43 protein-coding genes and 1 pseudogene (1 of these 44 cut by a window edge) are annotated in these 56937 nt (G+C 40.6%); 19 read left to right on the forward strand and 25 right to left on the reverse strand.

The window, feature by feature from the left end; all coding sequences use genetic code 11:
- The 7 genes from B3317_RS11765 to B3317_RS11795 all read right to left on the reverse strand — a co-directional run.
- Positions 1-576, reverse strand: the 5' portion of a protein-coding gene (locus tag B3317_RS11765) for a helix-turn-helix and ligand-binding sensor domain-containing protein (RefSeq protein WP_291111694.1). Its footprint begins 2250 nt before the window's first position; 576 of the gene's 2826 nt are visible here — the first part of the coding sequence; the start codon lies at positions 574-576; the stop codon falls past the left edge of the window.
- A 164-nt stretch (positions 577-740) separates the two neighbouring features.
- Positions 741-1922, reverse strand: coding sequence for a TolC family protein (locus tag B3317_RS11770; protein WP_291111696.1), 1182 nt, complete (start codon positions 1920-1922; stop codon positions 741-743).
- A 17-nt stretch (positions 1923-1939) separates the two neighbouring features.
- Positions 1940-5038, reverse strand: a complete 3099-nt coding sequence (locus tag B3317_RS11775; RefSeq protein WP_291111698.1) for an efflux RND transporter permease subunit — start codon at positions 5036-5038, stop codon at positions 1940-1942.
- A gap of 141 nt (positions 5039-5179) precedes the next feature.
- On the reverse strand, positions 5180-6433 hold the full coding sequence (locus tag B3317_RS11780) for an efflux RND transporter periplasmic adaptor subunit (RefSeq protein ID WP_291111700.1): 1254 nt from the start codon (positions 6431-6433) through the stop codon (positions 5180-5182).
- An 88-nt stretch (positions 6434-6521) separates the two neighbouring features.
- On the reverse strand, positions 6522-6977 hold the full coding sequence (locus B3317_RS11785) for a DUF6769 family protein (protein ID WP_291111702.1): 456 nt from the start codon (positions 6975-6977) through the stop codon (positions 6522-6524).
- Between the two features lie 52 nt (positions 6978-7029).
- A complete protein-coding gene (locus tag B3317_RS11790) occupies positions 7030-7995 on the reverse strand; it encodes a DUF5106 domain-containing protein (protein WP_291111704.1) in 966 nt (321 codons plus the stop codon).
- A 108-nt stretch (positions 7996-8103) separates the two neighbouring features.
- Complete coding sequence (locus B3317_RS11795; RefSeq protein ID WP_291111706.1) at positions 8104-10263, reverse strand: elongation factor G; 2160 nt, start codon at positions 10261-10263, stop codon at positions 8104-8106.
- Positions 10264-11257: 994 nt separating this feature from the next.
- On the opposite strand from B3317_RS11795, the gene B3317_RS11800 reads away from it, so the two are divergent.
- The 8 genes and pseudogenes from B3317_RS11800 to B3317_RS11835 all read left to right on the forward strand — a co-directional run bounded on the left by B3317_RS11800 (position 11258) and on the right by B3317_RS11835 (position 18440).
- Positions 11258-11878, forward strand: a complete 621-nt coding sequence (locus B3317_RS11800) for a TetR/AcrR family transcriptional regulator (RefSeq protein WP_291111708.1) — start codon at positions 11258-11260, stop codon at positions 11876-11878.
- Positions 11879-11889: 11 nt separating this feature from the next.
- Positions 11890-13149, forward strand: a complete 1260-nt coding sequence (locus B3317_RS11805; RefSeq protein WP_291111710.1) for a TolC family protein — start codon at positions 11890-11892, stop codon at positions 13147-13149.
- A 4-nt stretch (positions 13150-13153) separates the two neighbouring features.
- A complete protein-coding gene (locus B3317_RS11810) occupies positions 13154-14053 on the forward strand; it encodes an HlyD family secretion protein (RefSeq protein ID WP_291111712.1) in 900 nt (299 codons plus the stop codon).
- A gap of 212 nt (positions 14054-14265) precedes the next feature.
- Complete coding sequence (locus B3317_RS11815) at positions 14266-14469, forward strand: winged helix-turn-helix domain-containing protein (RefSeq protein WP_291111714.1); 204 nt, start codon at positions 14266-14268, stop codon at positions 14467-14469.
- Positions 14466-15377 carry an ABC transporter ATP-binding protein gene (locus B3317_RS11820; protein ID WP_291111716.1) on the forward strand — a complete coding sequence of 304 codons (912 nt, stop codon included), beginning with the start codon at positions 14466-14468 and terminating at the stop codon, positions 15375-15377. Before B3317_RS11815 ends, B3317_RS11820 begins: the two co-directional genes overlap by 4 nt.
- 14 nt (positions 15378-15391) lie before the next feature.
- A pseudogene (locus B3317_RS11825) lies at positions 15392-16120 on the forward strand (ABC transporter ATP-binding protein); the annotation flags it as partial.
- 15 nt (positions 16121-16135) lie between these two features.
- Complete coding sequence (locus tag B3317_RS11830) at positions 16136-17242, forward strand: ABC transporter permease (protein ID WP_291111720.1); 1107 nt, start codon at positions 16136-16138, stop codon at positions 17240-17242.
- An 85-nt stretch (positions 17243-17327) separates the two neighbouring features.
- Positions 17328-18440, forward strand: a complete 1113-nt coding sequence (locus B3317_RS11835; RefSeq protein WP_291111721.1) for an ABC transporter permease — start codon at positions 17328-17330, stop codon at positions 18438-18440.
- Between the two features lie 73 nt (positions 18441-18513).
- Here the strand turns inward: B3317_RS11835 and B3317_RS11840 are convergent, their stop codons facing one another.
- Both B3317_RS11840 and B3317_RS11845 read right to left on the reverse strand, forming a co-directional pair.
- Positions 18514-20382, reverse strand: coding sequence for a DUF349 domain-containing protein (locus tag B3317_RS11840; protein ID WP_414647497.1), 1869 nt, complete (start codon positions 20380-20382; stop codon positions 18514-18516).
- 351 nt (positions 20383-20733) lie between these two features.
- Positions 20734-24333, reverse strand: coding sequence for a tetratricopeptide repeat protein (locus tag B3317_RS11845; RefSeq protein ID WP_291111725.1), 3600 nt, complete (start codon positions 24331-24333; stop codon positions 20734-20736).
- A gap of 284 nt (positions 24334-24617) precedes the next feature.
- On the opposite strand from B3317_RS11845, the gene B3317_RS11850 reads away from it, so the two are divergent.
- Together B3317_RS11850 and B3317_RS11855 are read left to right on the forward strand one after the other, a co-directional pair.
- Positions 24618-25778: an ABC transporter ATP-binding protein gene (locus B3317_RS11850; protein ID WP_291111727.1), complete on the forward strand. Its 1161-nt coding sequence runs from the start codon at positions 24618-24620 to the stop codon at positions 25776-25778.
- A gap of 12 nt (positions 25779-25790) precedes the next feature.
- Positions 25791-27386, forward strand: coding sequence for a hypothetical protein (locus B3317_RS11855; RefSeq protein ID WP_291111730.1), 1596 nt, complete (start codon positions 25791-25793; stop codon positions 27384-27386).
- A gap of 88 nt (positions 27387-27474) precedes the next feature.
- Here B3317_RS11855 and B3317_RS11860 read toward each other — a convergent pair whose 3' ends face one another.
- The 9 genes from B3317_RS11860 to atpD form a co-directional block, all read right to left on the reverse strand.
- The gene (locus tag B3317_RS11860; RefSeq protein ID WP_291111732.1) at positions 27475-28362 is read right to left on the reverse strand and encodes a F0F1 ATP synthase subunit gamma; all 888 of its coding nucleotides are present in this window, start codon (positions 28360-28362) and stop codon (positions 27475-27477) included.
- 7 nt (positions 28363-28369) lie between these two features.
- Positions 28370-29956: a F0F1 ATP synthase subunit alpha gene (gene atpA / locus B3317_RS11865; protein ID WP_291111734.1), complete on the reverse strand. Its 1587-nt coding sequence runs from the start codon at positions 29954-29956 to the stop codon at positions 28370-28372.
- Positions 29957-30035: 79 nt separating this feature from the next.
- Positions 30036-30590 (reverse strand): F0F1 ATP synthase subunit delta, encoded by a 555-nt coding sequence (locus B3317_RS11870; protein ID WP_291111736.1) that lies wholly within the window; start codon positions 30588-30590, stop codon positions 30036-30038.
- Positions 30591-30595: 5 nt separating this feature from the next.
- A complete protein-coding gene (gene atpF / locus B3317_RS11875) occupies positions 30596-31096 on the reverse strand; it encodes a F0F1 ATP synthase subunit B (RefSeq protein ID WP_006799680.1) in 501 nt (166 codons plus the stop codon).
- Positions 31097-31193: 97 nt separating this feature from the next.
- The gene (gene atpE, locus B3317_RS11880; RefSeq protein WP_006799681.1) at positions 31194-31442 is read right to left on the reverse strand and encodes an ATP synthase F0 subunit C; all 249 of its coding nucleotides are present in this window, start codon (positions 31440-31442) and stop codon (positions 31194-31196) included.
- Positions 31443-31613: 171 nt separating this feature from the next.
- Positions 31614-32726, reverse strand: a complete 1113-nt coding sequence (gene atpB / locus B3317_RS11885; protein WP_414647496.1) for a F0F1 ATP synthase subunit A — start codon at positions 32724-32726, stop codon at positions 31614-31616.
- On the reverse strand, positions 32723-33130 hold the full coding sequence (locus B3317_RS11890; protein WP_291111739.1) for a hypothetical protein: 408 nt from the start codon (positions 33128-33130) through the stop codon (positions 32723-32725). The genes atpB and B3317_RS11890 overlap by 4 nt, the downstream gene beginning before the upstream one ends.
- Positions 33131-33133: 3 nt before the next feature.
- The gene (gene atpC / locus B3317_RS11895; protein WP_291111741.1) at positions 33134-33382 is read right to left on the reverse strand and encodes an ATP synthase F1 subunit epsilon; all 249 of its coding nucleotides are present in this window, start codon (positions 33380-33382) and stop codon (positions 33134-33136) included.
- 96 nt (positions 33383-33478) lie between these two features.
- Positions 33479-34993, reverse strand: a complete 1515-nt coding sequence (atpD, locus tag B3317_RS11900) for a F0F1 ATP synthase subunit beta (protein ID WP_291111743.1) — start codon at positions 34991-34993, stop codon at positions 33479-33481.
- A gap of 546 nt (positions 34994-35539) precedes the next feature.
- Here atpD and B3317_RS11905 point away from each other — a divergent pair.
- The 4 genes from B3317_RS11905 to B3317_RS11920 all read left to right on the forward strand — a co-directional run bounded on the left by B3317_RS11905 (position 35540) and on the right by B3317_RS11920 (position 38973).
- Positions 35540-36733, forward strand: coding sequence for a saccharopine dehydrogenase family protein (locus B3317_RS11905; protein ID WP_291111745.1), 1194 nt, complete (start codon positions 35540-35542; stop codon positions 36731-36733).
- A gap of 272 nt (positions 36734-37005) precedes the next feature.
- The gene (pyrB, locus tag B3317_RS11910) at positions 37006-37923 is read left to right on the forward strand and encodes an aspartate carbamoyltransferase (protein WP_291111747.1); all 918 of its coding nucleotides are present in this window, start codon (positions 37006-37008) and stop codon (positions 37921-37923) included.
- A 13-nt stretch (positions 37924-37936) separates the two neighbouring features.
- Positions 37937-38398 carry an aspartate carbamoyltransferase regulatory subunit gene (pyrI, locus tag B3317_RS11915; RefSeq protein WP_291111749.1) on the forward strand — a complete coding sequence of 154 codons (462 nt, stop codon included), beginning with the start codon at positions 37937-37939 and terminating at the stop codon, positions 38396-38398.
- Complete coding sequence (locus tag B3317_RS11920) at positions 38395-38973, forward strand: flavin reductase family protein (RefSeq protein WP_291111751.1); 579 nt, start codon at positions 38395-38397, stop codon at positions 38971-38973. Before pyrI ends, B3317_RS11920 begins: the two co-directional genes overlap by 4 nt.
- A gap of 11 nt (positions 38974-38984) precedes the next feature.
- Here the strand turns inward: B3317_RS11920 and B3317_RS11925 are convergent, their stop codons facing one another.
- The 5 genes from B3317_RS11925 to B3317_RS11945 form a co-directional block, all read right to left on the reverse strand.
- Positions 38985-39743, reverse strand: a complete 759-nt coding sequence (locus B3317_RS11925; protein WP_291111753.1) for an MBL fold metallo-hydrolase — start codon at positions 39741-39743, stop codon at positions 38985-38987.
- Positions 39744-39766: 23 nt separating this feature from the next.
- Positions 39767-40591 carry an SPOR domain-containing protein gene (locus tag B3317_RS11930; protein WP_291111755.1) on the reverse strand — a complete coding sequence of 275 codons (825 nt, stop codon included), beginning with the start codon at positions 40589-40591 and terminating at the stop codon, positions 39767-39769.
- A gap of 400 nt (positions 40592-40991) precedes the next feature.
- On the reverse strand, positions 40992-41516 hold the full coding sequence (locus B3317_RS11935) for an SPOR domain-containing protein (protein WP_291111757.1): 525 nt from the start codon (positions 41514-41516) through the stop codon (positions 40992-40994).
- A gap of 99 nt (positions 41517-41615) precedes the next feature.
- Positions 41616-42887 carry a serine--tRNA ligase gene (gene serS / locus B3317_RS11940; protein WP_291111759.1) on the reverse strand — a complete coding sequence of 424 codons (1272 nt, stop codon included), beginning with the start codon at positions 42885-42887 and terminating at the stop codon, positions 41616-41618.
- A gap of 459 nt (positions 42888-43346) precedes the next feature.
- Positions 43347-44084, reverse strand: coding sequence for a phBC6A51 family helix-turn-helix protein (locus B3317_RS11945; RefSeq protein ID WP_291111761.1), 738 nt, complete (start codon positions 44082-44084; stop codon positions 43347-43349).
- Between the two features lie 403 nt (positions 44085-44487).
- Here B3317_RS11945 and B3317_RS11950 point away from each other — a divergent pair, with 403 nt between their 5' ends.
- Positions 44488-45279 carry a LiaF transmembrane domain-containing protein gene (locus B3317_RS11950; protein ID WP_291111763.1) on the forward strand — a complete coding sequence of 264 codons (792 nt, stop codon included), beginning with the start codon at positions 44488-44490 and terminating at the stop codon, positions 45277-45279.
- Positions 45280-45289: 10 nt separating this feature from the next.
- Positions 45290-46120 (forward strand): LytR/AlgR family response regulator transcription factor, encoded by an 831-nt coding sequence (locus B3317_RS11955; protein ID WP_291111765.1) that lies wholly within the window; start codon positions 45290-45292, stop codon positions 46118-46120.
- A gap of 58 nt (positions 46121-46178) precedes the next feature.
- Here B3317_RS11955 and eco read toward each other — a convergent pair whose 3' ends face one another.
- The gene (eco, locus tag B3317_RS11960) at positions 46179-46673 is read right to left on the reverse strand and encodes a serine protease inhibitor ecotin (RefSeq protein WP_291111767.1); all 495 of its coding nucleotides are present in this window, start codon (positions 46671-46673) and stop codon (positions 46179-46181) included.
- A 208-nt stretch (positions 46674-46881) separates the two neighbouring features.
- Between eco and metG the strand changes: the two genes are divergently transcribed.
- Positions 46882-48954 (forward strand): methionine--tRNA ligase, encoded by a 2073-nt coding sequence (metG, locus tag B3317_RS11965; RefSeq protein ID WP_291111776.1) that lies wholly within the window; start codon positions 46882-46884, stop codon positions 48952-48954.
- A 57-nt stretch (positions 48955-49011) separates the two neighbouring features.
- Here metG and B3317_RS11970 read toward each other — a convergent pair whose 3' ends face one another.
- Positions 49012-51591 carry a hypothetical protein gene (locus tag B3317_RS11970; protein WP_291111768.1) on the reverse strand — a complete coding sequence of 860 codons (2580 nt, stop codon included), beginning with the start codon at positions 51589-51591 and terminating at the stop codon, positions 49012-49014.
- Positions 51592-51962: 371 nt separating this feature from the next.
- Here B3317_RS11970 and B3317_RS11975 point away from each other — a divergent pair, with 371 nt between their 5' ends.
- Together B3317_RS11975 and B3317_RS11980 are read left to right on the forward strand one after the other, a co-directional pair.
- A complete protein-coding gene (locus tag B3317_RS11975; RefSeq protein WP_291111769.1) occupies positions 51963-54230 on the forward strand; it encodes a GH92 family glycosyl hydrolase in 2268 nt (755 codons plus the stop codon).
- Between the two features lie 46 nt (positions 54231-54276).
- On the forward strand, positions 54277-56553 hold the full coding sequence (locus tag B3317_RS11980; protein WP_414647498.1) for a GH92 family glycosyl hydrolase: 2277 nt from the start codon (positions 54277-54279) through the stop codon (positions 56551-56553).
- Positions 56554-56937: the final 384 nt, after the last annotated feature.

The following is a 56937-nucleotide window of genomic DNA, read 5'->3' on the forward strand; positions in this document are numbered from 1 at the left end:
TTCTTCCAGTTTATCTCCTTTAAGGCGAAAAAGCGGCCCCAGCATCTGCTGTACAAGAAATTCATCCCGGACTTTAGACAGAAACAAGAAACCCTTCTCGGACGGTATCCGTTTTACTGTCTTATAATCGTAAACATAAATAGAGCTAAACGACTGGAAATAGACACAATCGCTCGCAATCCAGATTTTCCAGAAATCATCATTCTTAAAGAGTGCCTTATCCAGACTATCACTCAGGGAAGTGTAAACAAGCTTTCCCGAAATATCTCTGTCCCACCGGCCAAATTCTTCGTAACTCCCTGTAAATACGGTTTTGTGCGACAATACTGCAACAGACCGGGCGATCAATGAATTCGGTATCCGGTTAAGGTTCCATTCTATTCCATCAAATTCGAGTAGTCCTATATCATTTCCAAAATACATAGTACCTCTTTCATCTTGTCCTATCGACCAGTTTTTGTTATCAGCCTGATATTTTTCCCTATACAAGTTTATAATATGCGGCTTATTGGAAAAAGCAGAGACGGTAGTTAGCAGCAGTATGATTAAGATAATATGTCCGGATAATCGCTTCATAAGATCTACAGTTTTAGGAAGGGTTCTATTTCGACATTCAAAAATAGCATAATTTTATTAAAATAACATCTCTAAGTCTTCTTGGTTCATCCGATGCTAACAGAACGAAGGCATCCGTTGATAATAGCGGATGCCTTTCATATATACAAATTATAAAAAAGAGTCTATCGTTCCCATTGCTGCAACTCGCTCACAGCAAGCTGATAATCCCTTTCCGTTTCGTAATACTTATCAATCGTTTCATAATATACCGAAAGTTCCAGCAGATAATTTATGAGAGACAACTGGCCTTTTTCCAATGCCTTTTTCAACAAATCGCGATTGTTCGTAACCTTCAGTGTCTCCTGATATTCATTCAGCAATACAGAAAGTTTAGAAGCTTTATCATATTGATTCTTTAATACATTCTGAAATTGGATTTTGGTATCAGCGTGCTGCATCTGCAAAGCTACAGTTTGCGCTTTCTGGTGTTTTACGGTATTCTTTCCTTCCCACAAAGGAATGGAAACTCCTACTGTAAAACCTTGCAATGTAGTACCGAGAATACGTTCGCTTGTGTAGCCGGCTGTAATTTTCGGCAGATTCAGTGCGCGGGTCAGTTGCTCCTGTTTTTTACTCAACTTAATCTCCTGTTCAGCCAGACGCAACGAGGGATTGTTTTCTTTTACCCTTTCGAACCATTCTGTAAAATTAAGCGGAAAAAGGTAGTCCGGATAATTACCGGACGAATATGCAAGTGGCTCCCCGCCGTTCAACCGTTGTAATTCGGCTTTCAGCGTATTTATTTCAACCATGTTTATCTGATACAGCTTTTCTGTATTGAGTAAATCCAGTTTGGTTTTATTCCTCTCCAGAATATCGATATCTCCCTGGTTGAAACGTTTCTGGTAAGCATCAGACAATTCCCTGGCAGACTCCAGACGTTGAGCTAGTTGTCCATTCAACTTTGTCCGGTAGGTAAGTTCCACACACAAAGCCCGTGCCTGCTGCATAATTTCCCTGCGTTGTTGCTCATAGGTCAAATCGACCTGCTTATTCTTACCTGCCGCTAATTGAGATTTATAACGGTAAGCAGTAGGAAAATCGAAAGACTGCGTTACATTCAGATCCGTACGGTTGCCTTCTCCGGCAGGACTCCCCCAAAGATAACCGAACTCAACCTCAGGATTAGCCATATTTATCCCGGTCTTGTTGCCGATCTTATCGGCATTGGCTTGCTCCCGGTACGCCTTCAGTGTTGTATTGTTCGCTTCTATGCTTCCCAACACCTTACTGAATGTATCCTGTGCCTCAACACGAACAACAGACAGCAGCGATAATAAAAGTATATATATTACTGTTCTCATAATTTGATTCTTTTTTGTCAAACGACCTCTTGTTTTACCTCCTTACGGTTTTTCAGCATCCTGTAGATAATAGGTACGACATACATATTCAATAAAGTGGATGTCAGCAATCCCCCGAGTATAACTTTTGCCATAGGACTTTGTATCTCATTCCCCGGAAGGTCTCCCTGAATAGCCAATGGAATAAGGGCTAACCCCGAACACAAAGCAGTCATCAAAATAGGATTCAGACGATCGAGAGATCCTTGCAGGATACTCTTATTCACAGAATATCCGTGATTACCCAAATCATTATAATGCGCCATTAGCAGAATGCCATTTCGGGTAGCAATTCCGAACAGGGCTATAAATCCGATAATAGCAGGAATACTGATTTCTCCCGAAGTGAACAAAATAGCATATACTCCCCCGATAAGGGCCAACGGAAGATTTAGAAGTATTACAGCCGATTGAGTGATATTCCGGAACTGATTGAACAACAATAAGAATATAATCATAATAGCAAAGACAGATACAATAAGCAATATCCTCGATGCAGCCTGCTCACTCTCGAACTGTCCGCCGTACTCGATATGATAACCCTCCGGCAATGTAATATCCCCGTCGACCTTTTCCCTGATATCATTAACTACACTGCGCAAATCGCGATCGGCAACATTGGCGGAAACAACAATCTTGCGCTGTGCATTTTCACGGTTTACCGTATTGGGGCCTGTGGATGAAGTTACCACCGCGACATATTCGAAAGGTATTTTCTTATCGCCGGCATCTATCATCAGGTTCCGTATTTTGTCCGCCTGATCTTTATAATCGTCCGATGCTTTCAATGTGAGGTCAAAACTTTTACCATCCCTGTAAACTTGCGATACAACTTCCCCGGACAACATGACTGTTACAAAATCGGAGAATTGCGGCAATGTAATTCCGTATTTTGCCAGCATCTCACGCTTTGGAGTTATCTTCAATTGCGGACGCTCTACCTGTTGTTCTACATTCAGGTCGGCAACACCCTCGATACTTTCTATCGAAGATTTGATTTCATTACCTAACGAATACAACTTATTCAGGTCCGTACCAAACAATTTAATCGCAATATTGGCTTTTGTACCCGAAAGCATATGATCGATACGGTGCGATATAGGTTGCCCGATTTCGACACTGATACCGGGAATAGCGTTCAGCTTTTCGCGAAGCTCGGCTATCATCTCATCCTGTGAGCGGTCTTTGAGTATAAACGGGGCTTCTATCTCCGATGTATTTACGCCGAATGAATGTTCGTCAAGCTCTGCCCGGCCTGTCTTACGGCCTACTGTCTGTATCTCAGGGATACTAAGGATAGCCTGTTCGGCCATAGTTCCTATTTTATCCGATTCTTCCAGCGATATACCGGGTAAGGTATTTATCGTAACCGTAAATGAACCTTCATTGAACGGAGGTAAAAAGTTACGTCCGAATGTAAAGAATATGATAATAGCGGACACTAACAATACTCCTGTCACTCCCAATACAATTTTCTGTTTTTCTAATGCCCAGTGCAGGCTCTTTTCATAAACAGCTTTTAATTTAACCACAAAGAGAGATTCTTTCTCTTCCTTATTCTTCTTATTCTTACCCAGCAGATAACTACATAATACGGGAGTCACTGTAAGAGCGACAACCGTAGAGGCAAACAATGCTACAATAAAGGCAATACCCAGTGGAACAAGCATCCGCCCTTCCATCCCGCTAAGGAAAAACAACGGGATAAAACTGGTAACAATAATCAGTGTAGAATTCAATATCGGCATGCGTACTTCCTTCGAAGCCTCGAAAACGACAGTCAGCACGGAGTGTTGTTCTTCATTTGGCTTTTGCCTGTTTTCGCGCAAGCGTTTGAATACATTTTCCACATCAATAATAGCATCGTCTACCAGAGAGCCGATTGCAATAGCCATCCCTCCCAGGCTCATCGTATTAATCGTCAGCCCCATCAGTTTCAGAGCAAGGATCGAAGTGAGCAACGACAAAGGCAGAGCCATCAGGGAGATAAATGTAGTACGCCCGTTCATCAGGAATATAAACAAAACAATAACTACAAATATCGCTCCTTCATACAGCGATTTCTGTACATTATTTATCGAGTTGTTTATAAATCGTTCCTGACGAAATATATCTGTGGATATTTTTATATCGGAAGGAATATTCTTCTGTAATCCGGCAAGAGAAACATCCAGCTTTTCAGACAGTTCTATTGTATTGGTATTCGGTTGTTTGGTGACAGTTATCAATACGGCAGGTTTTGTCTTCTCCGAAGCTATCCCCAGTCTAGGAGTTTTTGCTCCTATCTTTATTTCGGCTACATCGCTGATAAGGATAGGACTTTCGCCTGTTTTTTTCACAACGGCCTTACCTAATTCCCCTATATCAGCGCTTTGCAGTACACCTCTTACGATATATTCATTCCCATATTCGTACAAGATGCCTCCGGACGCATTCTGATTCATATTGCGTGTCACCTGCAATACTTCATCGAGTGTTACACCATAGTGCTTCATACGCCCCGGATCGATGAGTATCTGATATTCTTCTATATCCCCGCCTATCACCGTAACCTGAGCAACACCACCGGTAGATAAAAGCCGTGGACGGATTGTCCAGTCAGCGATAGTCCGCAAGTCGAGCAATGAAGTAGAGTCGGAAGTAAGACCGATAATCATCACCTCCCCAAGAATTGAAGACTGAGGTCCCAAAGTAGGTTGGCCTATATTTTCGGGCAGGGCATCACCCAATGCGGCGAGTTTTTCGGTAACAATCTGACGGGCCTTATATATATCGGTACCCCAATCAAATTCGACCCAAACCACTGAAAACCCGGTAGTAGAGGACGACCGCACACGACGTACATCCGTAGCTCCGTTTACAGCCGTTTCTATAGGAAAAGAAACAAGGCGTTCCACTTCTTCGGGAGCCATACCGTTTGCTTCGGTCATTATCACCACCGTAGGCGCATTCAGATCAGGAAATACATCTATTTCCATATTCTTTGCGGTATAGAACCCGCCGATAAGCAGGAGCACCGCGCCAATCAACACCACAAGACGGTTGTTGAGAGAGAATTGTATTATTTTATTCAGCATAAATAAGTTACAAGTTGACGAGTTACAAGTTACAAGCAATAAGATGGTCTACTGCATGTATTTTTCTGTATCTACTGGTTAATTTGTCCATCATGTGCATATTTGCTAATTTTCACATTGGCATATTGACACATTAATAATTTAGTGTTCATGAGCATGAGGTATAGCCGCTGAAGCCGATGCCAGTTTAATATGATATGCACCTTTACTTACAACCTTATCTCCCGCCTTTAATCCCGAAAGTATTTCTACAAGATTCCCGTCATTTATCCCGATCCTGACTTCCTGCTTTTTGTAAGCATCAGGATGAGTCTGCAAATAGACGAAATAAACACCTTGTTCCTCTGTGAGAGAGGAAACCGGGATTGCCAGAACATTTTCCCTCGGCTGTCCCAGCAGATAAACTTCCACATAAGAGCCGGAAACAACCTGCCCTACATTGTCAAACTCAAAATTAGCCGGTAGATAATACTCCTGACTGTTTGTTGAACGGCCGTATGAGACAATGCGACCGTTCAGGTCTGAAAGACGGTAAACCGTATTGTCATACGAAGTTTTGAAGTTAGCGGATGTAATGCTTCCCAAATCTTTATAATAGCGCTCCGACACATCGGCCCGAAGTTGCAACTTCCTGTTCTGTGTCACAGTCACTAATGGTTGACCTACATCCACATATTGACCTTCGGATACCAGTTTACTTTTTACAAACCCGCTGATAGGAGCAGAAATACTGATGCCTCTTGCTGTCAAACGCTGACCTATGGCCTGATATGATACTTTTGCATTCTCATAATTCAGCTTTATCTCGTTGTATTCTTTTTGTGAAATCAGTTTATCCCCGATCAGGGATTCTGCGCGTTGGTACTCGCGTTGAGCTATATCATACGCTGTTTTCGCTTTTATGGAAGGGTCTCCATCAACAAGGTTTTTCGAAGAGATACTAACCAGAGACTCGCCTCCTTTTACGGATGCGCCCTCATTCAACGATGCTTTATTAAAAGATACAATGCCGCTCGAAGTAGCGGAAACAGTTACTTCATCGCCTTGTGCCGATAATATCTGCCCACTGGTCTTTATCACCTGATGAAACTTGTCAGGCTTTACGTTAAACACTTCCAAACCAGCCTGCCTGGCCTGTTCGGGTGTAAATAATATTTCATCACCATGAGCCGGTTCTTCTTTTCCATGATCGTGATCGCATTCTTCACCCCCGGTATGGTTGTGCTCAGCCTCTTGTTCATGGTCATGATTGCACTCCTCGCCTTCTGCATGATTATGCCCCTCTTGCGATTCGGATGTATGATTGTGTCCCGCGTGATCGTCTGTTTTAGGTTTGGAATTACAACTCCATAATATCGCCAACAGACAGGCGAAATAAATTATATATTTTTTCATTATTCTTATTTCTTAGATTTTCTGACATAACAAAGAGTGAGGGAATACCATCCTCTTCTCAATGACATAGATAAAGTTTCTTAAAGTATTAACCTAAAAAATAAGATACGGGAGGAGCTCGCAGACTTTTTACAGAGCCTACGAAAGGAGGAATATAGTTTTCTAAATACGGTTTCTGTTGTAATCGCTGTCCGAATTCGGGAGCTTCCAGATAAAGATCACTCAGTGGATTTATTGTAAACAATAAGGACAAGCAATTAGCGCAGGGAAGTATATCGTCATGAAGATCATTATTCTGGCGAAGAACAATTTCTTTCAGATCGCAGTCTTCTGAAGATGAATGATGGTGATGCTTGTCATGCTCGCAACAGCAGTCTCCTAAATCGTCATGATGTTCGGAACAATGATGTTGGTGAACGATTTCCTCCAGAGAGAAACAAACAGTACCATCATGATGGGAATGAGGTAAAACAGAATGCGCCAATAAGAATATATTGGCAAGCATCAATAACGTCAGAGTAATCAGTCGTTTTACCTTTTCCATATATGCAAAGATATGATTTTTTCTTAAAAAAACCTGATACTTATCCGCTTCATTAATCGGAAAATAGCATTAGGTTATGATCCCTTATGTAAAATTCTATTTTCTGGGCAGTAGCATCCTTTAGCAGTATGCGCTTATCCTTGTCTAAAAGATAAAGCGTAGGAATTGCTTTCAGGTCATAGACTTTCTTGTTCAATACCGTTTGATTCTTGTCATAACCGTTTACCCACGATGCAGGAATATCCTTCAGATGATTTTGCCAGATACTTAAATCTGCATCAGGATAAAAAGCCAATACTTTAAGCCCACCCGACTCGTGTATCTTATTTATAACGGGAGATTGTTTCAAATAAGCTATATTTTCGGCACAGGTATGACAATCGGGATTGTAGAACATCAACAAGGTATATCCTGTATCTAATCTGTGAAGTGTACCTGTTTTCCCTGAACTCAGGGTATAGGTGATATCGGCGGCTATCTGCCCGGGCCTGTTTTTTTCCATCATTTCCAGCTTGAACCTGACTTTCTCTTTCTCTACATCGCCTGTAACGGAATCGGCCAGTACATATTTAGCTACCGGAATATAGTACTCTTCATTACGCATAAAGGAATTAGGATCATACAGATACTTCTCGAAGTTATTTGTGAAGAAAAAATACATCTCCGGTGTTTTCTGATGCTCTGCCTTCTTCAATAAAGCGGCTATAGATTGTTCGGCAATATTCTTATCTGCTACAGGCAAAATCTGTACATAATTAGCAAGAGCCTGCTCGGTTATGTCAGGCAGATGAATATATGTTGTATCTGAAAAATCGAAATTATCCCAGTAATGGGTAATCAAAAAATTGGCTCTGTCCACAGGCGCGGTAAGTTCTTCCGGTACCTCCGGCAATTCCACAGCCGTTCTCTCCTCAACTTCCGTTTCCTGTGCAGATGCATTATTCTGCAATGGTTTGCTATTACTACAAGAATAAAAACCAAGTACGGCTATAACGGCTATTAGTATAAAGTATTTCATATCCTATATCAATTAAATATCTGCAAAGATAGCATTTTAACATTTGATATTAAATAAAGAAGAGCAGCAATAGTTTGGTGCTCTTCTTCTTTTTATATAGACGATGTATCAATCTTCCTCTTTCTGACTTGCCTCGTACTCTTTCAATAGCTTGTCCTGAACATCGGACGGCACAAGTTCATAACTTGCAAACTTCATTGTAAACGAAGCACGGCCTCCGGTAAGTGAGCTAAGTGAAATAGAATAGTTAGCCATTTCTTTCAATGGTACCTTGGCATTCAGAATCTCTATACCCCTGTCGCTTTCCATTCCCATAATCATGGCGCGGCGGTTCTGGAGGTCTCCCATCACATCCCCCATCCTATCCGATGGAACGGATACTGTCACATCATAAATAGGTTCAAGGATTTTCGGCCCCGCGTTCTTAAATGCTTCGCTAAACGCATTACGTCCCGCAAGCATAAATGAGATTTCATTGGAGTCTACCGGATGCATCTTTCCATCATAAACAACCACTCGAACATCACGTGCATATGAGCCGGTAAGAGGTCCCTGTTCCAAACGCGACATCACCCCTTTCAATATAGCCGGTAGGAAGCGTGCATCGATAGCACCTCCGACAATACTGCTGACAAAGACAAGCTTGCCACCCCAATCAAGATCGTAAGTCTGCACATCCCGTGACTGCACCTTAAATTCCTGGCCGTTAAACTTATACGTTTCCGGCAATGGCATACCGTCCACATATGGTTCTACTATCAAATGTACCTCTCCGAACTGCCCGGCACCACCCGACTGCTTCTTGTGGCGGTAATCCGCTCGTGCAGACTTTGTTATGGTCTCACGATACGGAATCTTAGGTTCGGAATAAACAATGCCTATCTTATCGTTATTCTCTATTCTCCATTTCAATGTTTTCAGGTGGAACTCCCCTTGTCCGGATACGATAAGCTGTTTCAGTTCCTTCGAATTTTCAATCATCCATGTAGGGTCTTCCTCATGCATACGCAGCAACACCTCGTTCATCTTCTCCGTATCCTTCTCATTCTCAGCCTTTATAGCACGGCGATATTTAGGGTCCGGATATTTTATGAAATTAAATTTATTATCAGTACCTTTTGCATTTAAAGTATTTCCGGTACGTACATCTTTGAGCTTCACAGCTGCTCCGATATCTCCAGCTACCAACTCCTCTATTTTTGTGCGTTGTTGTCCGGCAGGGCAGAAAATCTGACCGATACGTTCTTTCGAACCTCTGTCGGCATTTATCAGGTCGTCCCCTTCATGCACTTTACCACTCATTACCTTGAAGTAAGAAACTTCTCCTACATGCGGCTCAACCATTGTCTTAAAAAAGAACAGGCTGGTCGGCGCGTCCGAATCCGGCTTCACTTCCACCCCTTCGGTATTCACAGGCGCAGGCTGGTCGCGAACGTAAGGAACCACATTGCCAAGGAATTCCATTGTACGGCGCACACACATATCTTTTTCGGCAGATACGCAGAAGACCGGGAACAAATCCCTGTTTACCAACCCCCAACGGATACCCATACGCATCTCGTCCTCGGTCAGTGTCCCTTGCTCAAAGAATTTCTCCATCAGGGACTCTTCGTTTTCGGCAGCTGCCTCTATCAGTTTTTGCTGCAATTCGGTTGCCTTTTCCAATTCTTCGGCAGGTATATCGAGAACCTCTGGAACACCACCTTCGGGCTTCCATCGGAACATTTTAAATTTCAAGACATCGACAACAGCATTAAAACCCTCTCCGCAATTGATCGGATATTGTATCAACACTGCCTTTTCACCATAATCGGCTTTAAGCTGAGAAACCACATTGTCAAAATCAGCCTTTACATGGTCTAATTGGTTGACAATAAAAATCACTGGCTTCTTTAATTTTTGAGTATATCTCAATTGATTTATGGTACCTACTTCCATACCATACTGGGCATTCAGCACCATCAGTGCTGTATCTGTCACATTTAACGAGGTAACGACATTTCCGACAAAATCATCTGATCCCGGACAATCAATAAAGTTAAGTTTTCTATTCATCCATTCCACAGAGAAAATGCTGGAAAAAACGGAATATCCGTATTCTTTTTCCACGGGGAAATAGTCCGAGACAGTATTTCCGTCCTTAACACTTCCTCTGCGTTTTATGACACCCGCTTCGTAGAGCATGGCTTCGGCGAGAGTGGTTTTGCCCGCTCCCGAACTACCAAGAATAGCTATGTTCTTGATTTCTTGTGTTTGGTAAGTTCTCATGGCTAAAAATGTTTTACATGGTTAATATTATTATACCTTTTACCAAAATAGCCTCATTTTGAGGCGACATTTCCAAAATTAGTGAAATGTTTTGAGGAAATTATCATTTTTAGTATGCTAAATAAGCTAACATGTTAAAAAATATCTATTCTTCATCCGGTTTTCATGCCCATGGTTACTATTATCCAAGATAAAAAGATGAAAATCAATATAAATAACTACTTTTCGAGGCGATTTTATCCACTTAAAAGGTAACAAAGGTTACACTTTTTCAGGCATCAGTCAATAGTTATCAGTTAACAATTTGTATCTCGTACCTCGTCTACTCGTACCTCTTTACTTACTACTTAAAACTCATTACTTGTCAAAAAGTAACAAAGGTAACAGCTTTTTCAGCTTTTAGCTGATAGCTATTAGCCGTTAGCCGAAGCTATCGCACAAGAGACTTTACAGTTATCAGTCAACGACTCGTAAGATATAAAAACTTTGCGTCTCTGCGTCTTTGCGTGAAACAAAATAAAGTATCTTGTAACCCGTAACTGTTAAAAGGTAACACTCGTTTCAGTCAACAGTCATCAGTCAACAGTCATCAGTCAACAGTCATCAGTTAACAATATACTCTCGCAAAGACGCAAAAGGTAACAAAGGTAACACTATTTACAGTGAACAGTTAGCAGTCATCAGTTAACAACTTGTATCTCGTATCTTGTATCTTGTATCTTGTCTACTCGTATCTCATATAACTTTCAACTTACTACTTATCCCAATACTTCAAAGAGCTATCGGCTAACAGCTAAAGGCTACCAACTCCAACTATATAGATAAAATTTTTCTCACGAATCACCCTCTATAAAGCATTATTTGCCGGAAGACACAGAAAAGATAGTTATCATTAGTCAGAATAATTAAAAATATTTTTTTAAATAATTATTTAATCATTTGATTAAATTGAAAATTCAATATACATTTGCATCATAACAATAATAATTTACTTATGGAAAAAGATATATCGACAGAAGAAAAAATAAAGGAAGCTGCCCGCAAAGTATTTCAGGAAAAGGGATACGGACAAGCTCGCACACGTGACATAGCTGACGAAGCCGGTATAAACCTGGCATTACTCAATTATTATTTCCGCAGCAAAGAGAAACTCTTTGATATAATAATGGAGGAAAGCATGCAGCAAATGTTCGGATTGATAGTTGGTGTTGTCAATGATGAAAGTACCGGGCTATCCAAAAAAATTGATTTAATTGTAAATCGCTACATGGATTCTCTTTTAGAGAACCCGAACCTGCCATTATTTGTATTAAGTGAGATACAGGCCAATCCAAAGAAACTAATGGAAAAGATCGGAATTTCCGAGAATCTCATAAAAAACAACTATCTCTATAAGCAGATGCAGGAACAGATGGATAAAAAAGGAATAGAAAGAATAGTTCCTCTTCAAATCTTTATTAACATCGTTTCAATGACAGTGTTCCCTATTGTAGGCAAGCCTTTATTGATAAGCATACATAGCCCAATGACAGAAGATGACTATAACAATTTCATCAATGACCGTCGCAAGCTAATTCCACAATGGATAAAAATGATGTTGAAAATAGACGAATAACCGCTGGAATTATGAAAAAATACCTGTTACTTTTTTTGTTTTCAATCCCATTCCCGGCTTTCTCCCAGGCAACTCTCCAGCTTGAGGTTTGTCATCAGAAAGCAAAAGCGAATTATCCGCTTATCAGACGGTACGAGCTGATAGAAAAATCGAAAGAGTATAATCTATCGAATGCAGGGAAGGGATATCTGCCCCAGTTCTCTTTGTCGGCAAAAGCATCTTATCAGTCGGAAGTGACCAAAATACCAATTTCTGTTCCGGGGATAGACATCAAAGGGCTAAGTAAAGATCAGTATTCGGCAACGATAGATATTACCCAGACTATCTGGGACGGAGGAGTAATCGGCTCAAAAAAAAATATAACCAATGCAAATGCCGATGTGGAGAAAAAGCAATTGGATGTAGACCTCTATACAATAAACGACAGGGTCAATCAATTGTATTTCGGCATTTTATTACTCGATGCCAAACTGACGCAAAATGACCTGTTGCAGGAAGAATTGCTGCGTAATTACAATCTGATTTCGAGCTATATTCAAAATGGAGTAGCCAATCAGGCCGATCTGGATGCTATTAAAGTAGAGCAGTTGAAAACCGCACAAAACAAAACGCAATTGCTATCTAACAGAAGATCTTATCTGGACATGCTCGCCTTGTTAATAGGTGAGAGTCTGGATAAAAGTACGATATTGCAAAAGCCGGAAAGGGAAGACCTCATAAATTCATCACAAGTAAATCGCCCCGAACTGGAACTTTTCGACGCACAGCTCAACAGTCTTGAAATACAAAAAAAATCAATCAAAACAGGCTATATGCCAAAGCTGGGTTTATTCCTCACGGGTGGTTATGGAAAACCGGGATTGAATATGCTGGATAATGATTTCTCACCTTATTATATCGGGGGAGTCCGTTTGTCATGGAACTTTGGGAGCCTTTACACTCAAAAAAACGATAAAAAGCTGATAGAGATTAATCAGGATAATCTACTTACACAGCGTGAGACTTTTCTTTTCAATACAAGCTTGGAAACCACTCAGGAACAACAGGAGATAGAAAAGAACCGGGATTTATTGAAGTATGATGATGAAATAATCTCGCTCCGCAACAATGTAAAACGGGCAGCAGAGGCAAAAGTTGCTAACGGAACACTGACTGTAACCGACCTGATGCGCGAAATAAACAATGAAGATCTGGCTAAGCAGGACAAAATACAACACGAAATAGAACTGCTATTATCTATATATAATCTGAAATATACAACAAATAACTAGTTATATGAATACAATAAAAAATATACTTTTCTTGTGTTTTGCTATCCTTTTATCAGCTTGTGATAGGGGTAAGGGCGATTATGATGCATCGGGCGTATTTGAAACAACCGAGGTAATTGTCTCCGCCGAAGCGAACGGAAAGATAATGCAATTTGATATTGAAGAAGGTCAACTCCTCGATGCAGGAAGGGAAATAGGTTATATAGATACCGTACAGCTATATCTGAAAAAGATGCAGCTACAAGCGAATATGAAATCGGTGAAAACCCGCTATACCGATGTCCCGCGCCAGATAGCAGCCACAAAGCAACAAATAGCTACCCAGAGAAATGAACTCAAACGTTTCGAGAATCTGGTAAAGTCCAATGCGGCCAATCAGAAGCAAGTAGATGACATCAATGCTCAGATACTGGTATTGGAAAGGCAGCTGGCTGCACAAACCGAGACATTGGAAAACTCTAACAGAGGAGTATCCGAAGAAAGTACAGGGCTGGACATACAGGTTGCCCAATTGAACGACCAATTGCAAAAATCGATTATTACAAGCCCGATAAGAGGAACCGTACTATCTAAATATGCGGAACAGGGAGAACTGGCAACTCAGGGCAGGGCACTATTCAAGATTGCCGATATGGATAATATGTTTCTACGGGCGTATATTACTTCCGGTCAGCTTACCGAAGTAAAAATAGGACAACAGGTCAGGGTTTTTGCCGACTTCGGAGAAAAAGATATAAAAGAGTATGCAGGCACGATTACATGGATATCCGATAAATCGGAATTCACTCCGAAAACTATTCAGACCCGGGACGAACGCGCCAATCTGGTCTATGCGGTAAAAATAGCTGTAAAGAACGATGGCTACCTCAAAAAAGGAATGTATGGAGAGTTGAAACTGAACTAAAATCAGTATAATCTTGAGATCCTGAATTGGCATATAAAGATACCGGTTTCATCGGGAAATAGTATCTGTTTATCGATTTATTATTGCCTGTAAACTATAGCGGACATATTTTTATATCGGAAACTAATAAAATGTATTCTTACGAAAAGAAGCTTTAAAGATAAGCATCCGTCTAAAAGAAGAAGTTGTGGAATCTTGAAATTTTATTGCATATGTTGAATAATCTTATTGGTGCTGATGCCCGATTGGTATGTCAGTTACTCTGCGAAAGGGGTATGATGACGATTGATGATATAGAAAAAATAACAGGTTACAGGCAGATGTATGTATATCTCACCCTCGGCTGGCTTTCGAGGGAGAATAAGATTCATTATCTGGAGAAGAATGATAATCTGTATGTAGAGTTGAACAAATGAAAGCTATCTCTGTACAAAATATAAATAAAAAGTACCGTGATATTCAGGCCTTGAACAATATCAGTTTCGATGTGGAGCAAGGCGAGATATACGGTATTATCGGTCCCGACGGAGCCGGAAAGACAAGTCTTTTCCGTATCCTTACCTCTTTACTCCTGGCTGATAGCGGTACAGCTATAGTCGACGGACTCGATGTAGTCAGCGATTATAAGGAGATACGCACCCGTATCGGTTACATGCCGGGCAGGTTCTCACTTTATCAGGATTTGACAGTAGAAGAGAATCTCGAATTCTTTGCGACCGTATTCAATACGACCATTCAGGAAAACTATTATCTGATAAAAGATATTTACCAGCAGATAGAACCGTTCAAAAACAGGAGGGCCGGCAAGCTATCGGGAGGAATGAAACAAAAACTGGCACTAAGTTGTGCTCTGATACATAAACCCGCCATATTATTCCTTGATGAACCGACAACAGGAGTAGATCCGGTTTCTCGAAAGGAATTCTGGGAGATGCTCAGAAAGCTGAAAGGACAGAATATCACCATTCTTGTATCTACTCCTTATATGGACGAAGCTACGCTTTGCGACCGTATTGCACTTATTCAGCATGGCAGATTTTTGCAGGTAGATACACCACAAAATATTATAGACCGGTTTTCCGAACCGTTATGGTCGGTAAAGAGTAATCAGATGTATCGGTTGTTAAAAGATTTACGGCAATACGATAAGGTGAAGACCTGCTTCACATTTGGAGAAACACATCATATCACGGTCAACAATAATCTGACCGTAGCCGAACTGAAAGCCTTTCTTGCCGATAAGCAACATAAGGATATAGAAATTCATACCATTCAGGCAACTATCGAAGATTGTTACATGCAATTGGCTCAAAATAACGAATAATGGCAGAAAAAGTTATACAGACGAAAAATCTCACAAAGAAATTCGGCAATTTCACGGCCGTAGATAATATTTCTTTCAGTGTAGACAGAGGTGAAGTATTCGGCTTTCTGGGTGCAAACGGTGCAGGGAAAACAACCGCTATGCGCATGCTCTGCGGACTAAGCTACCCAACCTCGGGAAAAGGCATGGTTGCAGGATTCGATATTGCCCGACAACAGGAAGACGTAAAGAGAAATATAGGCTATATGAGCCAGAAATTCTCATTATACGAAGACCTGAAGGTATGGGAAAATATGCGCCTGTTTGGAGGAATATATGGAATGAGAGACAAAGAGATATCAACCAAAACGGATGAAATACTGACCGAACTGGGTTTTATAAATGAACGTAATACGCTCGTAAAAGAATTACCTCTCGGCTGGAAACAGAAGCTGGCTTTTTCCGTCTCTATCTTTCACGAACCCAAAGTCGTTTTTCTCGATGAACCTACCGGAGGTGTCGATCCTGCTACCCGCCGTCAGTTTTGGGAACTGATATATCAGGCTTCGGACAGGGGTATCACCGTATTTGTAACTACTCATTATATGGATGAAGCCGAATATTGCCGCAGGGTATCTATTATGGTCGATGGCAGGATAGAAGCTTTGGATACTCCTGCCAATCTTCGTCATCAGTTCAATGCGGATAGCATGGACGGAGTATTTCAGCAGTTGGCCAGGAAAGCACAAAGGGGAGATAACTAATAACTTTCAACTATTATGAAACAATTCATAAGCTTCGTAAAAAAAGAATTCTTCCACATATTTCGCGACAGGCGTACTATGCTTATCCTGCTTGGTATGCCTATAGTGCAGATTATACTTTTCGGGTTTGCAATCACAACAGAAGTGAAGAATACGCAGATTGCCATATTCGACCTCTCGAAAGATATTTCTACACAGCGCATCACGGAGCAATTACAGGCCAGCGAATATTTTACTGTTACAGAAGTACTAAATAGTCCCGATGATATAGACAGAGTATTCAAAGAGGGGAAAGTTAATCTGGTAGTCGTATTCGGAGAGAATTTCAGCGATAACCTGCTTCACACCGGGGAAGCATCTGTACAACTTATAACCGATGCCACCGATCCGAATCAAGCAAGTATGCTGTCCGGCTACGCAACCAGTATTGTCACCTCCTATCAACAGGAACTAATGCAGGAGTATAAAGTTCCGTTTCAGATTATACCCGAGATAAGAATGCTATACAACCCCCAGCTTAAAAGTGCCTATAACTTCGTTCCCGGAGTAATGGGACTTATACTAATGCTGATATGCGCCATGATGACATCCATAGCCATTGTTCGCGAAAAGGAACTGGGAACTATGGAAGTACTATTAGCATCGCCAATTAAGCCGATATACATCATTCTCGCAAAGATGGTTCCATATTTCACCCTGTCCTTTGTCAACCTGTCTACGATACTCCTTTTATCGGTCTTTGTATTGCAGGTACCTGTCGCAGGCAGCCTGTTCTGGCTGACAATCGTTTCCATCCTGTTCATTATGGTCGCATTGGCTTTAGGCTTGCTCGTTTCCACCATTGTAGACACTCAGGTCGCCGCTATGCTCGTTTCAGGTATGGGATTCATGATGCCGGTGATGCTACTTTCGGGAATGATATTTCCCATAGAAAGTATGCCTGCGGTTCTTCAATGGTTTTCTGATATCATACCGGCAAAATGGTATGTATCATCTGTAAGAAAGCTTATGATAGAGGGAGTCGATGTCGTCTTTGTATTAAAGGAGATGATAATACTATTGGTTATGGCAATATTCCTGATAGTGATAAGTTTAAAGAAGTTCAAAACAAGGCTCACTTAATAAGCTGTTAGCTTATAGCCGTTAGCTGTTAGAAAATACAGAAAAAAGGTTATAGGCTAATGGCTGGCAGCTAAAAACTAACAATATGATAAAATTTCTTATCGAAAAAGAATTTAAACAGATTCTGAGAAACAGATTCCTTCCGAAATTGATAATGGTTTGGCCTGTAATGATGATGCTTGTTATGCCATGGGCTGCGAATCAGGAGATAAAAGACATCAGTCTGAGTATTGTCGACAATGACCATAGTTCTTATTCGGGGCGTCTTGTAAATAAAATAACATCTTCCGGCTATTTTATTCTGACTGATGTCTCTGCCTCGAATAATAAGGCCTTGGAAAGTATAGAATCCGGTAAAGCGGATATTATACTGGAAATACAACCTGAATTTGAAAGAAATCTCGTAAGGGACGGAATCGCCAACGTAATGATTTCGGCCAATGCCGTGAATGGCGTCAAAGGAGGGCTGAGTTCGTCCTATATGACTACTATTCTCAGCGATTTCGGAAATGAAATACGTGGAGAATGGACGAAAACAAGTGCAAAGACTATTCTGCCTGTTATCAATATAGTACCTCAGAATAAATTTAATCCGCATCTGGATTACAAAGTATTTATGGTACCGGCCTTAATGGTAATGTTGCTCACCTTACTTGGAGGATTCCTCCCTGCCCTGAACATAGTTGGAGAAAAAGAGGCCGGAACTATCGAGCAGATGAATGTCACACCCGTAAACAAATTTACCTTTATCCTGGCTAAACTAATCCCATACTGGATTATCGGAGTCTTTGTGCTGACGGTTTGCTTCCTGCTTTCCGCTTTTGTATATGGGCTGACTCCTTCGGGCAGCCTTCTCACTATCGGGCTTTTTGCAGGGGTTTACACGCTCGTTGTGTCGGGGTTGGGACTGGTAATATCAAACTATTCGAACACAACGCAACAGGCTATGTTTGTTATGTTCTTTTTCCTGATTATATTGATTCTGATGAGTGGTATGTTTACTCCGATAAACAGCATGCCGGAGTGGGCAAAAATCATTACCAGGGCTAATCCTTTGAGATATTTTATAGAAGTCATGCGAATGGTATTTCTCAAAGGGAGCGCATTGGCAGATATGACAAAACATATGGTTGTGCTCATCGGATTTGCGCTGTTCTTTAATATATGGGCAGTTATAAGCTATAAGAAGACGAATTGAATACATATTATAAAAATAAGAAAGGATATCTTGCTTAAAATATCCTTTCTTCGTGTTCTATATAAGAAATTATCTATTTTTCTAACTCATTCAGGCTTTCATCAATGGCCTCTATCTTCTTCACAAGTAAATCCATTTCATTTTTCAGATTCTCTATCTTATGAGTTATGTCTTTCAAAAGGCCTCCGCCACCTTTCGACGAAACAGAAAGGAAGTTCATATTATTCTCGTAAGTCTGAAGATCTGTTTTCACCTTGTTATATTGATGCATCAGATGATCCCTTTCTTTATATAATACCCGCTTTGGATTATCCTGCTTCGACATATCCTTCATATTCGATTTGAAGGCCTCGAAACGGCGTTCTGTCTTATCCACTTTCAAGCGGTCGTAATGGGCATCCACAGCCTGATGGAATTCTTTATAAATCCTATCTTTTTCTTTAAACGGAACAAAACCTATTTTATGGAATTCATCAGCTAAAGCACGCACCTGAGCGATTGCATCCGAAGCTTCCAAAGATTGGTCTATATTATTTATCTTCTCTATAATTTCTTTCTTTGCTGCAAGATTTTCAAGTTCTTCGCCTTTTTGTGAAGATTCGTTCTTCTTTTTCTGCTCGAAGAAATAATCACATGCTGTAACAAATTCTTTCCAGATAGCATCCGAATATTTACGGGGCACCGGACCAATAGTCTTCCATTCTTTCTGAATAGAAATCAGTTTGTCGGCCGTAGACTTCCATTCAGTACTGTCTTTCAGCATTTTTGCCTGTTCGCACAAAGAGCGTTTTTTCTCAAGATTGATATCCATCTCATCTCTAACCCCTCTGAAAAATTCACTTTTTCTTTCGAAGAAAGTATCACACAGCGCCCTGAACTCCTCAAAGATCTGTGTATTTACTTTTTTAGGTACGAAACCTATGGTTTTCCATTTCGCCTGCAACTCAATTACTTCCTTACTCTTTTCATCCCAATCTTTGAACGAATTAAGCGTAGAATAATCTATTGCCTTGAGTGTTTCGCAAATTGCAGTCTTTTCTGCCAGATTCTCCTCTTCTTTTCCTTTCAAAGATTCGAAATGTGTCTGGTATTTTTTATTTATAGCCGTGGATGCATCTTTGAAACGTGTCCAAGTATCTTCTCTGAGTTCTCTGGCTACAGGACCTATCTCACGCCATTGTTGATGGAAATTCTGAAGCTGATGGAATGCCGAGACTGCATCCGCATCATCCATCAGTTTTTCTACAGCCTCAATTATAGACGTTTTCAGTTCCAGATTTTTCTTGAAGTCATAATCGCGGAACTCGTTGTTTATCTTTATCAGGTCATAGAATTTTTCCGTATAAATCTGATATGATTTCCACAGTTCCTTTACTTTAGCCTGAGGAACCAACGCTATATCGTTCCACTGTTGCTGCAGATCTTTGAACTCTTTATATAACTTATTAAAGTCATCTGAACTTTCTGTCAGATTCTTAATCGAATCTATTATCTGAAGTTTTTTATTATAGTTTTCTTCCTTAAGTCTTTCTTCGGCAATGGCATTGCTTGCCCGTTTTTCTTTTATTTCATTTAAGAAAGTTTTTACCACATCCTCACTAGGGTCGGGTGTAGGCGTGAAAGTTTCAGCATCATTCCCTGCTTCGACAAATGCTGCTTTCTCCGCTTCCACACTTGCAGAACGAAGTTTATAGTATGCCTGTTTTAATGCTTCCACCTCTGCACGCGAAGGCAATTCGGATTGAGACGCCAGATTTTTTAATTTTTCTATTATCTCATCCTTTGTCAAAGATGCATGCTTTGCCACAGGAGCCTCTGTTGCCTCTGGTTGCTCTGTGTCGTCTTCCGACTCATTTTTTTCTGCTGCCGTAGTTGGCTCTTCCGGTTCTTCCGCAGTTTCAGCTTCTGCTTCAGGAGCAACATCTTCTATAGGCTCAGTAATATCCGGAGCCACAGTTTTTTCTACAGTTTCAGCATCTTTTGCCGACTCCGGTTCTTCAACTGGCTCTACATCTTCAACTGGCTCAATATTTTCAGCCGGGGATTCTTTTTCAGCAGATTCATTCTCTGCCGCTTCAACATTTGCTTCTACCGGCTTTGTTTCTTCGGCTTTGTTCTCGTCAGAAGGGTCTCCCACAGGCAATTTGGGCTCTAGGTTCTCGTTCATATAGTTAGTTTTTAATGGATGTAGGTAATACCTTATGTTTTTCGCACGGCAAATTAATCATTTTTTTTTGTCATATCAACTATTAATATAAAGTTTTTTAACTAACGTAGCTAAAATAGGGTATTATCATCGATCTTTCTCCTGCTGTTTCCGTTTTTCTTCGGCTTGCCTTTCCTTTTCTTTACGTTCTGCTTCACGAGCTTTTTCTTTTTCATCACGCTCTTTTTCACGTTGACGGAGACGTTCTTTCTGTATGCGCTCTTTCTCCCTTCGCTCTTCTTCACGGGCTTTCTCTTTTTCTTTTCGCTCTCTTTCCTGTTGCCGCTGCCGTTCTTCCTGCTGACGAATACGTTCTTTACGCTCGTTCTCTTTCTGCCTGCGTTCGTCCTCTCTGGCCTTAATTACCGCACGTTCAGCATCTTTCTTCTGCTGCTGTTCCAGTTGTATTTGTTGCTGACGTTGTTTTTCCACAGCTTTTATAGAATCCTGAGTTGCCTTTTCAGCTTTGGCAATGGCATCGGCTTTGGCCTTCTCTACTTTGTTGATAGAATCCTGTCGGGTCTTTTCGATTGCTTTCAGTTCTTTCTGACGTTGCTGCTCCTGACGTTGCTGCTCTTTCAGTTCCGCTTTTTCTTCTTTAGTCAGGCTTTCCCTGTTTTTATATTTATTAAACAGATTCTTAATGCCATCCACCGGATTATTTACAATATCTTCTACAGATTCTATTACGTCATTTACTTTTCCGGCTTTCTCCAATTGTTCTTTAGTAAGCAGATCGTCTGCATTTATTTGCTTATCATTTACAGGTTTTTCGGGCTGTTTGGCAACTTCATCATCCTTCTTTATTTCAACAGGCGGAATTTCTTTTTCTGTTTCCGGTCGAATAACATCATCCTCAGGCTGTTCGGGCAACTCCGGCAATGTTACATCCGGACCATCGGTAGCCGGTTGTACTGTCAGGCTGTCAATTATTCCTTTATTATTCCAGTAGGCGACTAACTGAGGCAATTGTTTTTCGTAATGTTCAGCAAAGAAAGTCATATATTGCTCCAATCCCAGACGAGGTAGCATACCGGTATAATTATCTACCGAAATAGGCAGTACCAGAATAGACGTATCCACCTTATGCATCAAACCGTCATCGCCAAAGGCTTTATTCATATACGACCTGATATTGGCAAACGATTCGAATCCCTTTATTTGCAGAATATCGTATGGAGGCTCGGTGTCGAAGTTCAGGTCGAATGTTTGGATCACATAATTGGAGAAATTATAGTCAGCTACCTGATAAAGCAATTCATTCCTGTCTATAGTATTCGATTTATACATTAATAAGAGTAAATACTCTGTATCCAGACTGTCACTATATGCTAAAATCTTTCCGTTTTTGTCCACCATAGTACTATCTCCCAGGTAAGCCTTACTCCAGTCAAATTCCGTAATAGGTGTACCATCTGATAATATAATCCGGCCTTCTTTTATTCTTTCCAGAATTTCTGTAGCCAGTGGAGTAACGTCCGCTTTCGGATACTTTTGTACTACTTCGGCCAGATTATCACCCAATGCTTTTATATCGCGGGTCTGGGCATAAGACAGCGCATTCAGGAAAGCAAATTTGGGCATCATATCCGTAAATGGATATTTGGCTTTCATCGCCTGATAATTATCCCTTACAATCTGTACATCGGCCCTTTGATAAGCTGTGTAGGCTTCATTATACAACGAATCCTGCAATAGTGGCATATGTCTGAAATTCCACTCAAAATCAGGTTCGGACAACGGTGTGGCATATTGCCCCTGAGGAAATTCGGTCAGTAATTTATTTCTGTAAACAGCCAGCATATTCTGATCGCCGAGCTGCATATAAATTAGTAACAACTGATAATATATTTCTTCCAGATTAGGAGTAGTAGGAAAACGACTTATATCGGTATTAAAAGTCTCTATAGCCAGTGGCATGTCTTCAAGCTTGTCTTTATAAATTTTTCCCATGTTGAACAGGGCATTCTCGATCAGTTCGTTAGCTTCCTTTACAGCCTCCCCGGTAAACGGTAATTGTTGTAGATAGTATTCTACAGAATATTTGTCTTCTATAGCGCCCTTCTCTCCTGAACCTGGTATATTTCCCGGTTCCGAGCCTGTCTTACCTACACTTACAGAGTCTGATTGGCTTATTTCATCCAGCTTATCCAGAGGAGATATACCCGATTTACTCCGTCTACGCCAGTTATCTTCCAGCTTGCGGTTTCCCCATTGCCTTTGAAAAGCCACTTTTCCCTGGGATACAGTTTGCTCGTTATAGAAATAGAATTGAGGTTCCGCCCCCGGCTGACCTGCCGCTCCCGGCTGGAATGTCTGATTTTGCGGAATATTACGGGATAAACTTGTTTCCAATTGGTCCCAACTGGTAATCCGGCTCTCTTGTTCTTCTACCCGCCTCTGCCTTTCCTCTTTTTGCAGGCGCTCTTCTTCCTCTTTTTTTAGTTCGTCTATCTTTTTATGAATAATTTCCAGACGTTGTTCTTCAGGGAGACTCGCTAAATACAGCAAACTATCTTGTTCGTAGACAACTATGGCATGTACAACTAACTCGTCCAGAACTTCGGAACGAAAGGAAACACGCGGATAATTCGCATCTGATTTCTTTAACTGCGGTAAAGCTTCGGAATAGCAAGGCTGGGCCGGAATAAAATCCCTCCTGTTGAAATAAATATCTCCCAGCGATACCTGTGCCATAGCTTTATCGTATCCGTTACGGACACTTTCTTTTATCGCGGTGCGGTAATTTTCTATTGCTTTAGCTGTATCTTGCTCTTGCAAGTATATGTTTCCGATGGTATTGTATACCTGATCTTTATAATCCTTATTCTTCGAACTTTTAGCCATACCTCTAAGGGAAGAAATCACATCGGATGGCTTCCTGGACGTATCGAGTTGCAATTCCTGCAATTTGGCATTAAATGTAAACTTATAAGGAGTATTCATCCCGTATACATTAGAGAAAGCCTTAGCGGCAGCGGTTTTATCTCCCGTTTCGATATATAATTGTCCAAGCAGATATTTTAAGCGGAGCTTTTGATTCTTATCCTTTTCTTTCTTTATAGCATATTCAAGATGAGGAATAGCTTCCGCGTATTCTTTATTTCTTACCAGATAATTTGCTTTTACAGCCGAATACAATGCTTTCTGGCTTTCGGGAGCACCTCCCGCAATTTCCATCTTATGCAATATATTGCCGGCCTCGTACATCCATCCCATCTCGGTGTACGCTCTGCTGATCCACAATTGGCATTCGGCTACAATATCGGGATCAGAACTGTATATCTTTGTGATATACATGAAAGTAGTTATCGCCCGCAGGTAATTGGCTTCATAAAATTCGGCCTTAGCCAGCAAAAGCCATACCTGATCCATAAAAGGGGTATATTCTTTTTGCTGAAGCCATGCCTGATATTTTTCATCATTCCTGCGTTTAGGGTCACGGCGGGGTTTTGCTTTTATTGAGTGCAACTTTATAGCCTTCGTCGTTTTGTCTATCGTAGTTGTAAAACTTCCGCCGGGAGCCTGCATGGTAGCAGAGTCCGAATTGTCGGGGAAAATATAGAGCATCTGGGAAAAGTTATCTTCCTGACCCTGACTTCTGGTCTTCAGGGTTTCTTTATACGCTTCATTCGCATTGAAATGGATATTGTAACGGGTATTTACCGAATGGTAAAAGCGTGTCAATGTAGTGTTCTTCTGGTTAGAACACGATACAAAAAAGAATACTAACAGTACACTTAGTCCAAAGCATAGTGTACATACCGTTTTATTTTGTGACACGTATAGTTCGACGGCTGATTGTTACATATAATAAAACACAAAAATAAGCAATTTATTGTTTGGTCTGCACTTTTCAGTAAACAGTAAATAGTCAGCAGGAAACATCTTGTATCCCGTAACTTGTAACTATTTATGGAAAAATAGATATATTTGCCTCTAAATCACAAAACAACCAATATATAGCGGACATGACAATATTCCGGAATCAATTTGAAGAAATCAAAAAGCTCATTGACTTTGAAGACTTCGCCTTACTTACCAAGCGGATCATAGATCTTACTCTGGATACCGAAAATATCAGTTTCTATAAAAAAATACTGGACTTCCTCGACTGGCTCGACCAGAATACAGATAAGACAGAGGAAAAGAAAAAACGTTTTTCATTCATCCTGAACGAACTATATCAGGAACTGGCGGATAAACCGGAAGCTGATACAGACAAACATTTGCTTTCGACATACAATCTTATCAAATCCTATAAAAACTCTTCTTTTGCCCTTGGCCCGGTTTCCTTCGATATAAAAGCAGGAGAAATTATCGGCCTTGTCGGAGAAAACGGAAACGGTAAGACAACGCTGCTGCGTTCTTTATGTGGAGAACTTCAACCGACAAGCGGGGAAATAAAGTATCTTTTTTCACATGCAAACGGCTATGATCTACGTTCGAAGCTGATTTATATTCCCCAACGGACAACCTCATGGCAAGGTTCGTTATTGTCCAATCTGCGTTTTACGGCTACATCATACGGCATTACAGGTGAAGCAAACATTCTCACGGTTGAATTAATCGTGGCACGTATGGGATTACGCAAATACCGCACTTACAAATGGAAGAATCTTTCTTCCGGCTATAAAATGCGTTTCGAACTGGCCCGTGCATTATTACGGAAACCAAAGCTGCTGCTGATAGACGAGCCTTTGGCCAATCTGGATATATTGGCACAACAAATTGTACTCGACGATTTCCGCGATATAGCACGTTCCCCTTTCCGCCCGTTAGGTATCGTCCTCAGTTCGCAACAATTATACGAGGTGGAAAAAGCTTCTGACAGGGTTATTTTTCTTAAAAACGGCACACCTCAAAATCTCGATCAGGACACGGATATAACATATGCCGAGACCCCTAAACTTATTATAGAGTTCGAATCGGACTGGAAGCAGGAACAATTATATGCCGCATTTTCCGCTATCGGTATAGAAAGGCTCCAGATAAACGGAGGAACATATGTCGCCAGTTTCCCGGCCTCGGTTACGCAGAACGAATTTCTCAGACTGATACTCGAACAACAGTTGCCACTTACATACTTCCGCAATATCTCCAACTCGACACGTAGATTCTTCCTCTCTTAAAAAAATATCATCATGACAAAGAATATACAAAAATATCTGCTATTACATTACCCCAATATATGGAATATAAGGATAATTCCCATGTTGCTTATATTGGTAGTAGCCCATCTTATTATCTTCGGAATCGGTTATCTATCAACCGACATTTCGTTCGGAAAAGCTTATTATTATTCTCCTTCGTCCGATTTAGGAATACTCTATCCTACGTCCATACTCATTAGCTTATTAATTTTCATTGGCTGGCTAATATTTTATAACAGGAACAACGGATTTAAGATATTCTATCCCCAAAAAACAGGGCAATTATATGGAGAGTGGCTGATGATCTTCGTTATCACCACATGTATTTCATGTATTCCGCTTACACTTACTGAGGGTTATATATTTAAATGGAACTCTGCAACAAGTTATGATGAAGCCGTCAAAGCAATGGAATTACTGGATAAGGTTCGCGTACTGATACCAAACGAAACGGACAATTTTTCTTACAACAGCAGTTATGATACACCCATTCCCATCCCTCACAATATGGCTTTAGACCCGGATACTCTCGACCTAAGCCTGTACGCTGTCGATTATAAACGTAACGATGGCATCAGGATAGAAGGATATACCGGGCCATCTCTCCTTTTTTATAAAGATTACAATTCCAACATTTATTACTACCAAAAGGATATACAGGATATTGAGGCTTCCGAAAGGAAAAAAATAAACCGCCAGGAACAAGTAAAAAAATGGCTTCTCAATGGTCAAAAAGATAGTATATATGCCATTATGCTCGCTTTTGAGAAACTTCAAAAAAGACATGGTTTCCCTATAAAACTCACCCCCGACAAATGGCTGGAAAGAATATACAATCCTCCTTTCTTCCCTGTGAATAGTTCGACGGTCATAGCCAACTACCAGCTCAACGATGACGAGGTTTACTATACAGATGAATACCCGGTTGCCGTTGCTGCCGACTCAGTTTCCGATGCGATTACCGGCTATCCGGAAAACAACTACCGTACACAAACACCATTGTCTCTCCCTTACCGGGAATTATCGGCCGGATACAGTCATGTACTGGATTATTACGATTATAACTACAACGATGACTTGCAAGCAATAATCCTGATATGCCTGTATATGTCGCTGGCAGCATCTATCTTTATCTTCTCATTCAGGGTTACAGGAAGAAAGCAGTGGCTGATAATGCTTATCTCTACAGGTGTCCTTATATTTATATCGGTGCTTTCAGCCGCGGGCATCTATGAAATAAACAGAGGAATGGGCTCGGAAGTAATAACTATGCTCATGATATCACTCTGGTTATTGTTATTCCTGATTCTGATAACGAAAACCATAATTAAAATCGTTACTAATGGAAATAAAGGCCGCTCGGGCATCTATATGAACCTCCTGATATGGATGACACCGTGCCTGGTCCCATTAATTTATGCTATACTTGTTGCTTTCGAAGAACTAACCCGAAACTACAATGATCGTTTTTATGGAAAAGACGAACAATTTGTGACAATGCTGTGGATAAATATTCCTTTTGTAATTCTCATCATGTATCTTGTTTCAGCATTAGTACGCAGATGGAAAAGTATTGCTGAAGAATAATTCTGTCAGGCACGATGAACCGGAATACTAAAAAACAAGAAGGGATTGCTTCATATGAAACAATCCCTTCTTATATACTTAGAATATTTTATCCCTGTAATGCCGAAGCTCCGCCGATAATATCCAGCAACTGGTTAGTCACTGCCTGCTGACGGGACTTGTTGTATTGGATTATCAAATCCTGAACAAGTTCATCCGCATTATCCGAGGCTATCTGCATAGCCATTGTACGAGCAGCATGTTCCGACGCATTGGCGTCCAGCAATGCTGCATAGAGGCGCGAATATAGCACAGTAGGAATCAGACTCTCCAATATCTCTTCTTTCGAAGGTTCAAGAATATAATCGGTCTGAACAGCATTTTTGGTTGCAGCTTCATCCGGCTGTGCACGACTAAGATCGAAAGGTAGGAAAAGTACATTTATCAGTTTCTGGGAACCAGTAGATATAAAGTGGTGATATATCAAAACCACTTCATCTATCTCCCTGTCAATATACTTCTTTATTAAATCTTTCGCCAAATCCTGCACCATCACGTATGATGGCTTATCGGCCATTTCCTTATAATCTCCCTGGGATACCAGCCCCTGCTTCTTCACAGCATCAGCTATTTTTTTACCTATAGGATATATGAGGATATTGTCCTTACCTAAAGTTTTATACTTGTTGTATGTAGCATTAAACTCCTTCACAACATTGGCATTATAGGCTCCACACAGCGAAGAGTTGGAAGCAAAAGCTACTATTGCAACCCTTTTCACATCTCTTGTCTGAGTAAAAGGTGAATCGTAACTTGTATCCGAAGAAAGCAGATTAGTCAGAATGGCATCCAACTTTGCCTGATACGGTAGAAAGTTGCTGATGGCAGCCTGAGCTTTGTGAAGCTTGGATGATGCTATCATCTTCATCGCAGAAGTAATCTTCTTTGTGCTTTTTACCGAAGTAATCCTGGTTTTTATTTCTTTAAGAGATGCCATAATTCAATCATTTTCTATATTGAGCGGCTGTATCTTTCGCAACCTGCTTAATAATATTCTCTATATCCGCGTTGATAACACCTTTTTTCAGTTGGTCCAATACATCTGCCTGATGCTGCATTTCCAATGTTCTCAGGAATTCAGTTTCAAAGTCATGAACTTTATCCTCAGGAACATGCCTCAACAACCCGTTTGTACCACAATACAATATTGCAATCTGGCGTTCCACCGGCATTGGCGCATATTGCGGCTGAACAAGCAACCGGGTGTTTTTCTTACCTTTGTCGATAGTCATTGCCGTTACAGCATCCAGATCCCCTCCAAATTGAGTAAATGCTTCCAGCTCGCGATATTGAGCCTGGTCTATCTTCAATGTTCCGGCCACTTTTTTCATCGCCTTCACCTGAGCCGAACCACCCACACGCGATACGGATATACCAACGTTAATAGCAGGGCGCAAACCTGAGTTAAATAAGTCAACATCAAGGAAAATCTGACCGTCGGTAATAGAAATCACATTAGTAGGGATATATGCCGACACGTCACCCGCCTGAGTCTCGATAATAGGTAATGCGGTAAGCGAACCTCCCGCTTTTACTTTACCTTTAAGACTTTCGGGCAAGTCGTTCATTTGCTCGGCAACTTCCTGCTGACTGATAATCTTGGCTGCACGCTCCAACAAACGTGAGTGCAAGTAGAATACGTCTCCCGGATAAGCTTCACGACCCGGAGGACGGCGAAGAATCAGGGACACTTCACGATAAGCTACCGCTTGCTTAGATAAGTCATCATAAACCACAAGGGCATGACGGCCTGTATCACGGAAATACTCTCCGATAGCAGCTCCCGCAAATGCGCCGAAATACTGCAAGGCCGCAGGTTCGGCTGCCGTAGCAGAAACAACAACGGTATACTTCATCGCGCCTTTTTCACGAAGTGTTTCAACGATATTGGCTACTGTCGAAGCTTTCTGACCGATAGCTACATAAATACAATATACAGGGTCTCCGGCTTCATAGTTCGATTTCTGATTGATAATCGTATCGATGGCGATTGCTGTTTTTCCGGTCTGGCGGTCACCAATGATAAGCTCACGCTGACCTCTACCTATCGGAATCATGGCATCCACAGCTTTCAGACCTGTTTGCAACGGCTGCGCAACAGGCTGACGATAAATAACCCCCGGAGCTTTGCGCTCCAACGGCATTTCGAGTAGTTCGCCCGTAATAGGACCTTTTCCATCCAACGGCTGACCAAGCGGGGTGATTACACGTCCGAGCATTCCTTCACCCACATTGATGGAGGCAATTCTCTTTGTACGTTTTACCGAAAAACCTTCTTTGATCTGATCGGACGGGCCAAGCAATACGGCTCCCACATTGTCTTCCTCGAGGTTCATCACAACGGCCATAATGCCATTGTCGAACTCAAGAAGCTCGTTAGCTTCCGCATTCTTCAGTCCATATATGCGAACAACACCGTCCCCGACTTCAAGAACAGTACCCACCTCGTCGAATTGTACGCGGTTGCTAATGTTCTCAAGCTGCATTTTCAGCACTTCAGAGACTTCGCTTGCTTTTATATTTTCAGACATAAATCAATTTAATTATAAGTTATAAATTATGAATTATGAGTTTCATTAGCTCATTTTCATATTGGCATATTGGCATATATCACATCATCTTACTGTTTTCGGCGACAAACTGTTGTTTAATCTGCTTCAGCTGAGTCTTCACACTGGCATCGAGCCGGTATGTATCGATATAAAGGATAAATCCTCCTTCGATATCAGGATCTACACTTGTTTCAAAATCAAGGGTTCCGGGTTTGATTGTTTGCAGCAATCCCTTCATCTTTTCTATTACAGCAGCATCTACAGACGTAGCTGTAACCAGTTTTCCTGTATTGATATGCTTCGACTCACAATATAAGTCCACATAACTCAATGCTATATTCCGAAGATATACTTCCCTTTTATTTTTCACAACAAGATCGACAAACCGGACAAATACATCGCTACCCTTTCCCCCTATGGAGGCTTTAATCAGCGCGAGTTTATCATCAGCGTTCAACGTAGGATTATCCATTGCCATACGCAACCGGGGCTCGGCTGCGAATGCAGCTGCAAGCACCTTCATCTCCGAAAAGAGAATATTTTCGGATTTATTGTCGATAGCAAATTGCAACAACGCTTTAGCATATCGCTTAGAGATCATCCCTTCATTCATAACAGTTAAGATTTAGATACCATAGCCTCATCAACCAGGCGATCAATCATTGACATCTGAGCTTTTGGGTCTTTCAGAGATTCGCGAAGAACTTTTTCGGCCACATCGACGGAAAGCTCGGCTACCTGACGACGAATGTCCCGGATAGCCTGCTCTTTTTCCGCTTGTATCTGTTTCCTTATTTCTTCGAGTTCTTTAGCCCCAGCCACTTTTGCTTGTTCACGCGCTTCGTTTACAATACGGTCGCGGGTGTCGGCAGCATCCTTCAAGATCTTCACCTGTTCTGCTTTGGCCGAGTTAAGAAGTTCATCACTTTTTTCTTTTATCTTGGCCAACTGCTCATTCGCTTTATGAGCTGCATCCAATGAGTCCTGTATATAGTTTTTGCGTTCATCCACCATTTTGGTAATCACAGGGAAACCAAATTTAGCGAGAATGAAGAAAACAATACCGAACGAAAGAAGCATCCAAAAGAGAAGCCCAGATTCAGGTAATAGTAAATTCATATTTTTATTAATTTAATGTTTAAAAATTTAATATTTAAAGATTAAAGCGTTATTATCACATTTTTAAATCCTTAAATCTTAAATCCTTAAATATTTATTAAAGGATAAATCCGCATACAACAACAGCAAACAAGGCAACCCCCTCTACTAACGCTGCCGCAATAATCATGGATGTACGGATATCTCCGGCTGCATCCGGTTGACGGGCAATACCTTCCATAGCAGAACTACCGATTTTACCGATACCGATGCCTGCTCCGATTACAGCTAATCCTGCACCAAGTGCAGCACCAAAACCTGTTAAGCTTGCAGCTTCTGCTGCTTGTAATAAAGTTGATAGTAACATAATTTTTACTTTTAATTAGTTAATTATTTATTGTTTTATTTTAGTTACGAGTTACGAGTTACAAATCACAAGTCAAACACAAGTTGACAAGTGAATGAGTAAACTGGTTTTATTGTTTCTTTAAATTCGTTTCATTGGCATATTGGCACATTTTCAAATTGGCTAATCAATTTAATGCTTTTCTTCTACGTGATGATGCGGTTCGGCTTGTGCCAGACCGATAAATACAGCCGATAACATAGTAAACACATACGCCTGGATGTATGCAACCAGAATTTCTACCAGACTGATAAAAATTGTAAGCAATACAGAAACTACAGTCATCGAGCTATTGATGACAGTTCCCAGATTGACCGTAACAAATATAAGGCATGTCAATCCCAGTACAATGGAGTGTCCGGCAAGGATATTGGCAAAAAGACGAATCATCAATGCAAACGGCTTGGTAAAGACACCTACCAACTCGATAGCAGGCATAATCGGAATCGGAACTTTCAACCATGTCGGCACATCGGGCCAGAATACTTCTTTCCAATATTCCTTTGTCCCGAAAAGGTTTACTGTAAAGAATGTAAACAGTGCCAGTATCAGCGTGATGGCAATATTACCCGTCACATTCGCCCCTCCCGGAAATATAGGGATCAATCCCATTATATTGTTGAAGAAGATGAAAAAGAATACGGTAAGCAGATAAGGCGAAAACTTCCTGTAATTCTTACCCACACAAGGTTTGATGATATCATCCTGAACGCTCATTATGAACATTTCCATGAAACCGACAAAACCTTTCGGAGCTTTCTTTTCCCCGCTTTTCGCCTGTTTTTTATACCAACCGGCAACGCTCATTACTATAACGAGTAATAAGACAGAGCTGATTATCAGGCTGGTCGCATTCTTGGTAAGTGAAAAATCCCACGGACGCACTTCTTCTCCTGCAGCATTCTTTTCTACTATTTTGCCTTTATATTTACCATCGGGAGCAATATAAAAGCCTTCGTATGCTTCGTGCCCGTGATGGAATCTGGTTGACATAAATATATGCCACCCGCTGGTTTCACCCTTTACTATAATTGGCAAAGGGATACTCAGATGGAAATCGCCGAAACTAGCCATATGCCATTCATAGGAGTCGGCCAGGTGGTCGAGAATCAATTCTTTTACGTTCAATTCGCCTTCTTCCTGCTCCACTTTGGCTTCATGTCCTTCTTCCGCCACTACAGGCTGCATGCCCGCGACTGCAAACAGAAAGACTATGGCTGTAACATATTTCAAATAGTGTTTCATATACTATTGTTGTTTTTCTTTATCCGTTTTTCTATTCTGGTGAACAAATAGGCTTCAAAGGCCAGGAACAACAGATAGAAAATCATAAAAATAAGAACGAAACTCTTTATATTTTCCTTAACTATAATTGCATATGCCCCAACAAAAATGAGTGCTGCAAATATCTTTATCACCTTTGTCAGCATATATGTATTCAACATCTGCCGCGAAGTAGCCTTCCGGCTTGATGATTCTACATAGACGAGGATCAAAGATTCTAACAGTAGAAAAAAGAGCAAAATACCTTCGTACCAGTGCGGATAATACTGCGGAAACTGATAGTACAGCAAAGCACCGATCAAAGCCCCTGCGATAAGGCCGAATGCCAGTAACGAAGTAATTAATTTGGCTTTAAAAAAGTCCATTCTTTAAGCTACGCAAATTGTCACAACTCCGTTGTTCACTTCTGCTATACCGCCATTCACTTCTTCTGTTTTTTCCGATCCGCCGGCCGTGTAAATAATTACACCTTCTTTCAATGGTGAAATCAACGGTGCATGGTCGGGATAAACTCCGAAGCTGCCCGAGATACCGGGTATGACTACCGAAGCCACAGCACCCGAAAACAGTTTCTTTTCGGCTGATATAATATTAAGTTGGAGTTCTGTTTTTTTCATATTCTTTAATTTGTATATTAGCAAATTAGCAGATTAGCAGATTACAACACTTTTGTAAATTCTATTTGCTAATTTCCAAATTTTCGAATTTGCTAATTATTCCGCCGCCTGAGCCAGTATTTTCTTACCTTTCTCTATAGCATCTTCGATTGTTCCTACATTCAAGAATGCCTGTTCAGGTAAATAATCCACTTCTCCGTCCAATATTCGTTGGAAACCTTTGATAGTATCCTGAATATCAACAATTACACCCGGCACTCCGGTGAATTGCTCTGCTACATTAAACGGCTGGGACAAGAAACGTTGGATACGTCTTGCACGGTTCACAGTTTGCCTGTCCTCATCGGAAAGTTCTTCCATACCCAGAATGGCAATAATATCCTGTAGTTCCTTATTGCGCTGAAGTATTTCTTTCACGCGTTGGGCTGTATCGTAATGCTCCTGACCTACAACAATAGGGTCGAGGCTTCGGGAAGTAGAACCCAGCGGGTCCACGGCCGGATAAATACCCATCTCGGTGATCTTTCGGTCGAGAACGGTCGTAGCATCCAAGTGGGAGAATGTTGTCGCAGGCGCAGGGTCGGTCAAGTCATCGGCAGGTACATACACTGCCTGTACCGATGTGATGGACCCGTTCTTAGTAGAAGTAATACGTTCCTGCATCGCCCCCATCTCCGTAGCGAGCGTAGGCTGGTAACCCACCGCCGAAGGCATACGTCCCAACAAGGCCGAAACTTCCGAACCGGCTTGTGTAAAACGGAATATATTATCAATAAATAAAAGGATATCTTTTGGCCCGTCTGATTTTGCATCGCGGAACGATTCGGCTATAGTCAGTCCCGAAAGGGCTACGTCGGCACGTGCTCCCGGCGGCTCGTTCATCTGTCCGAATACAAGTGAGATCTGGGATTTTTCAAGTTCCTTAGAATCTACTTTAGACAAATCCCAATGGCCTTCTTCCATACTTTTTTCAAACTCTTCTCCGTAACGGACAACTTTCGATTCTATCATTTCACGCAACAGGTCATTCCCTTCACGGGTACGCTCCCCTACCCCTGCAAATACAGAATAACCATTGTGCTTTTTAGCAATATTATTAATAAGTTCCATGATTAGCACTGTCTTACCAACTCCGGCTCCACCGAATAAACCTACTTTACCTCCTTTTGCATATGGGGCCAGCAAGTCCACTACTTTAATTCCGGTGAAAAGAACTTCGCGTGTAGTCTGTAGTTCTTCGAATTTTGGCGGTTCCCGGTGAATGGGGTTCCCTCCGGTCTTATCCAAGGTACTCATACCATCGATAGCATCCCCTACAACATTCATCAAACGACCTTTTACCTGATCTCCTGCCGGCATTCTGATAGGTGAGCCCAAAGGTATCACATCCAATCCCCGGCTCAGGCCATCGGTACTATCCATAGCTACGGCACGTACAGTGTCTTCGCCTATGTGTTGTTTAACTTCGAGAATCAAAGAGCGACCATCAGGCCTTTTAATTTCAAGGGCATCATTGATATTCGGCAAGTTCGATGCAGGGTTGGCTGTGTCGAAAAACACGTCCACCACCGGTCCGATTATTTGAGATACATGCCCAACAATTTGTGACATAAGCTTTCTATTTATTATTTATTTTCTATTATTTCCGTCTGCTCAAAAGTATGCACTATGCAAGTCTCGAAGAATTGCCCCAGCAATTCCCTACCACTTTTTATAAAAGTTTTAAAATTAATAAAACTTTTGGAGAATCAGTAAATATTGAAGACCTTTCTATATAATTTATGGCACCAGACTCCTCTATATAATGTCGTCGCAAATATAAACAATATAAATTTTTAATAGTATTTTTGCAAACAAAAAAAATAAGTATGCTTATCATTTTTAAATCTTAGTTAACTACAATGTTTTAAATAGTTAAATATTCTACGGATTATTTGAAATGAGAGATATTTTGCTTAATTAGTTGTAGATATACGTTAATAAGAACACTGAAAGACACATCTTATCAAACATTCAAAAGAACTATCCCGTAAAGCGCATCATTAATAGCAAGACTACCCCTAAATCTGAAAACAGATACTTTCTATTTATCATTTTTAATCGTATTTTTGTAAAGCGAATTTATTCATTATAAAATAATCCTCTTAAAATAAAGAAATGGGAAAAGTTTTAATTATCGGAGCCGGAGGTGTTGGCACTGTTGTAGCGCACAAAGTTGCCCAAAATATGGATGTCTTTACCGAAATAATGCTGGCTAGCCGTACAAAATCGAAATGTGATGCTATTGCTAAGGCTATAGGTGGGAATAAAATACAGACAGCGCAGGTTGATGCAGACAATGTTGAAGATCTGAAGAGGCTATTCAATTCTTTCAAACCGGAATTGGTCATCAATGTCGCATTGCCTTATCAGGACCTGACAATAATGGATGCCTGCCTTGCTTGTGGAGTCAATTATCTGGACACAGCCAATTATGAACCGAAAGAAGAAGCTAAATACGAATACAGTTGGCAATGGGCTTATCAAGAGAGGTTTAAAGAAGTCGGGCTCACGGCAATACTGGGTTGTGGATTCGATCCCGGAGTTACCAGTGTATTCACAGCCTATGCCGCCAAACATCACTTCGATGAGATACATTACCTCGACATCGTGGATTGTAATGCAGGCGATCATGGAAAAGCTTTTGCTACCAATTTTAATCCGGAAATCAATATACGTGAAGTTACCCAGAAAGGTAAATACTGGGAAGATGGCAAATGGGTGGAAACTGAACCTCATGCCATACACAAGCCATTGGATTACCCGAATATCGGACCAAAAGAATCGTATGTAATTTATCACGAAGAGTTGGAATCGCTTGTCAAAAACTTCCCGACACTGAAACGTGCGCGTTTTTGGATGACATTCGGACAAGAGTATCTCACACATTTGCGTGTTATACAGAATATAGGTATGGCACGTATCGACCCTATTATCTATAACGGAGTGGAAATCGTTCCTATTCAGTTTCTGAAAGCCGTATTACCTGATCCGGGTGAATTAGGAGAAAATTATACAGGTGAAACATCTATCGGATGCCGTATCAAAGGTATAAAAGATGGGAAAGAACGCACCTACTATGTCTATAACAACTGCTCCCACGAAGCTGCCTACAAAGAAACGGGCGCGCAAGGGGTGAGCTACACTACCGGCGTACCCGCGACCATCGGTGCAATCATGTTTATGAAAGGCCTTTGGCGCAAACCGGGAGTATATAATGTAGAAGAATTTAATCCGGACCCATTTATGGAGCAACTGAATAAACAAGGCCTGCCTTGGCATGAATTGTTCGATGTGGATCTGGAAATGTAATCAAACACATAAATTGGAAGTCCCTTTTCGGGGCTTCTTTTTTTTACTATTTAAGAAATAAATAAATCAATTATCTCAAAAAAAGTATCTATCTTTGAAAAATAATAAAATAAAGATTGTCATGAAACGAAAATATATGCGAGATCATCATTTTATACCCGAAGACAATCTATTTATTTGCAACAACTATTTTAATATATAGATAATTTATCCTCGAAGAAGTTCTCTTTTTCGGGGATTTTTTTGATATAATATAAAACCTGATTAAACATATGTGCAACAAAAGCCTGGTATCCATTACAGATTATTCTAAAGAAGATATTCTGAGAATAATCAACTTGACTAAAAAGTTTGATGAGAATCCTAACCGGAGATTATTGGAAGGTAAAGTCTGTGCTACCCTTTTCTTCGAACCCTCTACCCGTACACGCCTTAGCTTCGAAACTGCAGTAAACAGGCTGGGCGGTCGCATCATAGGTTTTTCCGATGCTGCCACCACCAGTTCTTCGAAAGGGGAAACACTTAAAGATACGATTGCCATGGTAAATAACTATGCCGATATTATCATTATGCGTCATCATCTCGAAGGGGCTGCACGCTACGCGTCGGAAGTATCTTCTATACCCATCATTAATGCCGGGGACGGAGCTAACCAGCATCCGACACAAACGATGCTCGACCTTTATTCCATATTCAAAACGCAGGGCACGCTGGAGAATCTTGAACTAACAGTTGTCGGTGATTTAAAGTATGGACGCACAGTACACTCCCTTATAATCGGGATGTCGCACTTCAATCCTACATTCAATTTTGTAGCTCCCGAAGAATTAAGACTACCCGAAACATACAAAAACTTCTGCGATTCGCACAATATAAAGTATAAAGAATACACAGATTTCTCTCCGGAAGTGATAAACAATGCGGATATACTTTATATGACCCGCGTACAACGCGAACGCTTCACAGACCTGATGGAGTACGAAAAGGTGAAGAATGTATATATCCTCAAGAAAGATATGATAGCGGATACTAAAGAGAACCTGAGAATATTACATCCTCTTCCTCGCGTAAATGAAATACAACAGGATGTGGATGACAGTCCTAAAGCCTATTATTTTGAACAGGCAAAGAACGGAGTTTTTACCCGTGAAGCCGTTATATGTGATGCTTTGAATATTAATGTAGAATAATCGCAATCAAGAGATGAAAGAACAAAGGAAAGAATTACAGGTAGCCGCCCTCTGTAATGGTACAGCTATAGACCATATACCCTCAAATGTAGTTTTCAAGGTAGTATCACTACTTGAGTTGGAAAAGCTGAGTAATCCTATTACCATCGGTAATAATCTGGAAAGCAAAAAGATGAATACCAAAGGTATCATCAAGATTTCCGACAAATTCTTTGAAGAAGAAGTCATTAATAAGATAGCCTTAATTGCTCCTAATGTTGTATTAAACATCATTAAAGACTACACGGTTGTGGAGAAGAAAAGGGTTATCCTTCCTCGGAAAATAAAGGGCATAATGAAGTGTAATAATCCCAAGTGTATTACCAATAATGAACCTATGCCCACTAAATTCGATGTTATTGACAGAGAGAATATTGAGTTGCAATGTCATTATTGCAGTGTAAAAATAAAGAAAGACGAGATTATCCTGAAATGAAACAAGACTGGAAACCGGGAACACTGATATACCCTTTACCTGCTGCCATGATTAGTTGCGGCAGCAATCCCGCCGAATACAACATCATTACGCTTAGTTGGTTGGGAACCATATGTACTAATCCGCCAATGTGCTATATATCAATCCGTCCCGAACGCCATTCCTATAATATTATCAAACAGAATATGGAGTTCGTGATAAATATTACCACCGAAGAATTGGCGTATGCAACGGACTGGTGCGGCGTCAGATCAGGGAAAGACTTCAGCAAATTTGAAGAAATGAAACTGACTGTGGGGAAAGCTTCGGTCATACAAGCTCCAATCATTGAAGAATCACCTTTAAATATAGAATGCCGGGTAAAAGAAATACTTAGCCTCGGTTCACATGATATGTTTATAGCCGACGTGGTAAACGTAAAAGCCGACGAGAAATACATTGACAGCACAACGGGCAAGTTCAGTCTCGAAGATGCAAATCCCATAGCTTATTCACACGGCCAGTATTACGAACTGGGTAATAAAATCGGGGGCTTCGGCTGGACTGTCAGGAAAAAGAAAGACGAAGAATTGTAAATATGGTATCACTATATAAATACCTCAAGTCCATCATAGGATAAGAACACATTATCAGGCAGTGCCGGCTGCACTACATCATGCAAACCTATACCGTGCGACATATGAATAAGGTAAGTTTTCTTTGGAGCTATCTTTTTTACTTCACCCAATGCTTGTGACAAATTTAAGTGTGATATGTGTTCCCCGATACGCAATGCATTTATAACCAGCACATCCAAGCCTTCCAATTTGGAATACTCTCCTTCCGGAATAAACTTCACATCTGTCAGGTATGCAAAATTGCCGATGCGATACCCCAGAATAGGAAGTTTATAATGCATTACGCCTATGGGCTGCACCTCCACATTCTTAATAGTGAAAGGTCTATCCTTATATACTTCATGTAATAGTAACGCAGGAACGCCGGGATACTTATGTTCCAGAAAGAAATAAGGAGTCCGCTTTCTTAGAGCATCTAATGTTATATTATTGGCGTAAATATCAACATCCGCAAATCTGCAAAACGGTCGTAAATCATCTAATCCTCCAACATGGTCATAGTGTTCATGCGTAAGTAGTACCCCATCAATAGGTGCAAACTCTTCAGGCAAAATCTGCTCCCTGAAATCCGGGCCACAGTCAATCAACAATCTTATGCCATCTATACTCACCAAGACAGACGCTCGCAAGCGTCTGTCCTTTATATTACCGGAAGTACACACCTCGCATTGACATCCTATTTCAGGAACTCCTGTAGACGTCCCTGTCCCCAAGAATTTTATCCTCATTCTTTCAATTTATTCTAATTCTCTTATTTAAGGATCAAAATCCACAAATCGTCGAGTGGTATTCCAAAACGGCTTATGCGCCTTGTCTTTGAAACTCCTTCTGTATATTTTCTTGTTACTTCTTCCAGTTTTTGAATAGCATCTCTCTCAGAGTCATAACTACCTAATAAAGTATAATATATTCCCTGATTACTCCTGACGACTGTAGAGCGTTCTCCCACCCCGTTGAATGTCCGCTTAATAAATTCTGCATTATTCAGGCTTTTGAAAGAGCCAAGTACAATAGCATATTTCTTCATAAATCCGTTATCTGCCTGATCTACCAATTGCACATCTACAGAACGGAATAGTTTCCAATCAGAATCATTAAATACACGGAATGATGTCGATGGTTTTGAAGCTGGAGTTGCTATTTCTGCATTCGGAACTGTTCTGGCAACTCTCGGAGCAGCCACTGCCGGAGTTGGCGTCCCTGACGGGACTTTGGTTGTACGCTCAGGTTCCGCTGTTTTTTTCGCGGAAGTAGTGGTAGCCGATGCGGTTATACGGGTTTTCTTCACCATTGGAAAACTCTGGATTTTCGGTTCCGGAACACCTTTCCCTACCTGAGGAATTCTGTCCGGGGTTTCAACACAGCCAAATAGAGCCTGAGATGCTGAAGAATAAGGATCTAATTCTAATGTAACAACCGGATGCAATAATGATTTCCCTCCTTGCATAATGTCTGTTACTCCTATCTGATTTTTTATCACTGAGTCTAACTCTGCTGCTGTAATTTTTTCGATTATAATATCCGGGTCAGTAACCCGGCTGGTTTGCACCGGCATTGCTCCGTATGCTTTATTCACAGAATGATAAAAACTTTTATATTTTTTATCTCTATTTTTCTGAGATTTACATGGTAAAGCAAAAAAGATAAAAGCTAAAAGTAAAGTTGTGTGTACCGATATTTTCATAAAATCCATGTGTTTGCGAATGAAATAGTAAACCTTTATTGCTGTTTAATATACAAAGATAGAAAAAAACAAAAGGAAACAATATACTTATATAAGAAACTCACAAAAGTCCACCTCTTTTAACCAGATAACATTAGCTCCTTCCTTATATCTATTTATAATTACATAACAATTTTAAAAATTCAGCAGGGATTTCTCTCCCTCCCCATATAGATAATTTTTTTTGAATAAGATTACAAAAAACAGGGAGAACATTAATTGCTCCCCCTGTTTTATTGTATTTATCTGTCGATTAGTATTCTCTTTGAAGTATCCACCAGTCATTGAATGGAATACCATATTTAGCCTTTAATGTGGAAGGTTCTCCCAATTCCGCATATTTTGCCAGAATTTCGTTTTTCTTTGCTACAGCTTGTTCCTTAGAATCGTAACTTGCAATAATCACACGGTACATACCCTGTTCGTTACGAGCCAGAATAATATTGTAACCATCGTTTCCGAATCTTTCTTTCAATGATTCCGCTCCGGGTTTCATTGCCATAGCAGCAACTACGACACTATACGCTTTCAGTCCAGACGCATCGCTTTCATATACCGGAGTAACTTTTTCTTTTCTCACCGATTCGTTAGAACTTGCAGTATATGTTGGCGTGGTTTGTGCCGGTTTAGAAACAGCAGCCGATGTTGTATTATCTTCCACATCCCTTTCTTTAGCTGCCTCGTACACCGATTTATAGGCACTTTGCTTTGGCTTACATGAACCAAAACCTATAACAAAGGCAATAGCCAATCCGATTCCAATTAATTTTTTATTCATAACTTTTTATAATTATCTTAGTTTTAACAATTAGCACAAAAATAATACATTAACTATTTAAAATAACAGTTTCTTGAATCAAATAGTTCCTTTTTCACTTTAATTAATAAATTCAAAACCCGTATACGGGACTAATGCATCCGGTATACGAATACCTTCAGCTGTCTGATTATTTTCCAGTAAAGCTGCAACTATACGCGGTAAAGCCAAAGCACTTCCGTTCAGAGTATGCACCAACTGTATCTTTTTATCAGCATCACGGTAACGGCACTTCAATCGGTTGGCCTGATAGCTTTCGAAGTTCGATACAGAACTTACTTCCAGCCATCGCTGTTGTGCTGCGGAGAATACTTCAAAGTCGAATGTAAGAGCCGAAGTAAAACTCATATCTCCACCACACAGGCGAAGAATACGCCAAGGCAATCCCAACTCTTCAACCAGAGACTGAACATGAGCCACCATTTCTTTCAATGATTGATAAGAATGTTCCGGCTTATCGATACGGACAATCTCTACCTTATCGAACTGATGCAAACGGTTCAACCCGCGCACATCTTTTCCGTATGATCCTGCTTCACGGCGGAAACAAGCCGAATAAGCGGTATTCATTACAGGAAAATCCTTCTCTTCCAAAATTACATCACGATAAATATTAGTTACCGGAACTTCAGCCGTCGGTATCAAATATAAATCATCGAGAGTAGCATGATACATCTGACCTTCTTTGTCCGGTAACTGTCCGGTACCATATCCCGACGCAGCATTTACTACATAAGGAGGCTGTACTTCGAGATATCCTGCCTCACGTGCCTTATCCAGAAAATAATTAATCAATGCCCGTTGCAAGCGTGCACCTTTCCCTTTATAAACAGGAAAACCTGCACCCGATATCTTTACACCAAGTTCAAAGTCTATCAAATCATATTTCTTTGCTAAATCCCAGTGAGGAAGGGAATTTTCCCCCAAATCGGGAATCGTGCCACCGGTACGTTCCACTACATTATCTTCTGGGGTGCGACCTTCAGGCACCTCATCTGCAGGAAGATTGGGAATAAGTACCAATAAATCCTGTAAATCCTGCTCCGCCTGACGCAAAGCATCTTCAAGTATTTTATTCTCGCCTTTCAATTCCGACACCCTGTTTTTTGCGGCCTCAGCTTCAGCCTTTTTTCCTTCTTTCATCAGTTGCCCGATATGTTTGGATAAACTATTGGATTCGGCAAGGCTTGCATCAAGTGTTGTTTGCGTTTTCTTTCTGGTCTGGTCTATATCCAGTACTTTCTCTATTATTTCTTTTCCGTCGAAATGCTTCTTTGCCAGCTTTTTAACAACCAGCTCCGGATTCTCACTAATGGTTTTCAGCGTCAACATTCTATCTGTTTTTTTAGGTCGCAGACCTATTTTATTATTTCCGTATGTTTAATAACAATATTCGAGTTACAAAGTTAAAAATATTTTAAGTACCGCCCCATTGTTTCAGATTCTTTTTACAGGGTGCATTCTATGTTAACAGCCCTTAATCCCAAAAGAGAAGACCAGAGAAAGTAAAAGGTAACAAAAGTAACAGTATTTTCAGTCATCAGTTAACAGTTAGCAATTAGCAACTTGTATCTCGTGTCTTGTCTACTCGTATCTCATATAACTTTCAACTTATTACTCAATACTTACTACTTTCAAAAGGTAACAAAGGTAACAGAAATACCAGTAAACAGTAAACAGTTAGCAGTTAACAACTTGTATCTCGTATAATTTTTCGTTCTTCGCTTTTGGCTCCGCCGATTTTCAATTCGTTCTTCACTTTTCGTTTTTCACTTATTATTTCCCCCTTCCTCAATCCGTTCTCGATGTATATCCCGGCGGCAGAAACGGATAAAGATTCACCTTGGGCTTCTCTACCGGAGCGGCAGATGGTTGTATGGCAGGCGGCTGTTCCATAACTTGCCCTTGCTCATTTTTCACTTTTAGTTCTTCACCTTTCACTTTTAGTTCTTCACTTTTCATTTTTCGTTCTTCACTTTTCACTTTGCTTTCCTCTTCCAATTCCTTATCCACGGCCGCCACTACTTCCGGATTGAGCGACCCGCCCGAACGGAAACCGTTCCCTTTCAATATCATCAGTTGCCGTCTGGTTTCCTCGTCCTGTACTTCTATGACCAGCGGATGGCGTTCCGATGCCAGTAATTGGTCTTTATCCTTCTTCCTTTCTTCGCGGTCGAGTACGTATTTTATCGCGCGAATACTCGGCGGGCAGAATTTCTTTTCCACTACACGGCATTTTTCCACATCATTCGCCGGATCGTTCTTATCGGGGATATAGCTGATCTTCTCTTTTTTCTGTATGTATCCCTCGAGCAATTGTTTCAGGCCTATGCGCGCCGAGGCTATCATCACATCTTCGCGGTGGTCGATAGCTTCTTCTACCGCTTCTTTAAATTCGGGCTTTTCTTTTTTCCATTCATAAAATGTCTTACGGCTGATCTTAAATGATTTGCAGATTTCGGAAATGCTGCACAAGTCCTGCTCTATCATCCGGATAATCTCTGTTGCGATCTTTTCTTTATACTTCATAAGATACTTAAATATTAATGTTTAATAATTAGTTTCTTATACAGATAAAGATATTTGGTTTTGATAAATTTTAGTTATAAGTAAATGAGACACAGGTAGACGGGACACAAGTTGCTAAGTTGACTGCCAACTATCTGTCAGATTTATCCCGATCTTTTCTCAAATAAGTGATCTATAAAAATTAATGACGTATTTTTCAGGAGTATCTGTCAATAAATATTTAATACAACTTAGAGCTTGTTCAAATTTTAGTTGATTGGCACATTTTCACATCGGCATATTAGCGCATTGGCGTATTAGCATACCGATTTCATCGGGAAATAGTATTTGTTTATCGATTTATTGTTGCCTGTAAACTATAGCAGATGTATTTTTGTATCAGAAACCAATAAAACTTATTCTTATGGAAAGAGATTTTAAAGATAAATACCTATTTAAGAGAGGCCGGGGAAATGGAATCGGATTCGCTCTTTTTCTTATTCTTTTTGGCGGAATATACCTGTTTCTCAATCTTGGTATTATACCTATAGAATATAAACGGATACTTATATCCTGGCAGATGCTCCTGATCGTATTAGGTATATGGAGTTTGTTAAAAAGGCAATTTGTCGGAGCCTTCTTTCTTATAGCTATCGGCTGTTTTTTCATTTATCCTGTCTTGTGCAGCGTATTCCCCGAATATTTTGTAAGATTCGATGTCGATATTAAAACATATTGGCCTGTTTTACTTATTGCGGGAGGAGTTCTTCTGGTAATAAGCCGTTCTTTTCCTTCACCCAAAAAGGACTATAACAAAGAATACAGGCATGAGTCAACAAGTGACCATTACAATCCGGCAGAGCAAAACAGCGCCGACTATGTAGACAAAAATCTGATGTTCGGAAGCTCTGAACAAATAGTTCTCTCACAAAACTTCAAAGGAGGAGAGGCCAATGTAATGTTCGGAGAACTGATTATAGACTTGCGCCGGGCAAATCTTAGCGAATTTGCTGGCATACTTGAAGCCAATGTGATGTTTGGCAGCATTGTCATATATACACCATCCGACTGGGCCGTAGAATTAAAAAGCAGTTCTTTACTAGGCTCTTTCGAAGACAAACGGTATCATCCCAGCGATAAAATATCAGAAATCGGTGTGCCACGTCTGGTAATCAAAGGGAGTGCTATGTTCGGAAGCGGCGAAATAAGAAACTAATATCCTGAAAATGGAAAACCGCAAACTGATTTATATACATATTCTTATTGCGTCATCAGCAGCCATTGCTCTATATATATGTATAAAGCCGCTGGTGGATGTATCCGAATATGTATTGATAACAGACTCTGCCATATCGGGAACCGTACTTTCGGGCTTGCTTCTTTTGTTAAGGAATATAGCGCAATACAGTCGTATTTCTTCATTTCCGGTTAGGCAGCAGCTTATCAATTACAGCGCATTGGCTATACTTTTTGTAGCATGCTGGATCTGTATCGAATTTCTGGTACTATATCTGGTATTTCCCGAAGGAGACTGGGCCGATCTAGTGCACACGGTTCCGATACGCATTGTAGTGGCATTACTGATATACAGCCTTACAATAGCGACATTTACACGAATGTACATACCGGAAGATAAGATTGCCGATATAACGATTGATGATGAGAAAGGAGGCAAAGAACTTCCGGGCAGTATACCGGAATCGGCAATTGAGACCGAAAGTAATGAAATACTGGAACGTATAGCCGTAAAAAACGGACAAAAAATAGATGTGGTTCTGGTATCCGAAATCATACACTTACAGGCCGAAGGCGATTATGTAATGATACACTCTACTAAAGGCAAATTCCTGAAAGAACAAACTATGAAATCGTTCGAAAGCGGCTTGCCTCAGGATAAATTTGTACGGGTACACCGTTCCAGCATAGTCAATATAGAATTTATATCCCAGATAGAACTCTATGACAAGCAAAGCCAGTTACTGAAACTGAAAAACGGAGGGCAGGTGCGGATAAGCCTGAGTGGGTATAAGGCATTGAAGAAGACACTGGGTCTGTAAAATAGAAAAGCCTGAATTCCGGTATGGATTCAGGCTCCTTCTTTTATATTACTAACACTTACTTCTCTACCGAACTTTTTTCTTTATCGGCTTTCCATATTCTGTATTTCACCTCATAACCCTTTGGTGCATATACTACAATTGGCAATTTGCTGTTGTATCTTACAATAAGAGTCTGGCCGCTTACAAACTTGTTTTCGTTTGGTTTGTTACAAGCCATCATTGTAGAACGGGTTTGCCCGTCAGAAGTAAACTCATAATAAGTATATCCCCAACCTTGCAGGTCTTTTTCCTCCAGTTTACCCATGAGCGAGTGATGATTACAATCTACGCTCATCACTTTTCCCGGGATAATTTCTACTTTGTATAATGATTCGTCAGATTTCTTTTTCATTTCTATTACGTGTCTTACCATTCCTTCTCCGGCATTAGGGAACGGGGCCAGAACCTTTTCTATATCATTATTTTTATCCTGTGCATTCATCGAAGTTGTGAATGATAATAATACGGCTACCGAAAGTAGTGTCAGCATTGTTTTTGTTAAGTTCTTCATTTTTCCTTATTTTTAATTAATACCTATATTTAGTCATTTATACTGTATAGATGAATAAATTGTTAAAAAGCTGCATCTATATCTCCGGTTAGTTAACATCCGGACAGACCGATTTGTTTATATAATCTTCTTAACATGGAAAATAGAAACGAATTAATTTATAAAAAAAATATCTTTTCCTTTTTAGTTTTTATCTTTGCATCCTGATATTCCGAAAAAATATAAAACAATATACTATATGACTAAGAAATTCAAAAGAACCCTCGTTACATCGGCCCTCCCCTATGCCAACGGGCCTGTTCATATCGGGCATCTGGCAGGCGTTTATATCCCTGCCGACATTTATGTGCGTTACCTCAGGCTGAAAGGTCAGGAAGTAATACACATCGGAGGTTCTGACGAACATGGCGTACCTATTACCATACGCGCCAAGAAAGAAGGTGTGACGCCACAGGATATCGTAGATAAATATCATGCTATAATCAAAAAATCGTTTGAGGACTTCGGCATATCTTTCGATATCTATTCGCGTACAAGTTCGGAGATACATAAGCAAACAGCTTCTGACTTTTTCCTCAAACTATACCAAAGCGGAGATTTTGAAGAAAAGACAAGTGAACAATATTTCGACGAAGAAGCGCAAATGTTCCTTGCCGACCGCTATATAATGGGTGAATGCCCGCATTGCGGCAATCCGAACGCATACGGAGACCAGTGTGAATCGTGCGGAACATCTTTAAGCCCTACCGACCTGAAGAACCCCCGTTCCACAATTTCAGGTTCGACACCTGTAATGCGCGAAACAAAACACTGGTACCTGCCTCTCGATAAGCATGAGGCATGGCTCCGTCAATGGATACTCGAAGACCACAAAGAATGGAAGCCGAACGTGTACGGTCAATGCAAATCATGGCTCGATATGGGATTACAACCCCGTGCCGTAAGCCGCGACCTCGATTGGGGTGTACCTATTCCTCTGCCGGATGCCAAGGGAAAAGTGCTTTATGTATGGTTTGATGCACCTATCGGTTATATATCGAATACAAAAGAATTGTTACCTGACAGCTGGGAGAAATGGTGGAAATCGGAAGATACAAAATTGCTTCACTTTATCGGCAAGGACAATATCGTATTCCATTGCATTGTATTCCCGGCCATGCTGAAAGCAGAAGGCTCGTTTATCTTACCTGAAAACGTTCCGGCAAACGAATTCCTGAATCTCGAAGGAGATAAAATATCCACATCACGCAACTGGGCTGTATGGCTGCATGAGTACCTCGACGATTTTCCGGGACAGCAGGATATCCTGCGTTATGTGCTTACGGCAAATGCTCCTGAAACTAAGGATAATGACTTTACGTGGAAAGACTTTCAGGCTCGTAACAACAACGAACTGGTTGCCATACTCGGAAACTTCATCAACCGTGCGCTGGTACTTACTCAAAAATATTTCGACAACAAAGTCCCACAAATACACGAGTTGACCGATTACGACAAAGAAACCCTGAAAGAATTTGCCGATGTAAAAGAAGTGGTGGAATCGTATCTTGAGACATTCCGTTTCCGCGACGCACTGAAAGAAGCAATGAACCTGGCCCGTATCGGGAATAAGTACCTGGCAGACACCGAGCCGTGGAAAGTGGCTAAAACAGATATGGCACGCGTGGAAACTATAATGAATATCGCATTACAACTGACTGCAAATTTGTCTATTGCCTTCGAACCATTCCTACCGTTCAGCGTGCAGAAAATCCGGCAGTTTATCAATAAGGATAATCTGACATGGGAGCAACTGGGCAGAATAGATTTATTACCGGCAGGCCATCAGTTGAACCCGTCAGAACTGCTATTCTCTAAGATAGAGGATGAAACGATCGAAAAACAAATACAAAAGTTGCTTGACACAAAGAAAGCCAATGAACAGGCTGTGGAGATAAAGGTTGCTCCTCAGAAAGAAAATATAGCATTCGATGATTTTGCCAAGCTCGACCTTCGTGTAGGTAAAGTATTGGAATGCATAAAAGTGCCGAAAGCTGATAAACTGCTCCAGTTCCTTATAGATGACGGAATGGGCAAACGTACAATCATATCGGGTATCGCCGCATGGTATAAACCCGAAGACCTTGTAGGCAAACAGGTATGCTTTGTTGCTAACCTTGAACCGCGTAAACTGAAAGGAGTGGAATCGCAGGGAATGTTATTGTCTGTGGAAGACAGTGATGGAACACTATCATTGATACAGCCGCCTAAAGACGTAACTCCGGGCAGCCAGATAGGATAATAATTTAATGAAATAATGTGCCGGTATGCCAATGTAGAATGGGGTATCGGCAACTTTTTATTCCGAAAGGATAATAGAATCATATTTGAGTTGCGGTTCTTCGTTCAAAATGCTCTTATAATCCAGACAAAATTTATCATAGCATTGTTTTGACAAACCTTTCTGTCCCAGTTTATATAGACTCCGGCATTTGATCTGCACGGAATCTTCGTCTATACTATCATGGATAAGTATTACATCTGCCAACTTTATCAACAGCCGGAAATCGTCTTTTATTTCTCCTGTTTTTGCCGCTTTCAGTAAGGTATTGATAAGCAAATCCGAGTAACCGGACTGATATTTATCCGCCCATCTCTTATCTATATTCGGCAGCAACAAACCTGCCGATGCAATTTCAATAATTTTTTCTATCACAGCTTTATCGATCATGCTATCAGCAGATGATATCCCATGTAGCAGATGCATTACAGTCACATAATCGCAAAAGGTATCTTCCCCGATACTGACATGCCAGTAACTGTTATCTTTCTGAAAAGTTACATCGCCTATTTCCTGAAGAAGAAGTCGTAGTTTACGGATATTTACATTCCGGTTGTTTGTCGCCTTGTTCTTATCCATATCAAACCAGAACTGCTCATCCAAACGCTCGGATGTTATTCCTTTTCCCGTAGTAATATATTCGAGTAAGCACATAAGGAACATTTGCCTGATTACCGGAGTGAAGAGACCTGTTATATCATTTCCTTCCCTGTCGAAGATCTGAAAACCACCCAGCAACGATATCATTGCGCGTTTCTTTTCTTTATGTACATGAGTAGCCCGGGATAATATAGGGGCAGGAATAAACTCTTTATCTTCAACAACAGACGACAACCGGGCTTTCCCCGTGCGATTCTTTCTTAACAGATAGATTACCAGAAGAATTACAATAACTAACAATCCTATAATTATATAAGTTACCGGAGAATTACCGAATATATTGTTTGTACTGCGCACCTGCAAAATATCGGCTTGTGATAATGGCGGATAAAGTAATGAATATATACCGATTTCAAATGTTCCCCCTTCTGTCCTTTGTAATATAACCGCATATATCCCGGAATTCTTATATCTGAACATATCGCAAAAAGACTCGGTATCCTGAAAATTGTATGGTATGGAATCGGATAGGAACCGGAAAGAAAAGTCATTCATATTCACTTCCATCAGGCGTATAGAGGATTTATAAACATCGCTTCTGTTGGCAAGGGTATAAAACTTATTCTCCCCCACATTGATTATCATCGAATTACCAAAAACATAAGGCTGCTGCATCCCGGTCAATGTGCCCAGTTCCTTACTTGTCTTATTCCTTGTATCGATCAATTGAAGATCATATATATTGTAGGAAGAAGCCTCCTGCAATCCGGTCTTGCTCCCATATCCCCCGAATACGAGTATCTGTCCATCTCCCAGATACCCCATCGAAGACAAATAGCGGGGGCTTAATTGGTTAATAAGGTCATTTGTTTCCCACTCTCCTGTATCTAAATTATAGGTTGATAAAGCGGCACTATATCTATATAAACCATAACCGCCAAATACCACCAACTGATTTGTATCCGGATTTATAAACTTGTTGTGGTGCTGAATATACAAAGACATATCCGACGGACTGCCCGACCAGATATTGGTATCAAAGTTATATAACATCAGTTCGGGATGGCTTATACTGTATGAGACTAACCTATCGGCTTTATAGTCGTAAATAAGATAACTGGATGCACCCTGAAAAGGCCTGCCATTATTAACCTTTATACGTTGTACCGACTTATTATTCAGATGCATTATATATAAGCTATCATTTGTGGCTACAAATACTCTGTTATTAATAGAATCCGTTGCAATCTGGGGATAAATATTCCTGGTAATCAAACTCATGTCCTTATTCCAGTTTGTATGCCGGTCTATTTCCCAAATGCCATTCGATACTGTGGCCCTGTATCCATTGGTATCATCATATACGGCAGCTACATCATGCCGGCCCATATCCCATCTACGGACAATTTTTCCTTTATCATCTTTGATTTCTATATTTTTTACCGACATAGGAGGAACATCAGACGTATAGAAAAACTTATGCCTGTTAGCCCCAAAGTATATCTTTTCGATAGTAGATATTCCCAACGAATTATCCGGTGTATCAATCAATATTTCTTCTCCACCTATGGAAAATGTTACTGAGCCTGTACGAACCTCTATCTTTACTTTCACCCATTTGTCTTCCAGTTGTTTGCGTTCATATTTATATTCCGATGAGGCTTTTGTATTATGTATGCCGTTAAGTATGAAATTGATGCGATTATTCCCCAGATAAGATGTCATATCCAGACTTGTGGTATCATTTGCTATAATCCTGAATATATATCCGTATGTATGGTTACTGTTTATAAGTTTAAGATCAAATTCGAGTGTATATCCTTTTGAGAGTTTTAAAAACCCATCGGGGAGTAAATCAAGGGAAGTCCTGTCGTCTTTATTTACCTCATGTGACTTAAAGTTCAATCCATATGAAAAGTTCTTATCCATATCTTTGGATTGTGAGATAATAGTAAGGAAAGGACAAAAAATAAAAACAAAAAGTATGGAAATTTTCATCTTATTTCTTTTAAGGTATCGCACATGTACAAAATTATATAAAATTAGTTATTCATAATTAGATACAAAATTTTAATTACTCATTCAAAACCAACCCATTGAAAAGTTCTCTTAAACTGAATCAAACCTAAAATACTATCCATCAATACAATTACACTTCAAACTAGTAATAAAGAATTATCTTATTGTATATTTTAACGAACAGGCTATAGGTATACAAACAAGACAAAAGTGTTCCTTTTCATGCCAATTAATAATTAATTAAGATTCCGGTTAATAGTCTAAATCTAAGTTTGTATAATATGTTTACAGCTTACATTAACCCTGAAATCGAATTAGGCCTTTATTTGAATATAACATTCCAATAAAATATGAAGAAAAGTACATTCGTCTCTTATACCTTAATTTTACTGTTTTTACTAACAAGCAATATAAATGCCCAGAATAAAAGCCAGCCTGTAGATTTTGTAAATCCGTATATCGGTAACATAAGTCACCTTCTGGTACCCACGTATCCGACTGTACATCTACCCAACAGTATGCTTCGGGTATATCCCGAACGTGAAAATTACACAGGTAATACTATTGCAGGACTTCCTCTTATCGTCACAAGCCATAGGGGAAGCTCTGCCTTTAATCTGAGTCCGTATCAGGGAGGACCGGAGGATATAAAAAGCGTGATTAACTTCGGCTACGACAACGAAATTATAAAACCTTATTATTACAGTGTCGACCTCGACGATTATAATATACATGCGCAGTATGCTCCGTCACATCAGGCAGGAATTTACTACATCGGTTTCGAAAATAGTAATGAACCCGCTTATCTGATCCTTAATACCCGGAACGGGGAACTCAATTCGGACAAAAATACAATATACGGATATCAGAATCTTAGCAATAATACAAAAGTATATATCTATTTCGAAACTGATATACAACCCTCAGAAGTTGGAACATACAAAGGGAATACCATAAATAGCAATGAAAAAACCACCCAAGGCCGGAACGCTTTTTATGTAATGAAATATCCTGCCGGAACCAAAATAATAAAAATACGTTATGGAGTCTCGTTTATAAGTACCGAACAGGCTAAAAATAATCTAAGGCGTGAAATAAAAGACTATGATCTGGAAAACGTAGCGCAAAAAGGCCGTGACATCTGGAATTCAACATTGGGAAAAATACAGGTTTCCGGTATCGACGAGAATGCCAAGACAGTTTTTTACACCTCTCTTTACCGCACTTACGAACGTATGATTTGCATTTCGGAAGACGGTAAATATTTCAGTGCTTATGACAGCAAAGTCCATGATGATGAAGGCCGTCCATTCTATACCGACGATTGGATCTGGGATACTTACCGTGCGACTCATCCGTTGCGCATAATTATCGAACCTGAAATGGAAAATGATATGGTTAACTCATACATAGTAATGACTCGCCAGATGAAAAATCCATGGATGCCAAACTTCCCCGAAGTGACGGGCGACAGCCGCCGTATGAATTCGAATCACGGGGCAGCTATGGTTGCCGATGCCTACATAAAAGGATTGAGAGGATTCGATCTTGAAGAGGCATACAATGTGAGCAAAGCGGCAATCACCGAAAAAACACTTGCTCCCTGGTCGTCCAAACCCGCCGGAGCATTAGACCGGTTCTACAAAGAACATGGATACTTCCCGTCCTTGTCAAAGGGAGAAAAGGAAACAGCCCCGGAAGTTCACGGATGGGAAAGGCGCCAGCCTATCGCCGTTACTTTAGGCACAGTATACGACGAATGGTGCCTGTCTCTGATAGCAAAACAACTAGGTAAGAATGACGAAGCCGATTATTTCTCAAAACGCAGCTTAAACTACCATAAGGTATTTAATCCCGAGACCAGGTTTTTCCATCCTAAAGATGCATCAGGCAAATTCATGGAAGACCTTGACTACCGCTTTCCTCCGGGTATTGGCGGACGCGATGCTTATGATGAAAATAACGGATATGTATATCGCTGGGACGTGCCGCACAATATTGCAGACTTAGTGAGCATGCTCGGAGGAAAAGACGCTTTTGTAAAAGAACTTGAAGATATGTACAGCACCCCTCTGGGGAAAGGAAAGCCCGATTTTTACCATATTTACGCCGATCATAGCGGTAATGTCGGACAATTTTCGATGGGCAACGAGCCTTCGATGCACATTCCGTATTTATACAATTATGCAGGACAGCCATGGCGTACGCAAAAGCGTGTGCATACGTTGCTCAATCAATGGTTCAGAAACGATCTGATGGGTATTCCCGGCGATGAAGACGGAGGCGGACTCACTGCATTTGTCGTATTTTCGCAGATCGGATTTTATCCCGTTACCCCCGGATTACCAATGTATGTAATAGGAAGTCCGACTTTCGAGAGTGCAAAACTGGATATCGGCAACGGGAAATCATTTGAAGTGGTAGCAATCAGCTATTCTCCTGAAAATAAATACATCCAATCAGCAAAGTTGAATGGTAAAGATTGGAATAAATCATGGTTCTCACATGAAGAACTGATGCGTGGAGGAAAGCTCGAACTGGTTATGGGAAAACATCCGAATAAAGAATGGGCTTCAGACGATAATGCTGTGCCGCCATCATTCAGCATGAATAAATAAAATTCAATTACTATACTATCACACGGCTATGAATATCAAAAACACGATTAAGAAAGTAACTGCTTCCGGTATATTCTTTTTATTTGCAATTATTACTTTTGCGCAAATAAAAACAGAACCGGTAGACTATGTAAGTATCCTGACAGGGACATTATCTAAATTTGAACTATCGACAGGTAACACATATCCGGCAATAGCCCGTCCGTGGGGGATGAACTTCTGGATGCCTCAGACCGGGGAAATGGGGAATGGGTGGTCGTATGTATATACTGCCGACAAAATCAGGGGATTCAAGCAAACACACCAACCCAGCCCATGGATGAACGACTACGGACAATTCTCCATCATGCCGGTTGTAGATAAGCCGGTTTTCAATCAGGATAAACGGGCCAGCTGGTTCTCGCATAAATCGGAAGTAGCAAAACCATATTATTACAAAGTATATCTTGCCGATTCGGATATAACAACCGAAATAACGCCAACCGACCGCGCGGCAATATTCCGTTTCACTTTTCCCGAAAAGGATAATTCCTATGTTGTTATAGATGCTTTCGACCGGGGATCTTATATAAAAATTATTCCGGAACAGAACAAAATAATAGGTTACACAACTCGTAATAGCGGCGGTGTACCCGATAATTTCAAAAACTATTTTGTCATTGTTTTCGACAAGCCGTTTACCTATCAGGCAACTGTAGGTGACAGTGAAATCCGTAAGAACGAACTTGAAGCTAAAGAAAACCATACAGGTGCTATTATCGGCTTTGCTACAAAGAGAGGTGAAACTGTTCACGCACGTGTGGCATCATCATTTATAAGTCCCGAGCAGGCCGAACTGAACCTCAAAGAACTCGGCAGTGACAGTTTCGATCAGGTAGCGGACAAAGGCCGCCAAGTATGGAACGAGACACTAGGACGGATAGAAGTGAAAGACGATAACATAGACAACCTTCGTACATTCTACTCCTGTTTTTACCGCTCGGTACTATTCCCGCGCAGCTTCTATGAGATAGATGCAAAAGGAGAAGTTGTTCACTATAGTCCTTATAATGGCGAAGTCCTTCCGGGATATATGTTTACCGATACTGGTTTTTGGGATACATTCCGATGCTTATTTCCATTCCTGAACCTTGTGTATCCGTCGATGAACGAAAAAATGCAGGAAGGTCTGGTAAACGCATACAAGGAAAGTGGATTCTTGCCTGAATGGGCCAGTCCCGGCCATCGCAATATTATGGTGGGGAACAACTCTGCTTCTGTAGTTGCCGATGCATATCTGAAAGGATTAAGAGGTTACGACATTGAAACACTATGGGAAGCCCTGAAACACGGAGCTAATAATGTACATCCTAAAGTTTCGGCTTCAGGGCGTCTGGGATATGAATATTACAACAAACTAGGTTATGTGCCGGACGATGTCAGAATAGGACAAAGTGCCGCACGTACTTTAGAATATGCATATGACGACTGGACTATCTACAGATTGGGCAAAGCATTGGGCAAACCCGAAAGTGAAACCAGCATATATAAAGAGCGCGCCATGAACTACAAGAATCTCTACAATCCGAAGTTCAAACTGATGACCGGCCGCAATGAAAACGGTGAATTCGATAAAACGTTTGTAGCCGAAGACTGGAGTCGTGCATTCTGTGAAGGTAACAGCTGGCACTGGAGTTTCTGCGTATTCCACGATCCGCAAGGCCTGATAGACCTGATGGGTGGAAAGAAAGAATTCAATACGATGATGGATTCCGTATTTATAGTACCGGGGAGCAAAGGAATGGAAAGCCGCGGTATGATTCACGAAATGCGAGAGATGCAGGTGATGGACATGGGACAGTATGCACATGGAAACCAGCCGATACAGCATATGGTTTACCTGTACAACTATTCCGGTGAACCATGGAAAACTCAATACTGGGCACGCGAAATAATGGACAAGCTATATAACCCTAATCCTGATGGATATTGCGGCGATGAAGACAACGGACAAACATCGGCCTGGTACGTCTTCTCTGCACTCGGCTTCTATCCTGTATGCCCGGGCTCTGATGAATATATTCTGGGATCGCCATTATTCAAATCAGTCACCCTGAATCTGGAAAATGGGAAAAAAGTAGTTATCAAAGCTGATAATAATAGTAAGGCAAGCAGGTACATATCATCTATGACTGTGAATGGGAAAACTCATAGCAAAAACTACCTGACTCACGATACATTGCTGAAGGGTGCGAATATCAATTACAAAATGGCTACTACCCCTAATATAACAAGAGGTATAAATGCTGCTGATTATCCGTATTCATTCTCTAATGAGAAGTAATAAAAAATAAATTTCTGTATTAATCAAAAACAATCCTGGTACTCAGGTATCCCAATTTACCAAAGAAGTATATAGATACGCCAATGGTCAAATTATAGACTTCTTTTGGTAAAGCGGATAACAAAAGATATTTTAATATTAATTAATATTGCATGCAATTATTTCTTATGTTTCAAATATGAAATAATAAGAATAATCGACCCTTAATCTTTCACCATATATATGTTATATATAACAATAAATACAACAATAATAAGTGGCATTTTTTCATCTGAAAATTTGGCATTTAGCTGTATTTTATTAGAGAGAGAGAGAGAGAGAGAGAGAGAGAGAGAGAGAGAGAGAGAGAGAGAGAGAGAGAGAGACTAACCTGCCGTAAGCTTC

This window comes from Dysgonomonas sp. UBA7710, from assembly GCF_002482385.1.
In the GTDB taxonomy this organism is placed as follows: Bacteria; Bacteroidota; Bacteroidia; order Bacteroidales; family Dysgonomonadaceae; genus Dysgonomonas.

Excerpts from the sequence above, each read along its gene's own strand:
- B3317_RS11770 (WP_291111696.1), bottom strand. The coding sequence starts at position 1,922 with ATGAGAACAGTAATATATATACTTTTATTATCGCTGCTGTCTGTTGTT.
- B3317_RS11775 (WP_291111698.1), bottom strand. The coding sequence starts at position 5,038 with ATGCTGAATAAAATAATACAATTCTCTCTCAACAACCGTCTTGTGGTG.
- B3317_RS11780 (WP_291111700.1), bottom strand. The coding sequence starts at position 6,433 with ATGAAAAAATATATAATTTATTTCGCCTGTCTGTTGGCGATATTATGG.
- B3317_RS11785 (WP_291111702.1), bottom strand. The coding sequence starts at position 6,977 with ATGGAAAAGGTAAAACGACTGATTACTCTGACGTTATTGATGCTTGCC.
- B3317_RS11790 (WP_291111704.1), bottom strand. The coding sequence starts at position 7,995 with ATGAAATACTTTATACTAATAGCCGTTATAGCCGTACTTGGTTTTTAT.
- B3317_RS11795 (WP_291111706.1), bottom strand. The coding sequence starts at position 10,263 with ATGAGAACTTACCAAACACAAGAAATCAAGAACATAGCTATTCTTGGT.
- B3317_RS11800 (WP_291111708.1), top strand. The coding sequence starts at position 11,258 with ATGGAAAAAGATATATCGACAGAAGAAAAAATAAAGGAAGCTGCCCGC.
- B3317_RS11805 (WP_291111710.1), top strand. The coding sequence starts at position 11,890 with ATGAAAAAATACCTGTTACTTTTTTTGTTTTCAATCCCATTCCCGGCT.
- B3317_RS11810 (WP_291111712.1), top strand. The coding sequence starts at position 13,154 with ATGAATACAATAAAAAATATACTTTTCTTGTGTTTTGCTATCCTTTTA.
- B3317_RS11815 (WP_291111714.1), top strand. The coding sequence starts at position 14,266 with ATGTTGAATAATCTTATTGGTGCTGATGCCCGATTGGTATGTCAGTTA.
- B3317_RS11820 (WP_291111716.1), top strand. The coding sequence starts at position 14,466 with ATGAAAGCTATCTCTGTACAAAATATAAATAAAAAGTACCGTGATATT.
- B3317_RS11830 (WP_291111720.1), top strand. The coding sequence starts at position 16,136 with ATGAAACAATTCATAAGCTTCGTAAAAAAAGAATTCTTCCACATATTT.
- B3317_RS11835 (WP_291111721.1), top strand. The coding sequence starts at position 17,328 with ATGATAAAATTTCTTATCGAAAAAGAATTTAAACAGATTCTGAGAAAC.
- B3317_RS11850 (WP_291111727.1), top strand. The coding sequence starts at position 24,618 with ATGACAATATTCCGGAATCAATTTGAAGAAATCAAAAAGCTCATTGAC.
- B3317_RS11855 (WP_291111730.1), top strand. The coding sequence starts at position 25,791 with ATGACAAAGAATATACAAAAATATCTGCTATTACATTACCCCAATATA.
- B3317_RS11860 (WP_291111732.1), bottom strand. The coding sequence starts at position 28,362 with ATGGCATCTCTTAAAGAAATAAAAACCAGGATTACTTCGGTAAAAAGC.
- atpA (WP_291111734.1), bottom strand. The coding sequence starts at position 29,956 with ATGTCTGAAAATATAAAAGCAAGCGAAGTCTCTGAAGTGCTGAAAATG.
- B3317_RS11870 (WP_291111736.1), bottom strand. The coding sequence starts at position 30,590 with ATGAATGAAGGGATGATCTCTAAGCGATATGCTAAAGCGTTGTTGCAA.
- atpF (WP_006799680.1), bottom strand. The coding sequence starts at position 31,096 with ATGAATTTACTATTACCTGAATCTGGGCTTCTCTTTTGGATGCTTCTT.
- atpE (WP_006799681.1), bottom strand. The coding sequence starts at position 31,442 with ATGTTACTATCAACTTTATTACAAGCAGCAGAAGCTGCAAGCTTAACA.
- atpB (WP_414647496.1), bottom strand. The coding sequence starts at position 32,726 with ATGAAACACTATTTGAAATATGTTACAGCCATAGTCTTTCTGTTTGCA.
- B3317_RS11890 (WP_291111739.1), bottom strand. The coding sequence starts at position 33,130 with ATGGACTTTTTTAAAGCCAAATTAATTACTTCGTTACTGGCATTCGGC.
- atpC (WP_291111741.1), bottom strand. The coding sequence starts at position 33,382 with ATGAAAAAAACAGAACTCCAACTTAATATTATATCAGCCGAAAAGAAA.
- atpD (WP_291111743.1), bottom strand. The coding sequence starts at position 34,993 with ATGTCACAAATTGTTGGGCATGTATCTCAAATAATCGGACCGGTGGTG.
- B3317_RS11905 (WP_291111745.1), top strand. The coding sequence starts at position 35,540 with ATGGGAAAAGTTTTAATTATCGGAGCCGGAGGTGTTGGCACTGTTGTA.
- pyrB (WP_291111747.1), top strand. The coding sequence starts at position 37,006 with ATGTGCAACAAAAGCCTGGTATCCATTACAGATTATTCTAAAGAAGAT.
- pyrI (WP_291111749.1), top strand. The coding sequence starts at position 37,937 with ATGAAAGAACAAAGGAAAGAATTACAGGTAGCCGCCCTCTGTAATGGT.
- B3317_RS11920 (WP_291111751.1), top strand. The coding sequence starts at position 38,395 with ATGAAACAAGACTGGAAACCGGGAACACTGATATACCCTTTACCTGCT.
- B3317_RS11925 (WP_291111753.1), bottom strand. The coding sequence starts at position 39,743 with ATGAGGATAAAATTCTTGGGGACAGGGACGTCTACAGGAGTTCCTGAA.
- B3317_RS11935 (WP_291111757.1), bottom strand. The coding sequence starts at position 41,516 with ATGAATAAAAAATTAATTGGAATCGGATTGGCTATTGCCTTTGTTATA.
- serS (WP_291111759.1), bottom strand. The coding sequence starts at position 42,887 with ATGTTGACGCTGAAAACCATTAGTGAGAATCCGGAGCTGGTTGTTAAA.
- B3317_RS11945 (WP_291111761.1), bottom strand. The coding sequence starts at position 44,084 with ATGAAGTATAAAGAAAAGATCGCAACAGAGATTATCCGGATGATAGAG.
- B3317_RS11950 (WP_291111763.1), top strand. The coding sequence starts at position 44,488 with ATGGAAAGAGATTTTAAAGATAAATACCTATTTAAGAGAGGCCGGGGA.
- B3317_RS11955 (WP_291111765.1), top strand. The coding sequence starts at position 45,290 with ATGGAAAACCGCAAACTGATTTATATACATATTCTTATTGCGTCATCA.
- eco (WP_291111767.1), bottom strand. The coding sequence starts at position 46,673 with ATGAAGAACTTAACAAAAACAATGCTGACACTACTTTCGGTAGCCGTA.
- B3317_RS11970 (WP_291111768.1), bottom strand. The coding sequence starts at position 51,591 with ATGAAAATTTCCATACTTTTTGTTTTTATTTTTTGTCCTTTCCTTACT.
- B3317_RS11975 (WP_291111769.1), top strand. The coding sequence starts at position 51,963 with ATGAAGAAAAGTACATTCGTCTCTTATACCTTAATTTTACTGTTTTTA.